Source organism: Actinomadura livida, assembly GCF_014648675.1.
GTDB classification, from domain to species: Bacteria; Actinomycetota; Actinomycetes; order Streptosporangiales; family Streptosporangiaceae; genus Spirillospora; species Spirillospora livida.
The window spans coordinates 443,547-496,859 of sequence record NZ_BMRO01000004.1 but is presented as its reverse complement, the minus strand read 5'-3'; the positions used below and the strand labels follow the sequence as shown (position 1 = coordinate 496,859).

57 protein-coding genes and 2 tRNA genes are annotated in these 53,313 nt (G+C 69.3%); 10 read left to right on the top strand and 49 right to left on the bottom strand.

Going from position 1 to position 53,313, the window contains the following annotated elements; genetic code table 11:
* Positions 1 to 137: 137 nt before the first annotated feature.
* Both IEZ03_RS12060 and IEZ03_RS12055 read right to left on the bottom strand, forming a co-directional pair.
* Entirely contained in the window at positions 138 to 1,523 is a 1,386-nt protein-coding gene (locus tag IEZ03_RS12060; RefSeq protein WP_184888223.1) for an FAD-binding oxidoreductase, read from the bottom strand.
* Positions 1,524 to 1,677: 154 nt separating this feature from the next.
* A complete protein-coding gene (locus tag IEZ03_RS12055; protein WP_184888225.1) occupies positions 1,678 to 3,270 on the bottom strand; it encodes a GMC family oxidoreductase in 1,593 nt (530 codons plus the stop codon).
* Positions 3,271 to 3,341: 71 nt separating this feature from the next.
* Here IEZ03_RS12055 and IEZ03_RS12050 point away from each other — a divergent pair, with 71 nt between their 5' ends.
* Together IEZ03_RS12050 and IEZ03_RS12045 are read left to right on the top strand one after the other, a co-directional pair.
* Entirely contained in the window at positions 3,342 to 3,968 is a 627-nt protein-coding gene (locus IEZ03_RS12050; RefSeq protein ID WP_184888227.1) for a cob(I)yrinic acid a,c-diamide adenosyltransferase, read from the top strand.
* A gap of 131 nt (positions 3,969 to 4,099) precedes the next feature.
* Entirely contained in the window at positions 4,100 to 5,044 is a 945-nt protein-coding gene (locus IEZ03_RS12045; RefSeq protein ID WP_184888229.1) for a DUF4097 family beta strand repeat-containing protein, read from the top strand.
* Here the strand turns inward: IEZ03_RS12045 and IEZ03_RS12040 are convergent.
* The 14 genes from IEZ03_RS12040 to IEZ03_RS11975 all read right to left on the bottom strand — a co-directional run bounded on the left by IEZ03_RS12040 (position 5,029) and on the right by IEZ03_RS11975 (position 17,912).
* Positions 5,029 to 6,564, bottom strand: a complete 1,536-nt coding sequence (locus tag IEZ03_RS12040; RefSeq protein ID WP_184888231.1) for a M28 family peptidase — start codon at positions 6,562 to 6,564, stop codon at positions 5,029 to 5,031. The two genes, IEZ03_RS12045 and IEZ03_RS12040, sit on opposite strands and share 16 nt — an antisense overlap.
* A gap of 180 nt (positions 6,565 to 6,744) precedes the next feature.
* Positions 6,745 to 7,218 (bottom strand): DUF2550 domain-containing protein, encoded by a 474-nt coding sequence (locus tag IEZ03_RS12035; protein WP_184888233.1) that lies wholly within the window; start codon positions 7,216 to 7,218, stop codon positions 6,745 to 6,747.
* 37 nt (positions 7,219 to 7,255) lie between these two features.
* A complete protein-coding gene (locus IEZ03_RS12030; RefSeq protein ID WP_132046048.1) occupies positions 7,256 to 7,642 on the bottom strand; it encodes a F0F1 ATP synthase subunit epsilon in 387 nt (128 codons plus the stop codon).
* Between the two features lie 81 nt (positions 7,643 to 7,723).
* On the bottom strand, positions 7,724 to 9,154 hold the full coding sequence (gene atpD, locus IEZ03_RS12025) for a F0F1 ATP synthase subunit beta (RefSeq protein WP_184888235.1): 1,431 nt from the start codon (positions 9,152 to 9,154) through the stop codon (positions 7,724 to 7,726).
* A 2-nt stretch (positions 9,155 to 9,156) separates the two neighbouring features.
* The gene (locus IEZ03_RS12020) at positions 9,157 to 10,053 is read right to left on the bottom strand and encodes a F0F1 ATP synthase subunit gamma (protein WP_184888237.1); all 897 of its coding nucleotides are present in this window, start codon (positions 10,051 to 10,053) and stop codon (positions 9,157 to 9,159) included.
* A gap of 6 nt (positions 10,054 to 10,059) precedes the next feature.
* Entirely contained in the window at positions 10,060 to 11,694 is a 1,635-nt protein-coding gene (gene atpA, locus IEZ03_RS12015; protein ID WP_184888238.1) for a F0F1 ATP synthase subunit alpha, read from the bottom strand.
* Between the two features lie 122 nt (positions 11,695 to 11,816).
* Positions 11,817 to 12,686, bottom strand: a complete 870-nt coding sequence (locus IEZ03_RS12010) for a F0F1 ATP synthase subunit delta (protein ID WP_184888240.1) — start codon at positions 12,684 to 12,686, stop codon at positions 11,817 to 11,819.
* On the bottom strand, positions 12,683 to 13,240 hold the full coding sequence (locus IEZ03_RS12005) for a F0F1 ATP synthase subunit B (protein WP_131954123.1): 558 nt from the start codon (positions 13,238 to 13,240) through the stop codon (positions 12,683 to 12,685). The genes IEZ03_RS12010 and IEZ03_RS12005 overlap by 4 nt, the downstream gene beginning before the upstream one ends.
* A gap of 32 nt (positions 13,241 to 13,272) precedes the next feature.
* Complete coding sequence (atpE, locus tag IEZ03_RS12000) at positions 13,273 to 13,503, bottom strand: ATP synthase F0 subunit C (RefSeq protein WP_131878293.1); 231 nt, start codon at positions 13,501 to 13,503, stop codon at positions 13,273 to 13,275.
* A gap of 107 nt (positions 13,504 to 13,610) precedes the next feature.
* Positions 13,611 to 14,408, bottom strand: coding sequence for a F0F1 ATP synthase subunit A (atpB, locus tag IEZ03_RS11995; RefSeq protein ID WP_132046053.1), 798 nt, complete (start codon positions 14,406 to 14,408; stop codon positions 13,611 to 13,613).
* Between the two features lie 61 nt (positions 14,409 to 14,469).
* Positions 14,470 to 14,694, bottom strand: coding sequence for a hypothetical protein (locus tag IEZ03_RS11990; RefSeq protein WP_184888242.1), 225 nt, complete (start codon positions 14,692 to 14,694; stop codon positions 14,470 to 14,472).
* Between the two features lie 84 nt (positions 14,695 to 14,778).
* Positions 14,779 to 15,195 (bottom strand): Cg1360 family ATP-synthase-associated protein, encoded by a 417-nt coding sequence (locus IEZ03_RS11985; RefSeq protein WP_132046055.1) that lies wholly within the window; start codon positions 15,193 to 15,195, stop codon positions 14,779 to 14,781.
* Positions 15,196 to 15,449: 254 nt separating this feature from the next.
* Entirely contained in the window at positions 15,450 to 16,604 is a 1,155-nt protein-coding gene (locus IEZ03_RS11980; protein ID WP_184888244.1) for an MraY family glycosyltransferase, read from the bottom strand.
* Between the two features lie 180 nt (positions 16,605 to 16,784).
* Positions 16,785 to 17,912 carry a DUF2207 domain-containing protein gene (locus IEZ03_RS11975; protein WP_184888246.1) on the bottom strand — a complete coding sequence of 376 codons (1,128 nt, stop codon included), beginning with the start codon at positions 17,910 to 17,912 and terminating at the stop codon, positions 16,785 to 16,787.
* 354 nt (positions 17,913 to 18,266) lie between these two features.
* Between IEZ03_RS11975 and IEZ03_RS11970 the strand changes: the two genes are divergently transcribed.
* Entirely contained in the window at positions 18,267 to 18,692 is a 426-nt protein-coding gene (locus IEZ03_RS11970; protein WP_229808229.1) for a hypothetical protein, read from the top strand.
* An 86-nt stretch (positions 18,693 to 18,778) separates the two neighbouring features.
* Here IEZ03_RS11970 and IEZ03_RS11965 read toward each other — a convergent pair whose 3' ends face one another.
* The 13 genes from IEZ03_RS11965 to IEZ03_RS11905 all read right to left on the bottom strand — a co-directional run bounded on the left by IEZ03_RS11965 (position 18,779) and on the right by IEZ03_RS11905 (position 33,084).
* Complete coding sequence (locus IEZ03_RS11965) at positions 18,779 to 19,723, bottom strand: L-threonylcarbamoyladenylate synthase (protein ID WP_229808228.1); 945 nt, start codon at positions 19,721 to 19,723, stop codon at positions 18,779 to 18,781.
* A 58-nt stretch (positions 19,724 to 19,781) separates the two neighbouring features.
* A complete protein-coding gene (prmC, locus tag IEZ03_RS11960) occupies positions 19,782 to 20,642 on the bottom strand; it encodes a peptide chain release factor N(5)-glutamine methyltransferase (protein ID WP_184888251.1) in 861 nt (286 codons plus the stop codon).
* A gap of 10 nt (positions 20,643 to 20,652) precedes the next feature.
* Positions 20,653 to 21,717, bottom strand: a complete 1,065-nt coding sequence (gene prfA / locus IEZ03_RS11955) for a peptide chain release factor 1 (protein ID WP_184888253.1) — start codon at positions 21,715 to 21,717, stop codon at positions 20,653 to 20,655.
* A 121-nt stretch (positions 21,718 to 21,838) separates the two neighbouring features.
* Positions 21,839 to 22,054, bottom strand: a complete 216-nt coding sequence (gene rpmE / locus IEZ03_RS11950) for a 50S ribosomal protein L31 (protein ID WP_132046062.1) — start codon at positions 22,052 to 22,054, stop codon at positions 21,839 to 21,841.
* A 257-nt stretch (positions 22,055 to 22,311) separates the two neighbouring features.
* Positions 22,312 to 22,965: a response regulator transcription factor gene (locus tag IEZ03_RS11945; RefSeq protein ID WP_184888255.1), complete on the bottom strand. Its 654-nt coding sequence runs from the start codon at positions 22,963 to 22,965 to the stop codon at positions 22,312 to 22,314.
* Positions 22,966 to 23,036: 71 nt separating this feature from the next.
* On the bottom strand, positions 23,037 to 24,434 hold the full coding sequence (locus tag IEZ03_RS11940; RefSeq protein WP_229808227.1) for a sensor histidine kinase: 1,398 nt from the start codon (positions 24,432 to 24,434) through the stop codon (positions 23,037 to 23,039).
* 183 nt (positions 24,435 to 24,617) lie between these two features.
* Positions 24,618 to 26,765 (bottom strand): transcription termination factor Rho, encoded by a 2,148-nt coding sequence (gene rho, locus IEZ03_RS11935; RefSeq protein ID WP_184888257.1) that lies wholly within the window; start codon positions 26,763 to 26,765, stop codon positions 24,618 to 24,620.
* Between the two features lie 454 nt (positions 26,766 to 27,219).
* Entirely contained in the window at positions 27,220 to 28,140 is a 921-nt protein-coding gene (gene thrB / locus IEZ03_RS11930) for a homoserine kinase (protein WP_373293584.1), read from the bottom strand.
* A 22-nt stretch (positions 28,141 to 28,162) separates the two neighbouring features.
* The gene (thrC, locus tag IEZ03_RS11925; RefSeq protein WP_184888261.1) at positions 28,163 to 29,230 is read right to left on the bottom strand and encodes a threonine synthase; all 1,068 of its coding nucleotides are present in this window, start codon (positions 29,228 to 29,230) and stop codon (positions 28,163 to 28,165) included.
* A 70-nt stretch (positions 29,231 to 29,300) separates the two neighbouring features.
* Positions 29,301 to 30,605, bottom strand: coding sequence for a homoserine dehydrogenase (locus IEZ03_RS11920; RefSeq protein WP_184888263.1), 1,305 nt, complete (start codon positions 30,603 to 30,605; stop codon positions 29,301 to 29,303).
* Positions 30,602 to 31,993 (bottom strand): diaminopimelate decarboxylase, encoded by a 1,392-nt coding sequence (lysA, locus tag IEZ03_RS11915; RefSeq protein ID WP_184888265.1) that lies wholly within the window; start codon positions 31,991 to 31,993, stop codon positions 30,602 to 30,604. The genes IEZ03_RS11920 and lysA overlap by 4 nt, the downstream gene beginning before the upstream one ends.
* A complete protein-coding gene (locus IEZ03_RS11910) occupies positions 31,990 to 32,679 on the bottom strand; it encodes a DALR anticodon-binding domain-containing protein (protein ID WP_184888267.1) in 690 nt (229 codons plus the stop codon). Before IEZ03_RS11910 ends, lysA begins: the two co-directional genes overlap by 4 nt.
* 21 nt (positions 32,680 to 32,700) lie before the next feature.
* On the bottom strand, positions 32,701 to 33,084 hold the full coding sequence (locus IEZ03_RS11905; protein WP_229808225.1) for a response regulator transcription factor: 384 nt from the start codon (positions 33,082 to 33,084) through the stop codon (positions 32,701 to 32,703).
* Positions 33,085 to 33,191: 107 nt separating this feature from the next.
* Here IEZ03_RS11905 and IEZ03_RS11900 point away from each other — a divergent pair.
* Positions 33,192 to 33,263, top strand: a tRNA-Arg gene (locus IEZ03_RS11900).
* A 194-nt stretch (positions 33,264 to 33,457) separates the two neighbouring features.
* Here IEZ03_RS11900 and IEZ03_RS11895 read toward each other — a convergent pair.
* The 16 genes from IEZ03_RS11895 to IEZ03_RS11820 form a co-directional block, all read right to left on the bottom strand.
* On the bottom strand, positions 33,458 to 33,595 hold the full coding sequence (locus IEZ03_RS11895) for a hypothetical protein (protein WP_184888269.1): 138 nt from the start codon (positions 33,593 to 33,595) through the stop codon (positions 33,458 to 33,460).
* Between the two features lie 261 nt (positions 33,596 to 33,856).
* Positions 33,857 to 35,290, bottom strand: a complete 1,434-nt coding sequence (locus tag IEZ03_RS11890; protein ID WP_229808224.1) for a tyrosine-type recombinase/integrase — start codon at positions 35,288 to 35,290, stop codon at positions 33,857 to 33,859.
* The gene (locus IEZ03_RS11885; protein WP_184888271.1) at positions 35,287 to 35,475 is read right to left on the bottom strand and encodes a helix-turn-helix transcriptional regulator; all 189 of its coding nucleotides are present in this window, start codon (positions 35,473 to 35,475) and stop codon (positions 35,287 to 35,289) included. The genes IEZ03_RS11890 and IEZ03_RS11885 overlap by 4 nt, the downstream gene beginning before the upstream one ends.
* A 176-nt stretch (positions 35,476 to 35,651) precedes the next feature.
* Entirely contained in the window at positions 35,652 to 36,902 is a 1,251-nt protein-coding gene (locus IEZ03_RS11880) for a DUF3631 domain-containing protein (protein ID WP_184888273.1), read from the bottom strand.
* On the bottom strand, positions 36,899 to 37,843 hold the full coding sequence (locus IEZ03_RS11875; RefSeq protein WP_184888275.1) for a bifunctional DNA primase/polymerase: 945 nt from the start codon (positions 37,841 to 37,843) through the stop codon (positions 36,899 to 36,901). The genes IEZ03_RS11880 and IEZ03_RS11875 overlap by 4 nt, the downstream gene beginning before the upstream one ends.
* On the bottom strand, positions 37,840 to 38,643 hold the full coding sequence (locus IEZ03_RS11870; protein ID WP_184888277.1) for a deazapurine DNA modification protein DpdA family protein: 804 nt from the start codon (positions 38,641 to 38,643) through the stop codon (positions 37,840 to 37,842). The genes IEZ03_RS11875 and IEZ03_RS11870 overlap by 4 nt, the downstream gene beginning before the upstream one ends.
* Positions 38,640 to 39,038 (bottom strand): RRQRL motif-containing zinc-binding protein, encoded by a 399-nt coding sequence (locus IEZ03_RS11865; RefSeq protein ID WP_184888280.1) that lies wholly within the window; start codon positions 39,036 to 39,038, stop codon positions 38,640 to 38,642. The genes IEZ03_RS11870 and IEZ03_RS11865 overlap by 4 nt, the downstream gene beginning before the upstream one ends.
* Entirely contained in the window at positions 39,035 to 39,274 is a 240-nt protein-coding gene (locus tag IEZ03_RS11860) for a hypothetical protein (RefSeq protein ID WP_184888282.1), read from the bottom strand. Before IEZ03_RS11860 ends, IEZ03_RS11865 begins: the two co-directional genes overlap by 4 nt.
* Positions 39,275 to 39,371: 97 nt before the next feature.
* A complete protein-coding gene (gene ssb, locus IEZ03_RS11855) occupies positions 39,372 to 39,881 on the bottom strand; it encodes a single-stranded DNA-binding protein (RefSeq protein ID WP_184888284.1) in 510 nt (169 codons plus the stop codon).
* 18 nt (positions 39,882 to 39,899) lie between these two features.
* Positions 39,900 to 40,178: a hypothetical protein gene (locus IEZ03_RS11850; protein ID WP_184888286.1), complete on the bottom strand. Its 279-nt coding sequence runs from the start codon at positions 40,176 to 40,178 to the stop codon at positions 39,900 to 39,902.
* A 126-nt stretch (positions 40,179 to 40,304) separates the two neighbouring features.
* Positions 40,305 to 42,467, bottom strand: coding sequence for a P-loop NTPase family protein (locus tag IEZ03_RS11845; RefSeq protein WP_184888287.1), 2,163 nt, complete (start codon positions 42,465 to 42,467; stop codon positions 40,305 to 40,307).
* The gene (locus IEZ03_RS11840; RefSeq protein ID WP_184888289.1) at positions 42,464 to 43,633 is read right to left on the bottom strand and encodes a DUF2637 domain-containing protein; all 1,170 of its coding nucleotides are present in this window, start codon (positions 43,631 to 43,633) and stop codon (positions 42,464 to 42,466) included. Before IEZ03_RS11840 ends, IEZ03_RS11845 begins: the two co-directional genes overlap by 4 nt.
* A complete protein-coding gene (locus IEZ03_RS11835; RefSeq protein ID WP_184891032.1) occupies positions 43,630 to 43,881 on the bottom strand; it encodes a hypothetical protein in 252 nt (83 codons plus the stop codon). Before IEZ03_RS11835 ends, IEZ03_RS11840 begins: the two co-directional genes overlap by 4 nt.
* A gap of 70 nt (positions 43,882 to 43,951) precedes the next feature.
* Entirely contained in the window at positions 43,952 to 44,983 is a 1,032-nt protein-coding gene (locus tag IEZ03_RS11830; protein WP_184888291.1) for an NUDIX hydrolase, read from the bottom strand.
* Positions 44,983 to 45,297 (bottom strand): WhiB family transcriptional regulator, encoded by a 315-nt coding sequence (locus IEZ03_RS11825; RefSeq protein WP_184888293.1) that lies wholly within the window; start codon positions 45,295 to 45,297, stop codon positions 44,983 to 44,985. Before IEZ03_RS11825 ends, IEZ03_RS11830 begins: the two co-directional genes overlap by 1 nt.
* A 44-nt stretch (positions 45,298 to 45,341) precedes the next feature.
* A complete protein-coding gene (locus tag IEZ03_RS11820; protein WP_184888295.1) occupies positions 45,342 to 45,491 on the bottom strand; it encodes a hypothetical protein in 150 nt (49 codons plus the stop codon).
* Positions 45,492 to 45,645: 154 nt separating this feature from the next.
* Here IEZ03_RS11820 and IEZ03_RS11815 point away from each other — a divergent pair, with 154 nt between their 5' ends.
* From IEZ03_RS11815 to IEZ03_RS38825, 3 genes are all read left to right on the top strand, one after another.
* A complete protein-coding gene (locus IEZ03_RS11815; protein WP_184888298.1) occupies positions 45,646 to 45,990 on the top strand; it encodes a helix-turn-helix domain-containing protein in 345 nt (114 codons plus the stop codon).
* Between the two features lie 420 nt (positions 45,991 to 46,410).
* Positions 46,411 to 47,424: a hypothetical protein gene (locus IEZ03_RS11810; protein WP_184888300.1), complete on the top strand. Its 1,014-nt coding sequence runs from the start codon at positions 46,411 to 46,413 to the stop codon at positions 47,422 to 47,424.
* A 17-nt stretch (positions 47,425 to 47,441) separates the two neighbouring features.
* Positions 47,442 to 48,068: a 2'-5' RNA ligase family protein gene (locus IEZ03_RS38825; RefSeq protein ID WP_184888302.1), complete on the top strand. Its 627-nt coding sequence runs from the start codon at positions 47,442 to 47,444 to the stop codon at positions 48,066 to 48,068.
* An 8-nt stretch (positions 48,069 to 48,076) separates the two neighbouring features.
* Here IEZ03_RS38825 and IEZ03_RS11800 read toward each other — a convergent pair whose 3' ends face one another.
* Together IEZ03_RS11800 and IEZ03_RS11795 are read right to left on the bottom strand one after the other, a co-directional pair.
* The gene (locus tag IEZ03_RS11800) at positions 48,077 to 48,526 is read right to left on the bottom strand and encodes a hypothetical protein (protein WP_184888304.1); all 450 of its coding nucleotides are present in this window, start codon (positions 48,524 to 48,526) and stop codon (positions 48,077 to 48,079) included.
* Complete coding sequence (locus IEZ03_RS11795; RefSeq protein WP_184888306.1) at positions 48,523 to 49,170, bottom strand: hypothetical protein; 648 nt, start codon at positions 49,168 to 49,170, stop codon at positions 48,523 to 48,525. Before IEZ03_RS11795 ends, IEZ03_RS11800 begins: the two co-directional genes overlap by 4 nt.
* A gap of 185 nt (positions 49,171 to 49,355) precedes the next feature.
* Here IEZ03_RS11795 and IEZ03_RS11790 point away from each other — a divergent pair.
* A tRNA-Arg gene (locus IEZ03_RS11790) sits at positions 49,356 to 49,427 on the top strand.
* Between the two features lie 264 nt (positions 49,428 to 49,691).
* On the opposite strand, the gene IEZ03_RS11785 is transcribed toward IEZ03_RS11790, so the two are convergent.
* The gene (locus IEZ03_RS11785) at positions 49,692 to 49,961 is read right to left on the bottom strand and encodes a hypothetical protein (RefSeq protein WP_184888308.1); all 270 of its coding nucleotides are present in this window, start codon (positions 49,959 to 49,961) and stop codon (positions 49,692 to 49,694) included.
* A 369-nt stretch (positions 49,962 to 50,330) separates the two neighbouring features.
* Here IEZ03_RS11785 and IEZ03_RS11780 point away from each other — a divergent pair, with 369 nt between their 5' ends.
* Together IEZ03_RS11780 and IEZ03_RS37780 are read left to right on the top strand one after the other, a co-directional pair.
* Positions 50,331 to 51,719: a pentapeptide repeat-containing protein gene (locus IEZ03_RS11780; protein ID WP_184888310.1), complete on the top strand. Its 1,389-nt coding sequence runs from the start codon at positions 50,331 to 50,333 to the stop codon at positions 51,717 to 51,719.
* Between the two features lie 492 nt (positions 51,720 to 52,211).
* Entirely contained in the window at positions 52,212 to 52,619 is a 408-nt protein-coding gene (locus IEZ03_RS37780; RefSeq protein WP_221480879.1) for a DUF4111 domain-containing protein, read from the top strand.
* Here IEZ03_RS37780 and IEZ03_RS11770 read toward each other — a convergent pair.
* On the bottom strand, positions 52,596 to 53,309 hold the full coding sequence (locus tag IEZ03_RS11770) for a TetR/AcrR family transcriptional regulator (RefSeq protein ID WP_229808223.1): 714 nt from the start codon (positions 53,307 to 53,309) through the stop codon (positions 52,596 to 52,598). The two genes, IEZ03_RS37780 and IEZ03_RS11770, sit on opposite strands and share 24 nt — an antisense overlap.
* Between the last annotated feature and the right edge of the window lie 4 nt (positions 53,310 to 53,313).

The following is a 53,313-nucleotide window of genomic DNA, read 5'->3' as shown; positions in this document are numbered from 1 at the left end:
CCCCCCCCCCCCCCCCCCCCCCCCCCCCGCCTGTACGCACGCCGCGCCCCCGTCCGGAAGGACGGGGGCGCTCCTCTTTTCGGCGCAGGCCGCCCTCCTTCCGGCGCGGGTGAGCGTCAGACGTGTGCGGGCGGGCGTCAGACGTGCGCGGCCGGACGAATGTTCTGGTTGGCCTGGAAGAAGTTACCGGGGTCGTACTCGGCCTTGATCCGCGCGAGTTCGTCGTAGTGGTCCCCGTACGTGGCCCGGACCCGGTCCTCCCTCTCGTCCGCGCCGATGAAGTTCACGTAGGAGCCCCCCATCGAGTGCGGGTGCAGCGTCTCCCAGTAGTCCACGCACCACTGCCGGATGAGCGCGGCGTTCGCGGGATCGGGGTCGATGCCGACGTAGACGGCCGACCATAGAGCGTCCCGGTAGCTCCAGGCGGTGTCGTCGGCGCCCATCCGGTGGACCGCGCCGTCGATCGGGTAGAGGTGCATGGTGGACAGCGGGGTCGGCAGCTCCGAACCGTGCTTGAGGTGCAGGTCGATGGCGTCGTCGCCGATGCGGTCGAAGAAGTCGCCTCGCCAGTACCACTGCAGGCCGGGCGGGAGGAGCTCGTCGAACATGCTCTGGAGCATGGGGTACGGCATAGGCGCGGTGAACTGGAACGCGGGACGCCCGGCGTCGTTCACCGACGCGATGGCGTCCTCCAGTCCGTTCGGGTCGCCCGTGTAGCACCACACGACGGCGCACATCTTCTTGCCGTGAAGCTCCTCGGGGAACGGCGGCCCGGGCGGGACGGTGAGGACGGCGAAGAAGCCGCTCAGGTCCTCGGGCGCCTGAGGCAGGAACTCCCGGTACCACCTCAAAACCTCGGGCACCGCGTCGATAGGCCATGCGGTGATGCCCACCCCGACCGTGTCCACCGGGTGGAGCCGGTAGGTGAACGAGGTGACGACGCCGAAGTTCCCGCCTCCGCCGCGCAGCGCCCAGAACAGATCGGGGTCGCGCGTCTCGGACGCGGTGACCAGCGAACCGTCCGCCAGAACGACGTCGGCGGCGATCAGGTTGTCCACCGTGAGGCCGTACTTGCGGGTGAGGTGGCCGTGGCCGCCGCCGAGCGTGAGCCCGCCGACCCCGGTGGTCGAGTTGATCCCGGTGGGCGTGGCCAGCCCGAAGCCGTGGGTGGCGTGGTCCAGGTCGCCCAGCAGGCTGCCTCCGCCGACCTCGGCCGTGCGCGCCTCCGGGTCGACCCGCACCCACCGCATGGGCGACAGGTCGATGGTCACGCCGCCCTCCACCAGGCAGAGGCCGGCGCCGCTGTGCCCGCCGCCCCGGACGGCCGGTTCGGCGCCGATGTCGCGGATCATGCCGATGGCCTCCGCCACGTCCGCGGCGTCGGCGCACCGGACGATGGCGGCGGGACAGGTGCCGATCATCGCGTTGTAGATCGCGCGGGCCCGTTCGTAGTCCGAGTCCTGCGGTCCGAGGACCGGGCCGCGCAGCGTCGTCCGCATGGATTCCAGAACCGTGGCCTCCATCTGGGCCTCCCCCGCCGGGCCGCGGCACACCCCTGCCTCGCGCGCCCGTGCTGTCTTCGGTCCCGCCGGGTCCCTCCCGGCGCGGTCACCACCAGCATCACCGCACGACAATCCCGACAAAACCAGACAAAAGGAAAATACGGCGGAGGGACGCCTAGCGCGAGGCGTTGGCAGGCTTGAGCGGCGTACGGCCGCGGATCAGGTCGGCGGCGCGCTCGGCGATCGCGATCGTCGGCGCGTTGGTGTTGCCGCGCGGGACGGCCGGCATCACCGACGCGTCCACCACCCGCAGGCCGTCGACGCCGCGGACGCGCAGCTCGGGGTCGCAGACGGAGTCGCCGCCGCCCATCGCGCAGGTGCCGACGGGGTGGAACAGGGTCGCGACCTGGCGGCGCACGTAGTCCCGGACGGCCTCGTCCGACTCGACCTGCTCGCCGGGCGCCCACTCGCCCCCGACCAGGGCCGCCAGCGGCCCGGACGCCGCGATCTCCCGCGCCTGGCGGACCCCGGCGACCAGGACGTCCAGGTCGGCCTTGTCCGCGAGGTAGGCGGGGTCGATCAGGGGCTTGGCGTAGGGGCTGGCGGAGCGGAGGGTGAGCGAGCCGCGGCTGGCGACGGAGACCGCGGTGACCATGACCGACAGCAGCCGTTCGGCGACCTCCACGAGCCCCTGCTCGACGAACGGCGTGGGCAGGACGTGGTACTGCAGGTCGGGGGCGGGCAGCCCCTCGACCGTCCGGACGAACCCGCCCGCCTCGGCGACGTTGGACGCGTAGGGTCCCCGCCCGAGCGCCTGGTAAAGGGCCAGGGAGCGCGCGTTCGCCAGCTCCCACAGGCTCTTGGTGCGGGGCGTGGCGAACATGACGTTCACGAACGGGTGGTCCTGGAGCCGCTGCCCGACCGGGGAGTCGACCAGGACGTCGATGCCCACCGAGCGCAGGTGGTCGGCGGGCCCGACGCCGGAGAGCATGAGCAGCTGCGGGCTGTTCACCGCGCCGCCGGACACGATGACCTCCGCCCCGGCGCGGGCCAGCATGGTCTCGCCGCGCGCCTCGTAGCGGACGCCGGTGGCGCGGCCGTCCTCGATCACCACGCGGGTCGCGAGCGCGTCGGTGACGACGGTGAGGTTCGGGCGGTGCTCGATCGGGTGCAGGTACCCGGCGGCGGTGGACCAGCGGCGGCCGCGCTTGTGCGTGACCTGGTAGAAGCCGACGCCGTCCTGCCGCGCGCCGTTGAAGTCGGGGTTCGCGGCCAGCCCGTACGCCTTGGCCGACTGCAACCAGGCGCGGGTCAGCGGGTGCTTGTAGCGCAGGTCCTCCACGCGCAGCGGCCCGCCGACGCCGTGGTACGGGATGTCGCCGCGCTGCTGGTCCTCGGCGCGGCGGAAGTAGGGCAGCACGTCCTCGTAGCCCCAGCCCTCGCAGCCGTGGACGTCGCGCCAGGTGTCGTAGTCGTACCGGGAGCCGCGCACGTAGATCATCGCGTTGGTGGACGAGCTGCCGCCGAGCGTGCGCCCCCGCGGCCAGTACACGCTGCGTCCGGCGGCGTTCTCCTGCGGGACGGTGGCGTAGTCCCAGTCGAACGGGCCTTTGATCATCCCCGCCACGGCCGCCGGAATGTGGATCTCGGGCGCGTCGTCGGGCGGGCCGGCCTCCAGCAGCAGGACCGCGACCGACGGATCCTCGGTCAGCCGGGCGGCGAGAACGCACCCCGCGCTGCCCGCTCCCACGATGATGTAGTCGTACACGGCGGCCTCCGGGAGTCTTTCCGAAACCCTACCGAACGTGCTTCGATGCCCTGCGGCGCTAGGGTGCGGCTATGGCGAAGAACAGGGATAACCCCGTCGTCCTGTCGCGGATCTACACCCGGACCGGGGACGACGGCACCACCGCGCTCGGCGACGCGTCCCGCACCCGGAAGACGGACCCGCGGCTGGCCGCCTACGCCGACGTCGAGGAGGCCAACGCCGCGATCGGCACCGCCATCGCGCTCGGCGACCTGCCCGAGAACGTGGTCGCGCTGCTGACCCGCGTCCAGAACGACCTGTTCGACGTGGGAGCCGACCTGTGCGCGCCGGTCGTGCCGGACCCGCAGTACCCTCCGCTGCGCGTCGAGCCCCCCTACATCGAACGCCTTGAGGCGGCCTGCGACGAGCACAACGAGACGCTCGAACCGCTCCGCAGCTTCATCCTCCCTGGCGGGTCCCCGGGCGCGGCGCTGCTGCACGTCGCGCGGACGGTCACGCGGCGCGCCGAACGCTCCGCCTGGGCGGCCGTCGAGGCGCACGGCTCCGCCGCCGACGGCGACCCGGAGGCGGCCGAGGGCGGCGTGAACCCGCTGACCGCCACCTACCTCAACCGGCTGTCCGACCTCCTGTTCATCCTCTGCCGCGTCGCCAACGCCGAGCACGGCGACGTCCTCTGGAAGCCCGGCGGAGAACGCTGACCCGGTCCGCTCCCCCGCCGGGGGGTGGGGTTAGCCCCACCGCGCGATGACCGGCTCCCCTCCTGGTGACGGCGTCCCGTGGAGAGCAGGCTGGTTCTGTACGGGCGCAAGGCGACAACGGGAGTGACCACGTGAAGACCCTGACGGCGACGGCGGTGCTGGCGGTCGCGGCGGCGGCGCTGACCGGCTGCGGCAACGTGAGCTTCGGCAGCGGCGAGGAGACCCGCTCCTACACCGCGCCCGCCGGCATCACCGCACTGAAGATCACCGGCGATGGGAGCCGGGTGCAGGTGACGGCAACCGACACCCCCACCATCAAGGTCAGCGAGCGGCTGCGCTGGTCCAACGAGAAGAACAAGCCGGTCGCCGAGCGGCTCACCGAGGACGACACGCTCACGCTGGCGGCCAAGTGCGCCAGGGCGACGGTGGGCTTCAGCCGATGCGGGGTCTCCTACCGCGTCCAGGTCCCCCGCGACGTGCCCGTGGAGATCGACAACCGGGACGGGTCGATCTCCGCGTCCGGCCTCGCCGGGGCGGTGAAGCTGCACTCCCACAACGGATCGATCGAGGTGACCGACCTGCGGGCGACCTCGGCGTCGATCAGTTCCAGGGACGGGTCGCTGCGCGTCTCCGGGCGGGCCACCACCGCCGATCTGGACAGCAGCAACGGCTCGATCGTCGCGACGGGACTCACCGCCGACCGGCTGACGGCCCGCTCGCGCGACGGCCGCATCAAGCTCAGCGGCGACGTCAAGACCGCCGACCTGGACACCGCGAACGGCTCCATCGACGTCGCGGGGCTGACCGCCGAACGCGTCACCGCCAAGACGCTCGACGGCGGGGTCCGGCTCGGGTTCGCCTCCGCTCCCACGCACGTCCGGGCCAGCAGCGCCAACGGCTCCATCCGCGTCTGGCTCCCGACAAGTGAGAGTTACGCCATCGCCACGTCCACGGACAACGGCTCCAGGACGATCGACCCGTCCGTGCACCAGGACTCGGCGTCCTCGCGCAGCGTCAAGCTGGACACCCGCGACGGCAGCATCCTCGTCAACTCGGCCGATCAGCGAAGCTGGTAGGGCCCCTGCCAGAGCGGCCGGTAGGACGGGTCCAGCGCCACCTGCACGCGCGCCCCGCCGTTGACCGCCACCGTGGTGCGCGCGAGGTGCTGGGTGACGTGCGCGATGCCGTCGACGTTCGTGTCGAGGAACCTCAGGTGCACGTTCTTCAGCCGGTCGCACGCGGAGTGGTAGCACGGGTCGTACGCCTTGCCCGCCCTGCCGCCGAACGCCTTGGCCTCCGCGGCGGTCTTCACGCCGTCCGCGCCGGTGTCCATGCCGCCGACCGGGATGCCGTGCTCGGCGAACGGGCCGTAGTCGGAGCGCCCGTTGAGGGAGCTCTCGGTCGTCGGCAGCCTGCGGCCCTTGAAGTAGTCCCGGAACATCTTCTCGATCGCGCCCGAACCGGCGGGCGCCCGCGTCCCGGCGCGGGTGGAGTGGTCGCCGTCGTACACGCCCCGGGTGCCGTTGCGCGACCCGAGCATGTCGAAGTTCAGGTTGAGGGCGATGGCGTCGCGGTCGCGGCGGTCCAGGGACTCCACGTAGTGCGTCGAGCCGCGCAGGCCCTCCTCCTCCGCGCCCCACCAGGCGAACCGCACCCGGTTGCGCAGGTCGCCCCTGCGGAGCTTCCCGATCTTCCCGGCGATCGCGAGGAGCGCGGCGGAGCCGGTGGCGTTGTCGTTGATCCCGGGGCCGTCCTTGACGCTGTCGAGGTGCGCGCCGAGCAGCACCACGTTGTCGCCACGGCCGCGCTCGGTGTCGGCGATGACGTTGGACGCCGACCGCTTCCCGTGGACGGTGTCGGTCTTCACCCGCAGCGTCAGGCCGCCCTTCCTCTTCGCGGCCTTGGCCAGTGCGGCGCCGAGCTCGTGGGTCGGGCCGACGACCGGGATCCTGGACGGCTTGCGGACCGTCCCGTTCACCGGCCCGTCCTCCCCCGGCAGGTTGTAGATCACGGCGGCGGCGGCCCCGGCGGCGCGGGCCCGGGCGGCCTTCTTCTCGAACGTGCAGGTCCCGCGCTGCATCAGGGCGATCGAGCCCTTCCTGAAGCCCCTGAAGTCGCGCCGGTCGCAGCCGCTCGTCCCGTCCTCGCCCTTCGCCGGGACGTCCACCGCGACCACGCGCGCGGTCACGTCGCCCGAGCCCGAGTAGGCGTAGGTGGCGAAGTCCTCGCCGCGCTTGTAGGACTTCTTGGACGGCTTCGTCCGGGCCAGCACCGGCCCCGACCGCTCCCGCCAGTACGGGTACCGGAACTTCTGGATCTTCGGCCGGAACCCGGCCTTCCGCAGCCGCCCGACGACGTACCGCACCGAGACGTCGTAGCCGGCGCCGCCCGCGGCGCGGTGGCCGCCGTTGTAGTCGGCGATCTCCTCGAACGCCTTCAGATGCGCCTGGACGTCCTTCAGCGTGACGAGCCGGGCCAGGGTGGGGCGGGCCGGCGCGGCGTCCGCGGGCGGCAGCACCGACGGGATCACGGCCACGGGGAGAAACGCGGCGGGCAGCGCCACGGCGGCACCGGTGAGCAGCTTCTTCTTGCGCACGTGCACTCCTGCGAACGGAGACGGAGCGGACCAGCAGCGATGATGGTCACGCGTCCCGGCCGGCTCAAGCGGCGGCGCCGCGCGCACACCGATTCCATACCGGCGCCTTACCGGCCCATGCAGGTTCTCCCGGGACCGCTCCCCCGGGCCGGTCTCCCAACGCCGAATCTCTGGGCGCGCTCAGCCGGCCTCGTCGGGAGGGTGCAGTTCCACGGGGGTACCCGGCGGGGCCGCCTCCAGCCAGGAGAGGAAACCGGTCAGGGCCGCCGCGCCCATCGCCAGCTCCACGGTCAGGTCACCGTCCCTGACCTCGATGATGCTCACGTCCGGCAGCAGCCCCTCGGCCTCCTCCGGGTCCGGGAGGCGCCGGTTGGATACGACGAGGCCCCGGCGGTGGATCACCTGCCGGGGCCTGCTGCGGAACTCGAACACGCGGTGCCAGTGCAGGGCGTCTCCCCTGTAGCGGCCGATGCCGAGGCGCCACACTCCCGGGGCTCCGCCCTCCGGGTCCAGCACCCGGAGGCTGCACTCCACGGCGCCGCCGCCCCGCGCGAACAGCCGGCGGCGCACCGCCATGGAGAAGAACAGCAGCGCCGCCACCAGGATGAGCGCGACGAGAACGCCGCCCGCATCCAGTGCCAGATGCCCGTCCAAGTCCCCCGCCGCCCGTCGGAGCCGTCGTCGTCCGGCGTTAAGCCTCGATGCCCGCCGCGCGCAGCCGCGCCCGGGCCCGCCGTTCCGTAGTCGCGTCCTCGCTCTCGGCGGCGAGCGCGTCCTCCAGCGCCTGCCGCGCGTCCTGGACGTCGACCTCGTGGCCGAGCTCCGCCTGCTCGGCCAGCACCGACACCTCGTCGGCCGCGACCGAGAAGAAGCCGCTGCCGACCATCGCGACGATCGGCTCGCCGCCGTCGGCCGGCTCGACCTTCACCACGCTGCCGTCGAGGAGGACGCCCAGCACCGGGGCGTGGCCCGGCAGGATGCCGAGCGAGCCCTCGATGGTCTGCGCGACCACCATCTTGGCCTCGCCGGACCAGATCTCGCGCTCCGGCGACACCAGCCCGACTCTCAGGTTTGCCACGTCTGTCTCCTCCGACTCACTGGAGCGGTATCGGCGGGACCGCCCCGGACGGCGCGTCCGGGGCGGTCCCGCCGGGGCGGACTACTTCTCCAGCTCCCGGGCCTTCTTCTCGACGTCCTCGATGCCGCCGCACATGAAGAACGCCTGCTCGGGCAGGTGGTCGTACTTGCCCTCGGAGAGCGCCTTGAACGAGGCGATCGTCTCGTCCTTCGGCACCGTCTCACCGGGCTGGCCGGTGAACTGCTCGGCCACGTACATCGGGTGCGACAGGAACCGCTCGATGCGCCGCGCCCGCTGGACGGTGACCTTGTCCTCCTCGGACAGCTCGTCGATACCGAGGATCGCGATGATGTCCTGCAGCTCCTTGTACTTCTGCAGGATCCGGATCACTTCCTGCGCGACCTCGTAGTGCTCGTTCCCCAGGATCTGCGGGTCCATGATCCGCGAGGTGGAGTCGAGCGGGTCGACCGCCGGGAAGATGCCCTTCTCGGAGATGCCGCGGGACAGGGTCGTGGTGGCGTCCAGGTGCGCGAACGTGGTGTGCGGCGCCGGGTCGGTGATGTCGTCGGCGGGCACGTAGATCGCCTGCATCGAGGTGATCGAGTTACCGCGCGTCGAGGTGATCCGCTCCTGCAGCACGCCCATCTCGTCGGCCAGCGTCGGCTGGTACCCCACCGCGGACGGCATGCGCCCGAGCAGCGTGGAGACCTCCGAACCGGCCTGCGTGAACCGGAAGATGTTGTCGATGAACAGCAGCACGTCCTGGTTCTGCACGTCGCGGAAGTACTCCGCCATCGTCAGCGCGGACAGCGCCACGCGCAGCCGGGTGCCCGGCGGCTCGTCCATCTGGCCGAACACCATCGCGGTGTCCTTGAGGACGTCCGCCTCGGCCATCTCCACCCAGAGGTCGTTGCCCTCGCGGGTGCGCTCGCCGACGCCGGCGAACACCGAGGTGCCGCCGAAGTTGCGGGCGACCCGGCGGATCATCTCCTGGATGAGCACCGTCTTGCCGACGCCCGCGCCGCCGAACAGGCCGATCTTGCCGCCCTTGACGTACGGGCACAGCAGGTCGATGACCTTGATGCCGGTCTCCAGCATCTCGGTCTTCGACTCCAGCTGGTCGAACGCCGGCGCCCTGCGGTGGATGCCCCAGCGCTCGTTGATCTCCAGGGACGCGGTCGGGACGTCCAGCGCGTCGCCGAGGGCGTTCCACACGTGGCCCTTGGTGATGTCGCCCACCGGCACCGAGATCGACTTCCCGGAGTCGACCACCGGCGCGCCGCGGACCAGGCCGTCCGTCGGCTGCATCGAGATGGCCCTGACCATGTTGTCGCCGAGGTGCTGGGCGACCTCGAACGTCAGGGTCTTCTCCTCGCCGCCGAGCGAGATCTCCGCGTTGAGGGCGTTGTAGATCTCCGGGATGGCGTCGGCGGGGAACTCCACGTCGACGACCGGGCCGATGACACGGGCGACGCGCCCGGTCGCGGTCGCCGTCTCTACCTGAGCAGTCATTGTCACTCCCCGCCAGACTCGGCGAGCGCGTCAGCGCCACCGACGATCTCGCTGATTTCCTGGGTGATCGCGGCCTGCCGCGCCTGGTTCATCTGGCGCGTGTAGACCCCGAGCAGTTCGTTGGCATTGTCGGTCGCCGACTTCATCGCCCGCCGGACCGCGGCCTGGAACGCCGCCGCCGACTGGAGCAGCATGTGGAAGATGCGGCTCTCGACGTAGTTCGGCAGCAGCAGGTCGAGCGCGGCCGCCGCGGACGGCTCGAACTCGTACGCCGGCGGGACCTTGGAGGACTCGGCCTCCTCGATCTCCAGCGGCATGAGCCGGGTGACCCGCACCTGCTGGGTGAGCATCGAGACGAACTCGGTGTAGACCACGTGGATCTCACCGACCCCGCCCTCGGCATCGGTCTTGAGGAAGTCCTCGGTGAGCCGGCGGCCGATCTCCTCCGCGTTGCCGAAGGTCGGACGGTCGCTGAACCCGTGCCAGGTCTCGGCGACGTCCCGGTCCCGGAACCGGTACCAGGTGATGCCCTTGTTGCCGACGACGTACGGGACCGGCTCGCGTCCCTCGTCCCGCAGCGCCTTGATCAGGGACTCGGCCTCGCGGATCACGTTGGCGTTGTAGGCGCCGCAGAACCCGCGATCGCTTGTGATGATCAGGACCGCGCTGCGGTTGTCCGCCGGCTGCTCCTGCAGCAGCGGATGGTCGATCCCGACGTGGTGGCTCACCAGCGCGGTCAGGGCCTGCGTGATCTGGTCGGCGTACGGCTTGGACGCCGTCACCGCCTGCTGGGCCTTGACGATCCGCGACGTGGCGATCATCTCCTGGGCGCGCGTGATCTTGGCGGTCGACTTGACCGACCTGATCCGCTGCCGGAGTTGGCGAAGCTGTGCGGCCATCGCCCGTCAGTCCTTCTTGACGCGGGTGATCGTCTCCTGCTCGACGTCCTCGTCCGCGATCGCCTCGACGGGCTCGTCCGCCAGGATCTCGCCCTCGCTGGTCTGGAAGCCCTTCTTGAACGCCGCGACGGCCCTCTGCAGGCTCGCGAGGCCGTCGTCGGAGAGCTTGCCGGTCTCCCGGATGGAGGTCAGCATGCCGCTCTCCTCCCGCTCCATGTAGTCGAGGAACTCGCGCTCGAAGCGGCGGATGTCGGCCACGGGGACGTCGTCCAGCGCGCCGGAGGTGCCCGCCCACACGGACACGACCTCCTGCTCGACCGGGAACGGGCTGCCCTGCGGCTGCTTCAGCAGCTCGACCAGGCGGGCGCCGCGGTCCAGCTGGGACCGTGAGGCGGCGTCCAGGTCGGACGCGAACGCCGCGAACGCCTCCAGGTCACGGAACTGCGACAGCGCGAGGCGCAGCGTGCCGGCGACGGTCTTCATCGCCTTGATCTGCGCGTCGCCGCCGACCCGGGACACCGAGATGCCGACGTTGATCGCCGGGCGGACGCCCTGGTTGAACAGGTCCGTCTCCAGGAAGCACTGCCCGTCGGTGATGGAGATGACGTTCGTCGGGATGTACGCCGACACGTCGTTGCCCTTGGTCTCGATGATCGGCAGACCCGTCATCGAACCGGCGCCCATGTCGTCGGACAGCTTCGCGCAGCGCTCCAGCAGCCGCGAGTGCAGGTAGAAGACGTCACCGGGGTACGCCTCGCGGCCCGGCGGGCGGCGCAGCAGCAGCGACACCGCGCGGTAGGCCTCGGCCTGCTTCGACAGGTCGTCGAAGACGATCAGGACGTGCTTGCCCTGGTACATCCAGTGCTGGCCGATCGCGGACCCGGTGTAGGGGGCGATGTACTTGAAGCCCGCCGGTTCGGACGCGGGGGCCGCCACGATCGTGGTGTACTCCAGCGCGCCGGCCTCCTCCAGGGAGCGGCGGACGTTGGCGATCGTGGAGCCCTTCTGCCCGATCGCGACGTAGATGCAGCGGACCTGCTTGCTCTCGTCGCCGGACTCCCAGTTCTCCTTCTGGTTGATGATGGTGTCCACGCAGACGGTCGTCTTGCCCGTCTGCCGGTCACCGATGATCAGCTGCCGCTGACCGCGGCCGATCGGCGTCATCGCGTCGATCGCCTTGATGCCCGTCTGCAGCGGCTCACTGACCGACTGCCGCTGCACGACGGTCGGGGCCTGCAGTTCGAGCGCGCGGCGCTCGGTGGTCTCGATCGGGCCCTTGCCGTCCAGCGGGTTGCCCAGCGCGTCCACGACGCGGCCGAGGAAGCCGTCGCCGACGGGGACCGAGAGGACCTCGCCGGTCCGGCGGGCCTTCTGGCCCTCCTCGATCTTGCTGAAGTCACCAAGGACAACGGCGCCGATCTCACGCACGTCCAGGTTCAGAGCCAGGCCACGGGTGCCGTCCTCGAACTCCACGAGTTCGTTCGCCATCGCGGAGGGCAGGCCCTCGATGTGGGCGATGCCGTCGCCGGAATCGACGACGGTGCCGACCTCTTCGCGCGCGGCGGCCTCGGGCTCGTACGACTGGACGAAGCGCTCCAGCGCGTTCCGGATCTCATCCGGACGGATCGTCAGCTCCGCCATGATTCCTCTCTTGCTCCCTCTTGGGTCAGATCTGGCCCGAGGGGGGACGACCCCCCACGACCCCCCGACCGACTTCGTCGGAATCGGTGCCGCCGGCCTACAGTCGGCTCTTCCCGCCGGCCTCAGCCGGCGCCGAGCCGCCGGCGGACGTCGTCCAGCCGTCCGGCGATCGTGCCGTCGATGATCTCGTCCCCGATCTCGATCGACAGGCCGCCGATCGACGCGGGGTCGATTTCGATGTTCAGGTGTACGTCGTGGCCGTAGGCGGTGGCGAGCACCGCGGCGAGCCGCGTCCGCTGCGCCTCCGACAGTTCGACCGGCGTGCGGACCAGCGCGACCAGCCGCTGCCGCCGCTGGGCGACCAGCCTGCCGTACTCGGCCAGCCCGCTCTCCAGGCTACGTCCTCGCGGACGCAGCACGAGCTCGGTGACCAGCGTCATCGTCGCCGGCGTGACCTTGCCGTCCAGCAGCGCCGTGACCAGGCCGAGCTTGCGGTCCTCCGGCAGGCCCGGCCCGGCGAGGGCGCCGCGCAGTTCCGGCTCGCGCTCGACGACGCGGGAGAACCGGAACAGCTCGTCCTCCAGGTCGTCGATCCGCCGGTCGGCCTCGGCGCGGGCGGCCTCGGCGGTGACCGCGAGGGTCTCCACCGCGTCCGACAGCTCCGACGGCTTGGACCAGCGCAGCCGGACGACGTCGGCGACCAGCCCGAGAGCGGCCGGCGACACCTTGCCCTCCAGCAGGATCCGGACGAGCTGTGCCTTGTCGGCACCGTCCCGCGCGGGGTCGGAGACCGCCCGCCGCAGGCCGTGCTCGCGGTCGATCAGGTGCAGCACCGCGAACAGGTCGCCGCCGAGCTCGGCCAGGTCCGCCGTGTCGTTCTGAGGGGACGACCCCCCAGACCCCCCGGCAACCGCGCTGGAGGAGATGACCACCTCCAGCCGCTCCTTGGCCTCGGCCAGCGACGCCCTGCTCACCGCTCCCGAAATGGTCATGATGTGATCTGCTCCTGCGTGCGAGCACGCTCCTCGAGCTCCTCGAGGAACCGGTCGACGACCCGGCTCTGCCGCGCGCTGTCCTCAAGGGACTCGCCCACGACCCGCCCGGCCAGCTCGACCGACAGGGCGCCGATCTCGGCACGCAGCGACTGCAGCGCCTGCTGCCGCTCCGCCTCGATCTGCGCCTTGGCGTTGTCGACGATGCGGCGCGCCTCGACCTGGGCCTGCTCCTTGGCCTGGGCGATGATCTGCGCGCCCTGCTCCTCGGCCTTGCGGCGCTCGTTGGACGCCTCGACCGCGGCCGCCTTCTGCTGGGCCTTGTGCTGATCGAGGACCTGCTGCGCCTCCTTCTGCGCCTGCTCGGCCCGCTCCAGCCCGCCCTCGATCGCCTGGGTCCGCTCCTCCAGCACCTTCTGCAGTCGCGGAGTCAGGATCTTGCCCAGGACGATCATCACGACGAGGAACGAGAAGACCCCGACGACGAGCTCGTACGCGTGCGGGACGAGAGGGTTGTTCTCCTCCGCCGCTAGGACGGAAGCTGCTCCGATCATGTCTGCAGCCCTTCCTCAGATGAGACCCGTGCTCAGATGCCCTGGAAGATGAACGGCGCGACCAGGCCGATCAGCGCCAGCGCCTCGGTGAGCACGAAGCCCAGCATCATGTTGGTGCGGATGACGCCGGTCAGCTCCGGCTGGCGGGCGATCGCGTTCACGCCCTGACCGAAGATGATGCCGACGCCGATGCCCGGGCCGATGGCCGCGAGACCGTATCCGATCGAGGTGACGTTACCGCTGACCTCGGCGAGGACTCCCATTGATCTTTCCTTTTCTGTCGGCCGGCGGAGACTCCGCCGGTCTGGGCTGAACGTTGTTGCTCGGACGGGGGCGCCGCGCCGGGAGGCGCCGCGGATACCCCCGGGGCTCAGTGCTCGGCTTCCAGGCCGCTCTGGATGTACATGGCGGCGAGCATCGCGAACAGGAACGCCTGCAGGAACTGGATCAGCAGCTCGAACGCGGTCATCACGATCGTGATGAGCACGCCGATGATGCCGACCCCGAACCCGGCCAAGGTGGGCTTCTCGAACAGGAACCAGAAGCCGACGAGGCTGAAGAACGCGAGGATCGTGTGGCCGGCGAACATGTTCGCGAAGAGCCGGACGGCGTGCGTGAACGGCGCCAGGATCAGCGTGGACAGGTACTCGATCGGCACCAGCAGGAAGTAGACCGGCAGCGGCAGGCCGGGCGGGATCATGTTCGTGAAGTACTTCACCGGGCCCTGGTGCTTCATGCCCAGGTAGACCTTGGTGATGTAGACGATGATCGCCAGCACGGCCGGGAACGCGATGTGCGACGCGATCGGGAACTGGATGACCGGGACGACCGCGAAGATGTTCCAGATCCAGATGAGGAAGAACAGCGACATCAGCATCGGCATCCACCGGTCGGTGTTCTTGCCGAGGAACGGGCGGGCGATCTCGTCCCGCACGAACATGTAGCCGATCTCGCCGACGTTCTGCATGCCCCGCGGCACCAGCTTCGGCTTGGCGAACGCCATCCAGAACAGGGCGCAGGTGACCAGCGCACCGAAGACGGCGAAGACGACCGGCTTGGTCAGCCACTCGGGGCCGCCGGCGAACAGGGGCGGGAAGTCGAACAGTTCCGGGCCGGGTGCCTGGAACTCTCCCCCTTCGGAGGCGGCGAGGACCGTCTGCGCGTTCACGCGGCGTTCCCTTCATCAATGTGGTGATGTCTCACGGGCGCTTCCTCGGCGGCGGGGCCGCTCAGGAGGTGTGGCGACCCAACTGCAGGTAGATCAGGTAGGTGGCGAGCCCGACGCCGATGACCACGCCGATCGGGATCAGCCAGGACTGGCCCGTCCAGCCGGCCAGCAGCCACCCGAGACCGCCCCAGATGATCATCCCGGAGAGGAGGTAGCTGGGCACGGACCAGGCGACGTCGGCGAATTCCCGCTGGCCGTCCTCCGGCCGACGCTTCTGCTCGCTCATCGCGCTCCGGACGATAGCAGGCCACCCATGCGGTGGTCATATTGGAGTAGCCCGTTGGGAACGTCACCTTCCGCGACGCCTCCATCACGGACTCCGGTCCAGCGCGTTCTCGGTGTCGTCAATGTAGGGCCTCTGCTTCAGGGCGACTCGGAACTCGGCGGCGATCCAGAGCAGCGCGAGGCCGATGACCGTCCAGCCGAAGACCTTGGTGTTCCAGATCGTGACGCCGTCCATGGCCGTGACCAGCACCATCACCGCGAGGATCTTCACCAGGTAGCTCGCGAGGGCGGCCAGCATCATCGTCTGGGCGGAGATCTTGCCCGCCCAGGAGACCACCACCGCGCTGATGGAGAAGAAGGCGATCACCACGACGGCGGCCAGCGCGGCCGCGAGGGCGCCCTTGGCGCCGGCGGCCAGCAGGGCGATCAGGACGGCACCCACCCCGACGACCGCGGTCGGGATCGCGGCGCCGCGGAGCATCCGGGCGTCGTTGGATTGCATGAGGGCTCCGGCTGGTCACGTTCAGTGGTCGTTTTGCTGTTCGTGAAAGGTATCACAAGCGTCCGGATTGTCCACAATTACCCTGAAGGTAATGCGGTTTCCGGTGGTCGGCGGTTCCTGAAGTCCGCGGCGCGGTGCCCGGTTCAGGTGCGCCGCGCGCACTCCACGTGGCCGCCCACGACCCCCGGCCAGAATCCGTCCCGCTGCGGCCGCGCACAGTCTATCCGCAGATCAGAGCCATTGTCGGCCGGTCGTCAGACGGGGAGTCGCGGCCGTTCGGCGGCGTGGTCGCCGGGGGCGACGGGGCCGTGCCGGCGCAGCCGGCGCGGCTTGTAGAGCATGAGCATGATGCCGGCGACCGCGACCAGCAGCGTGATGCCGAGGGTGATCCACGCGGCGTCGAACAGCGCGAGCCCCACCAGCCCGGACGCCAGCAGCCCCACCCAGAAGTACATGATCAGCACGGCGCGGCGGGTGGAGTGGCCGAGTTCGAGCAGCCGGTGGTGCAGGTGCTGCTTGTCCGGGGAGAACGGCGACCGGCCCTGGTTCGTGCGCCGCCACACGGCGAGCAGCATGTCGATGAACGGGACCGCGGCCACGGCCGGGATCAGCAGCACGGGGACGAAGAACGGGAACAGCCCGTTGGCGAGGATCGCCGGGTCGAACTGCCCGGTCAGCATGATCGTGGACGCGCTGAGCAGCAGGCCGATCAGCATCGAGCCGGTGTCGCCCATGAAGATCCGGGCGGGGCTGAAGTTGTGCGGCAGGAAGCCCGCGCACATCCCGAACAGGACCGCCGCGATGAGGGTCGCGCCGGTCAGCGTGGTCATCCCGTTCGCCTTCGACAGCAGGTAGGCGTAGGAGAACAGCGCCAGCGCCGCGATCCCGACGACGCCCGCGGCCAGCCCGTCCAGCCCGTCGATGAAGTTGACCGCGTTGATCGTGGCGACGACGACGAGGACGGTCAGCGGCACCCCGTAGGCGGGCGGCAGCGACAGCGACTCGCCGGTGGGCAGCGGGATCACGTAGATCTGGATCCCCTGCATGATGAAGATCCCGGCGGCGGCGACCTGCCCGGCGAACTTGGTGAGCGCGTCCACCTCCCAGCGGTCGTCCGCGATGCCGATCAGCACGATCAGCCCGCCGGACAGCAGCAGCGCCTTGCCGACGCTGATGTCCCCGTCCCCGAGGACCTTGCGCATCTCGGGGAGCCCGGTCGCCACCACCAGCGCGGCGACCATCCCGCCGAACATGGCGAGGCCGCCCAGCCGGGGCGTCGGGATGACGTGGACGTCGCGGTCGCGGGGCACGGCCTGCGCGCCGAACCAGATGGCGAACCTGCGCACCAGCGGCGTCAGCAGGTAGGCGACCAGCGCGGCGACGAGGATGCTGAGCAGGTATTCCCGCACTCCCCTGCGCCTCCTTCGCCCAGCATCGCCGGTGGTTGACTGCCCCGTGGGCGCCGTCCCGCACATCGCGGGCCCGCGCACCGCGCGGCGCCGTCACCCTGATGAGACGGCCCGCGAGGGCGATCTGTTCACGCACGTGATCGGACAACTGTAATCCTCCCGCGCGCCGCCCGCGCCGGGTTACGGGGTCCGGAGCCGGTGGACGCAGACCACCCCGGCGCCGACGACCATCAGGGCGAGCCCGGCGAGGCTGCGGTCGCCGAGCGAGAACGCCCAGAACCCGTGCGCCGCGACCTCGCCGCCCGCGTCGGCGACGACCAGCAGGGCGCCCGCCGCGGCCAGCACCGGCCCGGCCGGGCGGCGCGGCGCCGGGCGGCGGCGCAGCAGCGGCACCATCCCGAGCGACAGCGCGAGCAGCGCGGTCCCGGGCCAGTCGCCGGCCCAGCGCGGCGGGACGTGCCGCGGCGGCGGGACGGCGATCGCGCGCTTGGGCAGCTTCACCCGGATCTTCATGCCCTCCCGCGGGGCGAGGGCGCGCTGGATGAAGTCCACGGCGTAGGGGCCGTCGCGGTCGCGCAGGCACCGGGTCGTCGCGCCGGGCGCCCCGGCGCGGCAGGTCGCGTGCCGCAGCGGGACGGGCGCCTCCACCCGGACGGCCGCGTTCCTGATCGGGACGTTCCAGCTCGTGCCGATCGCGTCCCAGACCAGCTCGTCGTGCCCGGCGCGCGGGGTGAAGACCCGCGCCACGTCGTACTCGATCACGTACGCCTGCCGGCCGCGGACCTCGTGCTGCCGGGCGCCGACGCTGATCTGCACGTCGTTCAGGAGCCGCGTCGTCCGCACCCGGGAGGGGGCGCCGGTCGAGGAGCCGGCCCGGACGGCGCGCACCTCGTACAGCCGGTCGCCGCGGCGGAACGGCACCTGCCGGACGATGCCGTGCCGCCCGGACTCGTCGAAGTCGTAGGTGATCGTCTCCCGGACGCGCAGCACCCCGTCGGTGCCGATGGCGAGGACGACGTCGTAGGTGGCGATGCTCTCCGCGATGTCCCCGGCGGCGGTCTCCGGGGGCGGGACGGTTCCGGAGACGGCGGGCGCGGGACGTGCCGTCCCCCAAGTCGCACCGCGTTCGCCGGTCTCGCCGGTCCCGTCGTCCCCGGTCGGGCGGTCCTCGTCGGTGTGCGCCGCGCCGGCCGTCTCACCGCCGTGAACCTGGGCGGCGGCTTCTGCGGGCAGCATGAGGCCGAGGGTCAGCAGCAGCGCGCCCGCTGCGATCGCAGGCCCCCGGACACGGCCACGCACGTCAGGCATAGTTTCACCGCTGCCGTCGCTGTGTCGGCGTAACGACGGCGTTACTCACGCCAGGCTACGTGCCCCTCCCCATGGGGACAGCCGCTGTGACCTTTGTCATGAAGACGCGCCCCTGCGGGCATTCCGGCGAGCGGTTTCCGGCCCGTCCCGCCGTGCCGCAAAGGGCCTGCGGGACGGGCCGGACGCCTCGCGCGGACGCTTCCCGGACCATTGGACGCCACCGGAGCGGCATTGGTTCGCCCCGCCGCCATTTTCGACCTGCCCTGGTCGGGGCCTAAAAAACCCGTAAAGATGATCAAGATCTTGGTGCTAGGTTATCCGCCGATAACCCCCGGAGTCCTAGATGGAGGACCTATGCGGCGATTCGCTGCGATTGCCCTGAGCGCCGGAACCCTGATGGCCGGAATGACCGCCGTGGCCGCGCCCGCCGAGGCGGCGACGAAGTGGGCGCCCTACAACAGCTACGGGAACCTCAGCGCCTGGGGCACCTACACCCGGAGCGGCGGCACGACCTACGTGAAGGGCTACCTGCGGGACAGTGCGAAGAACGGCTGGACCGCGTGCGTGCGTTTCCTCTTCACCGAGGGCACCAAGCGCTACTGGTCGCGCCACAAGATCATCGGCGTGACGTCCAACGGCACGCAGTACAACTTCGACGGCAAGGCGACCGTCAGCATCGCCGCGAAGTCGAGCTACAGCAGCCACCTGTGGGTGCAGGAGTGCGGCCGTAACAAGAAGACCGGCAAGTACTACTACGGCAAGGGCAAGAAGCTCTTCTGAGCCGCTTTCCGCCGCCGATGAAGAAGGTCCCGCCCGGCCCGGCGGGGCCTTCCGCTTCTCTCAGGCCGGTTCTCCCAGGCCGCTTCTCAGGCGTTCTTCGGCTGCGATTCGCCGTCCTTGGTGAGCGAGGGGCCCGCCGGGGCGGCGGAGTCCTCGGGCAGCGGGTCCGGCGCGTCCCCGGCCGCGCGCGGAGCGGGCTCGGATTGCGGGTCCGGCACATCCCCAGCGGTGCCCGGAGCGGGCTCAGGCTGCGCGTCCGGCGTTTCGGTCGTCTCGCCCTCGCTCAGGGAAGGCTTGCGCAGTTCGACCCGGGAAGCGGCCTCTGGCGCCTCGGCGGACTCGTTCTCGGCGTCCAGCCCGTCCTGCCCGTCGCCGTCCGGTTCGTCCTCCTCGATCAGCAGGACGCCGACGACCGTGCGGATCTTGTACTCGGGGATGGCGCCCGCCCGCAGCAGCCGCGGGATCGACCCGGTCAGGTCCACGATCGTCGAGGGGTCGCCGGGTCCCGACTCACCGGCGTCCAGGTACACCGAGACCGCGTCGCCGAGCATCTTCTCGGCGTCTACGGCGTTACGCGCCGCGGCCTGCCCGCTGAGGTTCGCGCTGCTGACGGCCAGCGGACCGGTCTCCTTCAGCAGCTCCACCGCCAGCTCGTGCATCGGCATCCGCACCGCGACGGTCCCCTTGGTCTCGCCGAGGTCCCACATGAGGTTCGGGTTGGCGCGGCACACCAGCGTCAGGGCGCCCGGCCAGAACTCGTCGATGAGGTCCTGCCCGTAGGTGCCGAGGTCGTCCACGAGCGCCGTCGCGGCCCGCACCGACCCCACCAGAACCGGCGGGGGCATCTCCCGCCCGCGCCCCTTGGCGTCCAGCAGCGCCGTCACCGCCGGCGGGGTGAAGGCGTCGGCGGCGACGCCGTACACCGTGTCGGTCGGCAGGACGATCAGCTCACCGCGCCGCACCGCCGAGACGGCCTCGGCGATTCCGCGGGTGCGCTCCATCGGGTCGGAGCAGTCATATCGTCGGCTCACGGTCGCCGTCTTCCCATCTGCGCAGCGCTCTCGGGTATGGCACGCCAAGGATAACGGGCTACTCGGCCGCCAGCCGCGCGGTGACGAAGCGGTCCCGGTTGGTCAGGTCGCGGCGGTTGCGGACGTCCCGCCACCCCCGCTCCTCCGCGAACACCCAGTAGACGTCGTTGCCCTGCAGGTCACTGTGCTCGACCGCCGCGTAGCCGCCGGGCCGCAGCAGCCGGCGCGCGGTGTCCTCGACCACGCGGATCGCGTCCAGCCCGTCGTCCCCGCCGCCCCACAGCGCGTCCGCGGGATCGTGGTCGCGGACGTCGCGCGGCACGTACTCCCACTCGCTCATCGGGATGTACGGGGGGTTGCTGACCACGAGGTCGACGGTGCCGTCCAGCTCCTTCAGCGCGGTGGCGAAGTCGCCGAGGTGCAGCCGGACGCGCCCCCGCTCGTCCAGCTCCTCGACGTTCCGGGTGGCGTGCACGAACGCGGTCGGGTCCTTCTCCACCGCGTGGACGCGGGAGCGCGGCGCCTCCAGCGCGATCGACAGCGCGATCGCCGCCGACCCGGTGCCGAGGTCGACGACGAGCGGGTCGCGGACGTCCATGTCGCGCAGCGTCTCCAGCGCCCAGCCGACCATCACCTCGGTCTCCGGGCGCGGGACGAACACGCCGGGCCCGACCTTCAGCTCCAGGTAGCGGAAGTACGCGCGGCCGGTGATGTGCTGCAGCGGCTCCCCCGCCTCGCGCCGCGCGACGAATTCCCAGAACCGGGCGTCGAACGCGCTGTCGGGGACGCCGTGCAGCTCGGTCCGCCGCACCCCGTGCACCGCCGCCGCGAGCTCCTCCGCGTCGGCGCGGGGCGAGGCCGCCCCGGCGTCGGCCAGCCGCGCGGTGGCCCTGGCGATCTCGTCGAGCAAGAGGTTCATGATTCTGGGCTTAAGACTTCTGGGCTTCGGAAAGGCGGCGTTCCATGTCGGCGTCGACGAGCGCCTGGGTGACGTTGTGGAGGTCGCCGTCCAGCACCTGGTCGAGGTTGTAGGCCTTGTAGCCGACCCGGTGGTCGGAGATCCGGTTCTCCGGGTAGTTGTAGGTGCGCACCCGCTCGGAGCGGTCCACCGTGCGGACCTGGCTCTTGCGCTCGGCCGCCGCGGCCGCGTCGGCCTCCTCCTGCGCCATCGCCAGCAGCCGCGACCGCAGGATGCGCAGCGCCTGCTCCTTGTTCTGGAGCTGGCTCTTCTCGTTCTGGCACGAGACGACGACGCCGGTCGGCGTGTGCGTGATGCGGACCGCCGAGTCGGTGGTGTTGACGCTCTGCCCGCCGGGGCCGGACGAGCGGTACACGTCGATGCGGAGGTCGTTGGGGTCGATCTGGACGTCGACGTCCTCGGCCTCGGGCGTGACGAGCACGCCGACCGCGCTGGTGTGGATGCGTCCCTGCGACTCGGTGGCGGGGACGCGCTGCACCCGGTGGACGCCGCCCTCGTACTTGAGGCGCGTCCAGACGCCCTCGTCCTGGGAGCCCTTGGACTTCACCGCGACGGTGACGCCCTTGTAGCCGCCGAGGTCCGACAGGTGGGAGTCGAGGATCTCGGTCTTCCAGCCGACGCGTTCGGCGTACCGCAGGTACATCCGCAGGAGGTCCGCGGCGAACAGCGCGGACTCCTCGCCGCCCTCGCCCGCCTTCACCTCCAGGATGACGTCCTTGCCGTCGTTCGGGTCGCGCGGCACCAGCAGCCGGCGCAGCCGCTCCTCCAGCTCCTCGCGCCGTTTCTCCAGCTCACCGGCCTCCGCGGCGAACGCCGCGTCCTCCCCGGCGAGCTCGCGGGCGGTGGCGAGGTCGTCCTCCGTCGAGGTCAGCTCCCGGTGCGTCTCGACGATCGGGCGCAGCTCCGCGTAGCGCTTGCCCAGCTTGCGCGCCAGGCTCTGGTCGGCATGGACGGACGGGTCCGCGAGCCGTTCCTCGATGCTCGCGTATTCGCTGATCAGATCGTCGAGATTCACGCTGTGTCCTGGCCCGTCCCGGCCCCGGCGGCCACCGGCCTCCGGGAGCCGACTCCGAACGGCCCGGGGACCCTCGCGAGGTCTCCCCGGGCCGTCCCTGGTCGCTGTGTGCGGCGCTCGGCTACTTGCCGGCCTTCTTCTTGTAGCGCTGCTCGAAGCGCGCGACCCGGCCGCCGGTGTCGAGGATCTTCTGCTTGCCCGTGTAGAACGGGTGGCAGTTCGAGCACACGTCCGCGTGGATCACGCCGTTCTCGGCGGTGCTGCGGGTCTCGAAGGTGTTGCCGCACGTACACGTCACGGTCGTGACGACGTAGTTCGGGTGGATGTCAGGCCTCATGGCTCTCCTCGCTTCTGGCGGTCGCCGGGCGTCCCGCGGGTCACATGGCCGTTCGCACCCGACAGGGCCATGGGTGATACAGGAGACGTGAACCGGTACCGCAGCGGTTGCGAACCGTGCTCATCCCGATCGGGGCCCGCGGTGCCGGTCCGCCGGCGCCCCGGATGAGAACGACTCGCTCCAAGTGTGCCAGATACCTGAACGTGGCGAGGTCATCGGGCATTCCCGATCCCGGCCCCCGGCTCGCCCGCGGGCGGTCAGCCGCCGTCGCGGCCCAGGTAGGCCAGCACGGCCATGACGCGGCGGTGCCCGCCCTGCGCGAGCTGGAGGTCCAGTTTCATGAAGATGTTGGAGATGTGCTTCTCCACCGCGCCCTCGGTGACGACGAGGTCCGCGGCGATGGCGCCGTTCGAGCGCCCCTGCGCCATCAGCGCGAGGACCTCCCGCTCGCGCGGCGTCAGCGCGTCCAGCGGGTCGCCGGTGCGGCGGCGGCCCAGCAGCTGGCCGATCACCTCCGGGTCGATGACCGTCCCGCCGGCGGCGATGCGGCGGACCGCGTCGATGAACTCGGCGACGTCCGCGACCCGCTCCTTCAGCAGGTAGCCGACGCCCTCGGCGCCGCCGCCGATCAGGTCGGTCGCGTACCGCTCCTCCACGTACTGCGACAGCACGAGGATCGGGGTGCCGGGCAGGCGCTCCCGGACGGCGATCGCCGCGCGCAGCCCCTCGTCGGTGAACGACGGCGGCATCCGCACGTCGACGATGGCGAGGTCGGGACGGTGCTCCTCGACGATCCCGAGCAGGCCCGGGCCGTCGCCGACCGCCGCGACCGTCTCGATCCCCGCGTCGGCGAGCAGCCGGACGAGCCCTTCCCGCAACAGCACCGAGTCCTCGGCGATCACTACCCGCATCAGTCCATTATCGGGGCGGACGCGACCGGGCCGGGCCGTCTCGGACGACCCGGCCCACGGCCCCGCACCGCCTACCAGGTGCAAGGGAGGTCGGCGCGGATGATCGTGGGGCCGCCGGGCGGGCTGTCCACGAGGAGCATCCCGTCGATGGTGGCCGCGCGGTCCGCCAGGCCCGCCAGGCCGCCCTCCGGCCGCGCGACCGCGCCGCCGACGCCGTTGTCGGTCACCTCGACCACCACCCACCGGTCCTCGCGCGCCACCCGGACGGTTGCACGGGTCGCGCGGGCGTACTTGGCGATGTTCGCCAGCGACTCGGCCACGATGAAGTACGCGATGCTCTCCACCGCCGCCGGCGGGCGCTCCGGCAGGTCGACCTCGACCTCCACGGGCACCGGCGCGCGGCCCGCCAGCCCCGACAGCGCCGGGTCCAGGCCGCGGTCGGTGAGGATCGCCGGGTAGATGCCGCGGGCCAGGTCGCGCAGCTCCGCGATGGCCTCCTTCGTGCCCGAGTGGGCCTGCTCGATCAGCGCCCGCGCGCCCTCGGGGTCGTCGTCCAGCTTGGCGCGGGCCCGCCCGATGTCCATCGCCACCGACAGCAGCCGCTGCTGCGCGCCGTCGTGCAGGTCCCGCTCGATGCGGCGGCGCTCGAACTCGGCCGCGTCCACCCCGCGGGCGCGGCTGGCCCGCAGGTGCTCGGTCCGCCGGCGCAGTTCCAGGTTCTCGGTCTGGGCGAGGCTCGGGCCCAGCATCAGCCGCGCCCACGCGGAGTGGCCGATCGCCATCACCCGCGTCACGTACATCGCCAGCACGAGGCACAGCACGCCGACCGCCGTCAGCGGCAGCGCCGCCACCGGGTTCCCGGCCCAGTACGAGACGAACCCGAGGCCCACCTCGGCGCCGCCGTCCACCGCCACGATGACCGGCATGGCCAGCAGCATCCCCGTCGCGGACCAGACCGCCACCGACACGACGAACTCCAGCAGCGTGACGGGGAACAGCAGCGCGAGGTAGAGCAGGTCCTTCCAGGTGGCGGGATCGGACGCCATCGCCTTCAGCTTGGTGAGCGGGTTGCGTCCCGGCGGCAGCCGCCGGTACGGGCTCGGGACGCGCACGCCGAACGCGGCCCGGACGAACTGGCGCTCCAGTACCGCGGCGCACCGCCACGCGACCATCATGAGCGCCAGCATCGGCAGGCCCACCCAGATGATCAGCAGCCCGAGCGACAGCGCGAGCCCGACGGTCAGCCCGATGAAGCAGCCGAGCCCGAAGGCCAGGCTGACGCCGAGGTAGATCGCCGACCGCCAGGTCAGCGACGACTTCGCCATGGCGACCGGGGTCCACGGACTGTTCGCGACGGTCGCCGCCGTCTCACCGCCGACCTGCATCACCGCGGCCCATCGCGCCGCCGCCCAGCGCGCCGCGGCGCCGGTCGCGTTCCCCTCACCGGGGGGCCTGCTCAGCTCGCCCACGTCGTCCCTCCGTGCCCGTTCCAACCTATGGTCCAAGCCTGCCGACCGGCGGCCCGGGCGACCATGACGTGCGCCTGCCATTCGGGGGTGGGGCTAACCCGAAGGTCCGGGGAGCGGGACGCCTCCGGGCGGGGGCGCGGACGCCCCCGCCCGGGTCCGGGCGGGGGCGTTCGCGGTGCTCGGTCAGCGGTCGTCGGAGACCGTGGTCTTCTGGACCTGGAGCAGGAACTCGGCGTTGGACTTGGTCTCCTTCATCTTCTCGATGAGGAGTTCCAGCGCCTGCTGCGTGTCGAGCGCGTGCAGCACGCGGCGGAGCTGCCAGACGACCCGCAGTTCCTCGGGGGCCATGAGGATCTCCTCCTTGCGGGTGCTGGACGCGTCCACGTCCACCGCCGGGAAGATCCGCTTGTCGGCCAGGGACCGGTTGAGCTTCAGCTCCATGTTGCCGGTGCCCTTGAACTCCTCGAAGATGACCTCGTCCATCCGGGACCCGGTCTCCACCAGCGCCGTCGCGAGAATGGTCAGCGAGCCGCCGTTCTCGATGTTGCGCGCGGCGCCGAAGAACCGCTTGGGCGGGTACAGGGCCGTCGAGTCGACACCGCCGGACAGGATGCGGCCGGACGCGGGCGCCGCCAGGTTGTAGGCCCGGCCCAGGCGGGTGATCGAGTCGAGCAGCACGACGACGTCGTGGCCCAGCTCGACGAGCCGCTTGGCGCGCTCGATCGCCAGCTCGGCGACCGTGGTGTGGTCCTCGGCGGGACGGTCGAAGGTCGAGTGGATGACCTCGCCCTTCACCGTCCGCTGCATGTCGGTGACCTCTTCCGGACGCTCGTCCACCAGGACGACCATCAGGTGGCACTCCGGGTTGTTCTTGGTGATCGCGTTCGCGATCGCCTGGAGCACCATCGTCTTGCCGGCCTTGGGCGGCGACACGATGAGGCCGCGCTGGCCCTTGCCGATCGGCGACACCAGGTCGATGATCCGCGTGGTGAGGATGCCCGGGTCGGTCTCCAGCCGCAGGCGCTCCTGCGGGTACAGCGGGGTCAGCTTGCTGAAGTCGACACGGGCCTTGGCCTGCTCGGGCTCCATCCCGTTGACCGTGTCGAGCCGCACGAGCGCGTTGAACTTCTCGCGCCGCTCGCCCTCGCGGGGCTGGCGCACCGCGCCGGTGACGACGTCGCCCTTGCGCAGCCCGTTCTTGCGGACCTGCGCCAATGAGACGTACACGTCGTTCGGGCCCGCCAGGTAGCCGGTCGTGCGGACGAACGCGTAGTTGTCGAGGATGTCGAGGATGCCCGCGACCGGGATCAGGACGTCGTCCTCGGTGATCACCGGCTCCTCGTAGCGCTCGCGGCCGCGGCCGCGGTTGCGCTCCCGGAACCGGCGGCCGCGCCGGCCCCGGCCGCTGCCGTCGTCATCGTCGTGCTGGCCGTGCTGGCCGCCCTGGCCGCCGCCGCCCTGGTTCTGGCCCCGCTGCCGGCCGCCACCGCCGCCGCCCTGGTCGCCGCGGTCGCCGCGGTCGCCGCGGTCGCCGCGGTCGCCGCGGTCGCCGCGGTCGCCGCGCTCGCCGCGCTCCCGGCCGCCGCGCTGGCGCTGGCGCCCGCCGCCCTCGCGGCCCTCGCGCCCGTCCCGGCCGTCGCGCCCGCCCTGGGACTCGCCGTCGTCGGAGTTCTGCTCGCGGCCCTGGTCGCGGTCGCGGCCCTGCCGCTCGCCGCGCTCGCCGCGCCCCTCGGAGCCCCCGCGGTCCTGCCTGTCGCCCCGCTGCCGGCCGTTCTGCCGGTCGGAGCGGTCCTGCCGCCCGTCGGTCTTCTCGGCCGTCTTGGCGGCCTGCCGGCCGGACTGGTCGTCCGCCGGGGCCTGCTCGTCGCGGCCGGTCTGCTGCTCGGCGGCCTGCCGGTCAGCGGCCGGCTGCTCGCCGCCCTTGCCGGACTGCTCGCCCGCCGGCTCGGCCTCGCCGATGGCGACCTGCTCGTCGGACGTCTCGCTCTTGGCCGCGGCGGTGCGGGTGCGGCGGGGACGCTCGGTCTTCGTCCCGGCGGCTCCGGCCTCGGCTCCGGCCACGGCAGCGGCTCCCTGCTCGCCCCCGGCCGAGCCCTGCCCCTGGCCGCCCTGCTTCTCCTGGATGGCGGCGATGAGCTGGCTCTTGCGCATCCCGGTCACACCGGTGATGCCGAGGCTGGACGCGAGCGCCTTGAGCTCGGGGAGCACCATCGCCGACAGGCCGGTGCCCGACCGGCGGCGCCGGGGGGTGGCGGGCTCCGCGCCGGCCGGTGCGGCGTCGGCGGGTCCCGTGCTCGATGCGTCCGTAAGGAGTTCGCTGGATTCGCTCACTAAGGGTCCTTCCCAGGGAGCGGGCGTTGGCCGGTGCCCGGCCAGTCGACCCGGTAATGCGGTCCGGCGGGGGCGCCGGAACGGGCTCCGCTGATCACGGTGGGGCCGGGATCTGCGTGTTCTGGGCACAGCCAGATGGTGGACGGGACGGTTCGCTCGTGCGTGTTCCCGGTACCGCCACGTCCGAAGTTTCGCTGGGATGCCGGACAACGGATTGTCACGGTGTCGGGAAGCCTGGTACGCGGGACCGACACGGCCGAAGGGCCGATCCGGCGACGCGCGGCTGACGAGCACGCTGCCCCGAACGGGGCATCTGGTGCGGCATTCAGCCTAACATCACCAGGCCGCACTGCTATTCCCCAGAGGTCGATGTGTTCGCATTTTACCTAGCGGGCTCAGGCCGGGACCTGCACCGGCCGGACGCCGCGACGGCCCCCGCCCCCGGGCGCCGCGGTCAGGGCCGGGACTCCGCTCGTCCGGTCATGACGCGTGCGCCGCGGGTCGCGACGTCCAATGGGTGCTTGAGCCACCCATTACCCACTCCGGAAGCCATCGAATCAACTTGTGAGGCGGTTGTGAAGGCCAGGACAGTGGGTCCCGCCCCGGAAATCACCGCCGGGACGCCCGCGGCGCGCAGCGTCCTGACCAGTGCGGCGGACGCCGGCATGGCGGGAGCGCGGTAGTCCTGGTGCAGCCGGTCGTCCGTCGCGTCCAGCAGGATCTCCCGGTCCAGGCCGCCGGTGAGCGCCGCGATGAGGAGGGCGGCGCGTCCGGCGTTGGCCGCGGCGTCCTCGTGCGGGACGGTCTCCGGCAGCAGCCCGCGGGCCCGCTCGGTCGCCAGCCGCTGCTCCGGGACGAACGCCACGACCTGCGTGACCTGCGACTCCAGCCGGACGAGCCGCGGGCCGCCCGGTGCCGTCCAGGCGACGGTCAGCCCGCCGGCGAGGCACGGCGCCACGTTGTCGGGATGCCCCTCGATCTCGGTCGCGAGGCGGAGCGCGGCATCGTCGTCGAACAGCTTCCCGCCGGGGTGCAGCGCGCGGGCCGCGACGATCGCGGCGATGGTCGCCGCGGAGGACGAGCCGAGGCCGCGGCTGTGCGGGATCCGGTTGCGGCAGCGCAGCCGCAGCCCGGGCGGCCGGCCGAGTCCGGATCCGGCCAGCTCGTCCAGCAGCCCGAAGGTGCGGTGCATGACCTCGACGATGAGGTGCCGCTCGCCCCGGCCGGCGACCTCGGCGCCCTCGCCGTCCACCTCGATGGACAGGCCCCCGCCGGTCACCTCCACCTCGACGTCGTCGTACAGGGACAGCGCGAGACCGAGCGAGTCGAACCCCGGGCCCAGGTTGGCGCTGGTCGCCGGTGCCCGCACGAGCACCGGTCCTCCGGTCCAGCCCACGTCAGGTGAGACCGAGCTCGGACGCGGCGGAATGCGCGTCGACCTTGATGACGGTCGGCGCGGGGGCACCGGAGATCGCCCAGTCGGGGTCCTTGAGCCCGTTGCCCGTGACCGTGCAGACGACCTTGGACCCGGGCTTGACGACTCCCTGCTCGCTCGCCTGCAGCAGGCCCGCGACGCTCGCCGCCGAGGCGGGCTCCACGAAGACGCCCTCCTCGCGGGCGAGCAGCCGGTAGGCGGCCAGGATCTGCCGGTCGGTGACCGAGTCGATCGCGCCACCGGACTCGTCCCGCGCGGCGATGGCGAGGTCCCACGAGGCGGGGTTGCCGATCCTGATCGCGGTGGCGATGGTCTGCGGCTTCGCGACGGGCTCGCCCTTCACGAACGGCGCGGCCCCGCTCGCCTGGAAGCCGAGCATGCGCGGCGTCCGCGACGCCGTCTCGTCCTCGGCGTACTCCTTGTAGCCCATCCAGTACGCGGAGATGTTGCCGGCGTTGCCGACGGGCAGGCAGTGCACGTCGGGCGCGTCGCCGAGCGCGTCCACGATCTCGAACGCCGCCGTCTTCTGGCCGAGCAGCCGGAACCTGTTGACCGAGTTGACGAGGGCCACCGGGTAGTCGACCGCCAGCTTCTGCGCCAGCTCGAGGCAGTCGTCGAAGTTGCCGTCCACCTGGAGCAGCCGCGCCCCGTGCACCAGCGCCTGGGCCAGCTTGCCCATCGCGATCTTGCCGTTGGGGACGAGGACCGCGCAGGTCATCCCGGCGCGCACCGCGTACGCCGCGGCGGACGCCGAGGTGTTCCCGGTGGACGCGCAGATCACCGCCTTCGCGCCGTCCTCGGCGGCCTTGCTGATCGCCATCGTCATGCCGCGGTCCTTGAACGACCCGGTCGGGTTGGCGCCTTCGACCTTGAGGTGCACCTCGCAGCCGGTCAGCTGGGACAGCCGTACCGCCGGCACGAGCGGCGTGCCGCCCTCCAGCAGCGTGACGACCGGCGTCGCCTCCGTCACCGGAAGCCGGTCGCGGTACTCCTCGATCAGGCCACGCCACGCGCGGGCGTTCGCGTTCAAGTCGGTCTCCTCGATGACCTGCGATGTTGTCCGAATTCTATCGGTCGTGGCCGAATCGTGTTCCGGACACTCACTCTTCGCCTTCGACACGCATGACGCTGGCCACCTCACGGACGATGTCCAGCCCGCGCAGGCCCTCCACCGTCGCCGACAGGGCCGCGTCAGGCGCCCTGTGGGTCACCACTACGAGCTGTGCCTCTTCGCCCAGCCCGACCTGCCGGACGGCCTGGATCGACACCCCGTGCCTGGCGAACTCCTCGGCGACCGTGGCGAGAACACCGGCCTCGTCGGTCACGTCCAGCTGGATGTAGTAGCGCGTGACCGTCTCGCCCATCGGCAGGACGGGGAGCTTGGCGTAGGTGACCTCGACGGGTCCGGGCGTACCGCCGGCCACGTTGCGCGCCACCGCCACCAGGTCGCCGAGGATCGCCGACGCCGTCGGGGCACCGCCGGCGCCCGCGCCGTAGAACATCAGCGAACCGGCCGACTCGGCCTCGACGAACACCGCGTTGTACGCCTCGCGGACGCTCGCCAGCGGATGGGACCGCGGGATCATCGCCGGATAGACGCGAACGGACACGCCGCGGCCGTTCCGGCCGTCCTCCGAAGGGACGCGCTCGCAGATCGCCAGCAGCTTGACGACGCAGTCCATGCCCTTGGCGCCCGCCACGTCCGCGGCGCTCACCTCGGTGATCCCCTCGCGGTGGACGTCCGCGGCCGTCACCGGCGTGTGGAACGCGAGCTGCGCCAGGATCGCGGCCTTGGCCGCGGCGTCGAAACCCTCGACGTCGGCCGTGGGATCGGCCTCCGCGTAACCCAGCGACTGCGCCTCTTCCAGCGCGTCGTTGAATCCCGCGCCGTAGGTGTCCATCTGGTCGAGGACGTAGTTCGTGGTGCCGTTCACGATGCCCAGCACCCGGTGCACGTGGTCGCCGACGAGGGACTCCCGCAGCGGCCGGAGCAGCGGGATCGCCCCCGCCACGGACGCCTCGTAGTACAGGTCGGCGCCGTACTCCCGCGCCGCCGCGAACAGCGTCGCCCCGTCCTCGGCCAGCAGCGCCTTGTTCGCCGTGATGACCGACTTGCCGGACTTCATCGCCTCCAGCATCAGCGTCCGGGCCGGTTCGATGCCGCCGATCACCTCGACGACGATGTCGACGTCGTCCCTGGTCACGAGCGCGTGCGCGTCCGTCGTCAGGAGCTCGGGGTCGACGCCCTCGCGGGGGCGGTCGGGCCGCCGCACCGCGATCCCCGCGACCTCCAGCGGAGCCCCGATCCGCGCGGCGAGGTCCTCCGCCTGCTCGCGCAGCAGCCGGACGACTTCGGTACCGACCACGCCGCATCCGAGGAGCGCCACGCGCAGTCCGGGTTTCACGCTTCGACCTCCGCATCGAGCCGCAGCAGGTCCTCGGCGCTCTCCCGGCGGATGATCACGCGCGACCTGCCGTCCCGCACCGCCACCACGGCCGGCTTCGGGACGAAGTTGTAGTTACTGGCCATCGACCGACAGTACGCACCGGTCGCGGCGACCGCCACCAGGTCCCCGGCCGCAAGATCTTCGGGAAACCACACGTCGCGCACAACGATGTCGCCGCTTTCGCAGTGCTTGCCGACAAGCCTACTGAGCATGGGCGATGCCTCGGACGACCGGCTCGCCAGCGCCGCGGTGTACTCGGCGCCGTACAGGGCGGTGCGCAGGTTGTCGCTCATGCCGCCGTCCACCGACACGTAGGTGCGGAGGCCCTCGACGTCCTTGACGGTCCCGACCTCGTAGACCGTGACGCCGCCCGGCCCCACGATCGCGCGGCCGGGCTCGACCGTCAGCCGCGGCATCGTCAGCTCGTACGCCCGGCACTCGCGCGCCACGATCTCCCGCAGCCCGTCCGCGATGGCCTTCGGGTCGTGCGGCTCCTCCCCCGGCACGTAGGCGATCCCGTACCCGCCCCCCAGGTCCAGCTCCGGCAGCTCGATCCCGTGCTCGTCCCGGATCGCGACCAGCAGCTCCGCCAGCCTGTGCGCCGCCACCTCGAACCCGTCCACCTCGAAGATCTGCGACCCGATGTGGCTGTGCAGCCCCACCAGCTCGAGCTGCTTCAGGTCCAGCACCCGCCGCACCGCCTCAAGGGCGGCCCCGGAACTCCTGGAGAACCCGAACTTCTGGTCGTCGTGAGCGGTCGCGATGAACTCATGGGTGTGAGCCTCCACCCCCGTGGTGACGCGCACCATCACCTTGGGCCGGACACCCATCTCATGGGCGAGATACCCCACCCGGGCGATCTCTTCGTAGGAATCGAGCACGATCCGCCCGACCCCGACCTCCAGCGCCTTCGCGATCTCCGCCGACGACTTGTTGCTCCCATGCAAAGTGATGCGCTCCGTGGGGAAACCCGCGGCCAGAGCAACGGCCAGCTCGCCCCCACTGCACACGTCCAGGCCGAGCCCCTCCTCGTTCAGCCACTTCGCAAGGGCCGTACAGAGAAACGCCTTGCCCGCGTAGTGCACGCTCCCGTCATGGAACGCCGCCGCGTACTCCCTGGCCCGGCTCCGCACGTCCTCCTCGTCATAGACGTACAGAGGCGTCCCGTACTCCCGCGCCAGATCCCGGACGTCGACCCCGCCAACGGTGAGGACGCCCTCCTCCCGCTTGGCGCTCCGCGGCCACACCGTGGGCTCCAGCGCATTCAGATCGTCCGCCGGCCCCACCGGGTGGTCCTCCGGCAATACGTCGGCGTGCAGGGGGCCAGCTGGATGTACTCGACTCATATCCGCTCTCTAGGGGTCTCACCGATCACGTTCAGCCCGTTGCCGAGGACGACCTGCACGGCCTCCGCCAAACCCACCCGCCCGGCATGCACCGTCCCAGGCTCCTCATCACCCTTGGGAACCGCAGGACAGCGCTCGTGCACGTCGTGGTACGCCCCGGCCACTCTCTCCAAACAAAACATCAGCGGCCGAGCATCCCGTTCCCGCTCCGCCTGTTTCGCGCGCGCCTGCACGTCCCCCAGCGCCCCGACGAGAGCAAGCTCCTCAGCCGCAACGTCCTGAAGCTCCCCTGCCCCGATCCCAAGCTCCCTGGCCCAGCGCCCCACCCAGCAGGCCCGCGCATAGGCGTACCGCACAGAAAACCCCGGATTCTCAAACGTCCGTGGCCACTCACTCCACCCACCCGGAGGCACGCTGACAACCCCGGGGTCCCGCACCACGGCCTCGACGACACGTCCCACCGGAACCACAACGCGAACGAACCCACTCCCGGTGACGACACCCCCGACCCGCCGCGCGATGACTCCCGGCTCCACCCCGAGCCTCAGCGCCACAGGACTCTCATAAACCCCAGGCCCCCGGCTGAAAACAGTCACACCCACCGGCACGGGAACATCGATCTCACCGTCCGCCACAGCGTCGCACACGGCCCGCACAAGGGCACCGCCAACGTCGCCTGGAGTCACCCTGGTGAGACTATCTGACCACTATCTGGACACCGCCGCGAGTTTCCGCACCGTCTGGATCAGCTGATTCGGGTCGAACGGCTTGGTCACGTAGGCGTCCACCCCGATCTCGTTCCCCCGCCGCACATCATGCTCCTGCGCCCGAGCCGTGATCATCACGACCCGGATGTGCGCCGTCCCGGGCTCCTCCCGCAGCCTGATGGCGGTGACCCACCCGTCCAGCCGCGGCATCATCACGTCCAGCGTGATCACGTCCGGCCGGACCTCCGCCACCTTCTCCAGGCAGTCCTGGCCGTCCACCGCGGTCGCCACCTCGAACCCCTCCAACTGCAGGTTCACGGCGATGAGCTGGCGGATCACCTCGTCGTCGTCAACGACCAGAACGCGTCCCAGTGGCTCGGTCACGGCCTCGAAGTTAGCCCACACGCACGACGAACGCACGACGAACGCCCACGCGCGCGTCACCCCGCCAACCCTGGTAACCTTCTACCGCGCCGCCCAAGGGGCGCAGGGCCCCCTTAGCTCAGGGGATAGAGCAACGGCCTCCGGAGCCGTGTGCGCAGGTTCGAATCCTGCAGGGGGCACCTTCCACGGACCAGCGCAATCAAGCCGCTGACCAGCACAGACACCAAAGAACCGGACGGACCACAGTCCAACTGAGTCCCACCCGATCCCACTGTCTAGCACCACTCACGAGAGACCCACGAGAGACCCTCTCGCCGGCCACACAGAGCTGCAACCGAGAGCCCGGGGGTACGCCAGGCTCTCGGCTCGCTAGCTACTTCTTCTTGGGCTTCGACGGCTTCTCCACGACCGTGGTCTTGGGGTGCCGGGCCGCCGTCGCCTTGGTCACGTACTTACCAGTGATCGCGCTCCGAGCCTTTCCGGAGCCCGACGGCTTACTTCCCTTCGCCATGTGCCTGCTCACCTCCTGCCTGAGCTGGGCACCTGACCGAATGTCGAGGGGGCGCGCACCCGCTTGTCCCTCGTCATATAGAGTCTGAGCTCCGCCAAGAGATAGACCCCAGTCAGGTACCGACCCCAGCGTTGGTGCCCAGGCTGGGGTTTTTCAGCTCTAGGCAACCGTAACAGGAGTCACTGACATTTCTCCCGCAACACGCCACATGTTGTGGGAGAACCTCCCCAGATATCTAGATGTTGGGCTTGACGCCAGATCTCACTCGTCTTCGTCGTCCTCCTCTAGGGCCCTCTCGATACGCCGGTTGATGCTGTCGTCCTGACCGTCCAGGCAACCGGCGTAACGCTTGAGTAGCACCTCTACCGAGTTGCCCGCGCGCTTAGCCACGTCCGCCGGCGAGATCCCCGCGTTCAGCCACGTGCTCAGGGCCGCGTGTCGCAAGTCGTACGGGCGACCGGCGAGCGGCGATACGACCTGAGCGGGCGTGAACGCGAGCTGGCGGGCTTCCTCCCACGCTCGCGAGTAGGTAGAGGCACCCAGAATGCCACCACGCTCGTTGCGGAACAGGCGCCCGTCCTCAGCTGTGCCGAACTCCTTGATGTGCGCCTGGAGGATGACCACGAGAGACGGCGGTATCGGCACGATGCGGGCCGCTTCGGCGGAACGCTGCTTGAGTCCTCTCCGCTCGTGGCGCTCCCCGTGGTCTGTCCACCTTTTCGAGGTGACGGGGAGCGTCTGAACGAGCGTCAGACGGCCCCAACCATCGTCCGGCAGGAAACAGTCGCTTGCCCTCAGCGCGATGCACTCGGCCGGTCGTAGGCCGGCGTAGTAGAGCGTCGCGAAGAAGGCGACCAATCGTCGTCCTCTCCCTCGTCCCCATGAACCGACGTAGGAAAGCGCGGTGAGAAGGTCTCGGGCTTGAGCATGCGTGATGACGACACGAGGGTCTACCTCGCCCTGGCGTGCCTCATGCGTCCGTCCCACGGCCTTGAGCGGGTTGTCCGAGAGTTCCCCTAGCTCCATGGCGTAGACCACGGCGGTATTGAGCCCGCGCCGGCGGCGGCTGTAGGTGTCCGTCGCAACGCGCTTGCCCGTGAGCGTGACCGTGAGCCGCTTCTCTACGCGCCGGATCACTTGAGGCTCTGCGAGCGCCTTGAGTAGCAGGGAACGCTCTTGCAGCCACCGCAAGCCCGCGGCGAATTCGTCCGGCGCGTCGGTGCCCTCGTTGGCGGGCGTAACGGCCCAGAGGAATGCTCTCCGCAACTCCTGTAGAGACGGCCGGTCGCTACCGTCCTCCACCATGGCGAGCGTCGCCGTTGCAAGGCTGTCGGTGATGGAGTCGCGCGTCTTGGCCGCGGCGCCGTCCCACCGGACACCGACGTACGCCTTGCAGAACTCGAACCACGTGCGCGCCGTCGCGACCTTGAGCATGGACATCGGCAGGCCGGTTGCGACGTCGAATTCCTCGCCCCTCGTCATGGCCTGGATGAGGTCGGAACGGAACCCGTCGGCGAGTGCGAACGTGGCAAACGTGACGGTGCATACGTCGCCGGCGACGACCCACCGAACCATGTGAGGGCGCGTCTTGCTCTTGGCCTTGCCGATTTTCCACGGTCGCCGTACGTCGCGCGTGCGTCCCTTGCTTCCCGGAATTCTGCGTCGTCCAGGACGCGGTTCCTCGTCCTTGCTCACGCAGCCTCCTCAAGCGCAGAGAGCCAACGCTCAAGGACGGACCGGCGTATCCGAACGTCCCCGTTCGGGTATTTGATACTGCGGGGCGCCTTGCCGAGCTGGCGCCAGCGGTAGAACGTCGCGCGCGGGACGCCGAGTTCGGCAATCACCTCGGAGATCGTGAGCAATTCGTCTTTGCGTGCCACGGTTGACTACTCCTCCTTGAGTGAGTTTCCAAGCCCGATGGATTGCTTGGCGGCTGTGCACCGGGCCAGACAGAGCGCTGTAGGTGGTCGTCCTCCCTTCGGCTAGAAGTGCGGAACCTCCGGAACCTGCGGAACCTTCGCAGGTCAAGGCGGGTATATCGGGTTCCGGGTGAGGGTCAGGGTTCCGGAACCTTCGGAACCGGCGGCGGGCGCTCGGTTCCGGAGGTTCCGGAACCGCTCCGCTCGCCAGAACCGGGATCGAGGGTCGTGAGCTGGGTGGGTTCCGGAGGTTCCGTAGGTTCCGGTCCCTCAGCCGAGGTGGCTGGGAGGTAGCGCGCCCATGCGTCTGCGAGGTGATCGGCGCGGTACCCCATGAGGGACCTACCTTCGATTTTCACTTTCACCGGCGCCACGTCGTATTGCGAGAGCAACCGGGAAAGTCCGCGGCTGTCGAGTGGGACGCCTTTAAGTTCAGCCCATGGGGCATCTTCGATGCCGTGGAGCCGGTCAAGGATGGTTTCGGTGAACAGAGCGCGGGCGCCGTCGAATATCCGATGAAGGTCCATCAGGAGGCGAATCCCGAGACTTACACCGCGCTCGGCACCCTGCTTGACGAGATAGACGCATGCATCGCGCGCGCGGTCGGGCCACTCTCCCCCGGCAGCGTCGGCAATGGCCAGGAGAGGTTCCCAGACGTCCGCCGGACGGTCGGTGATTCCGGGCGGCATCTCGGGCCAAGCGTCGCCGAGTCGCTCGGCCTGAGTCGTGACCCAATCGGCGAGCATGGCGCGGACTTTCCAGCCCTCCGGTTCGTGGATGCGAGCGCGGTACGGCTCTATTCGTTCGTGAGGGGCGCGGCGACGCATGCGAACGATGACGGACCGGGTAAGGATCGTGTCCGGCAGGTTGCCCAGTCCGGCGAGCGCGACGGCTGCGTACGCGGGAAATTCCTGAACGCCTTGGTTGGTGCCCTCTCCCACGCAGCGATAGGCGACGCCGGCGCGTCGGTGGCCCGCGTTCAGCAATCCCCGTAGATCCTCGTTGTCCTTGGCCTTGGGGCCGAACACGGTGTCGATTTCGTCAAAGAGAACCGTAGGCCGGCGCTCGCGGTTACCCACCGACCGGTAGAGCGCCGGGGCGCTCGCGTTCACCGCGTGCATCGGGAACGGAACCAGCAGGGTAAGGATTTCGAGCGCTCGCGTCTTGCCCGATCCGGGTTCGGGTGACAGGAACGCCATGCGTGGCGTGGAGTCGAATGCGTCGATCACGTGGGCGTGCGCGGCCCACAGCGCCATAGCGTCGTATGCCGCTTGGCTGGGCAGCACGCAGAACCGGGTGATGAAATCGCGAGCCGCATTCAGCGCGGCCACGCCTTCCCCGCCGGCCGCCTGGCGCTCGCCGCGGTCGCTGTGGGTCGCGTCCGTCATGCTGCGCCCCTCCTGGTGATGTCGCGCGGGTTTCGCTTGCCCGCTTCGATTGCGCACCGAATCGTGGCGCGCGCTTCATTGGGACGGACGTCCTCACGAGACGGGCCGAAGTGGACGCTCGCAGCGTCGTACAGAACGCCTGTCGCGATGTCTTCCGGCAGGACGCCGGCGGCGATGATCCGGCCGAGGTTGTACGCGGCTTTGTTCAACGCCCGATTACGTCCACCGTGCTCGGCACTCGCCACCCGATCCGCTTCCGCCTTGAGTGCCGCTTGTGCGTAGGCGTCAAGGTCACCGACTCCTGCGGAGTCGCGGTAGGCACTCAAGGCGGGAGTGGGGGCGGGAGCGGGCTTGAGTAGTCCGGTGAGCCACTCGGGTAGCGGCATCGGGGCGACGCTGTTAACGACCTCGTACGATCCGGCACCGTCCGAGAGATCGACGTAGCTACCGGGGCCGACGACGAATCCGCCGTGCGCGCGGGTATCGATCTTCCATCCCAGAGCGCGCGGCGATTTGCTCGCCGTGTTGGTCAGGCGAACATCGGACGGCGCTTCGAAGTACAGATGCCACCCACCCCGCCGAGTCCGGACGGTGAACGTCTCGAACGGGAACGGTTGGCCGTGCCGCTCGCACAGCAGGGCGAACGCGTCCGCTCCCTCGTTGACGCCGGGCGCATCCCACTCGGCCGGCGGGCGCTCACCGGGCTTGGGCATGTCGAGGTCGATCACCACGAGACCGGACGGGCCACACGCAATCCCGACGTTGTACCGGGCACGTGACCAGCACTCGCGGATACGCGCCGGGTCGGTGGTGGCGTTGGCCTCCCAGTCAGTGAACCCAGCCAGCGGCGGCTTGTCCCCCGGCGTGAGCGGGAACACGTGCCATCCGCGCGCCGCGCACGCGAGCGCGAACCAGCCGGGATGTGTGTCGAGAGCGGTCATGGTGCGCTCCCCTCGTGTGCCTGCAGGGCGAGCAGGTCAGTTTGATGACCGCGGGCAGCCATGCCGGCGAGCAACCGACCGCGCCACCTCGTGGCGTACGGCAGACAGTTCACACAGTTCTTGTGTCCGGCACAGTCCGGCAGGGGCGGCAGGTGGCGCGCGTTGTAGCTCCATGCCATGGAGTCAGCGGACGCGAGCTGGTGGCCGTAGCGCTGCAATCCGCCGGTCTTGACCCCGAATCCATGCAACCGCAAGCCACGTCCGGCGAGCGTGGCGACAATGTGCCCGATCTCCCCGGTTGACTGTCGCCGGCAAACCGAGCCGAGACCCACTCGCGGCAACGCAGCCAGATCGACACCAGCGGACGCGTAGAGGTCTATGCACCGTAGGTAGTCGGACAGGGTCCAGCCCTGCAGGACCGGCAACCACGGGAGCGCCGGCGCGAGCGTGCGCAGTTCCAGGTAGTTGACGACCGTGCGTTCTTGATGTTCGCGGACGCTCAGGCCGGTCCGCTCGATCATGAACGGCTCACACATCCAGTCCTGTTGAGACATGAAGTCCGGCGCGCCGAGGTGCTCGGCGTAGCGGGTCGCCGCTCTGGCGTACTGGCCGGGGCTCGTAAGCCATCGGCCGTTTAGCGAGAGTTCTGTGAATCCGCCAGAGTCGAGAGCCCACCGGCACGTGGCCGGCCGCAATCGTGCCTTGCGCGTGAGCTGGCGATGCGAGACGAACAGCGGGAACTCGGCATTCCACAGCCAGTGTGGTTGATGCGCTCCGAGGTAGAACAGCGGCGCGGTCATGCGGCGGACGCCTCCCAGTCTGTGAGGCAGTCCAGGCATGCGCCGTGGCGGCGAGGCAGGACGTAACCGGCGTCCGTCTGGCAGCGTGGGCAGGTTCGGCGTGCGGCCATGGCCTTGCTGAGCGCGGCCACCTGGCCGGGAGTTGGGGTGCGCTTCGGCAGGGCAAGGCGCGTGTCGTAGAGGTAGGCGACGCGGACGCCACCGGGAGCGCTGTAGCGGCGGGAGCGCCACATCACCTGCCCCTGGACGGACTGTCCACCGGGGCGCAAGCCCATGGCGGTCAACTGCCGGCGGGTCGCGAGGTGCGGGGGCGCCATGCGCCACGGCCAGGTGGGAATGCCGTGCCGCTCGCCGGTCGGGTCCATGAACGCGTCGGCGCGCATGACGGCGCTCATGCGGCCACGTCCCCACCGGTGACGAGGCGGTCAGCCGTGATGGCGACCTCGTGGCACGTCTTGTGGACGGGGCGGCCGGCGTCGTCGGTGAAGTGCGCCGGGTTGTGGCAGTAGTGGCACGGGCGGGGGCGAGTCGAGACGGGGCGGTCGCGCCAGTTGAGCACGATGCGTCCGTCAACGAGCCGGTACCGCTCGCCGAGGTAGGTCAAGGTCTGGGGCAAGGGTCGGGACGTCATGGTCTCTCCTTGAGGTAGTGACGGGCCGGCGGGGGCGGTTCCTGGCGGATTGCTGGCGGCTGTGCGCCAGGAACCGCCCCATGGGGCCGAGTAGGGGCTAGAACGGCGGGTCGTCCGAGAACCCGCTGGCGTTGCCCGCGGGGGTGTTCGCCGAGTTGCTTCCGGCGGTGGCCCACGGGTCGTCCTTGGCCGGCGAGGGGGAGCCGAACGAGGTGCCCTCGTGGGGGCGCTCGCGGGTCGTCTTGACGACCTTGGCCGTAGCGCGTCGCAGGGACGGGCCGATGTCGTCCACCGTCAGTTCAACGACGGTGCGCTTGGTGGTCGGGTCACCGGGCGTTGCCTCGTACGTGCGGGGGCGGAGTCGACCGGTGGCGACCACGGCCGAGCCGCGGTTGAGGGACTCGGCGATGTTCTGGCCGAGGTCGCGCCAGGCCGAGCAGCGAACGAACCACGTGTCTCCGTCCTTCCACTCGCCGGTGGCGGTGTCGCGGTATCGCGGAGTGCTGGCGATGGTGAACGACGCGACTGGCAGGCCGGACGTGGTGAACCTCAGTTCCGGGTCGTGGGTCAGGTTCCCCGTGATGGTGATGGTGGGCTCGTTGGCCATGACGGTGGGTCCTTCCTGTCAGTGACGGGTTCCGCGGTCGCGGGTGTTGCCGAGGTAGGTGAGGATGCGGCGGCCGGTGCGGAGTTGGGCGCCCCTGCCCTTGCAGCGGTGGCAGTAGCGCCAGGCGCGGCCGGACGGGGAGCGGAACCGGCCGGCGCCGTCGCAGCGGGAGCACGGGCGGAACGGCCAGATGAAGCACGACACGAGGTAGACGGCGGTGGCGATGAACGCGAGGACGATGAGGATCGGGGCCGAGGTGTCGGTAGCCGTAGCGGTAGCGGCGTGGAGGGTCTCCATGGGTCTCCCAGAGCGGTTTTCGGGCCGGTTCGGGGGCGTGGGCTACCTGCTACCTGGGCTTATTTGCGCAGGTAGATCAGGTAGCGGGGGTGGGTAGCGCGGTCGCTACCGGTGGCGGGTCGTCCGCTACCGGGCGAGGCTCTCGGCGCGGCGCTCGATGGCCTTGTCGATGGCGGCGAGCTTGGCGCCCTTGAGGACTTGTCCGTCTCGCTTGCCGTTGACGCTCGGGACGTCGAACGCGCGGACTTGAGCCGAGATCGCGTCGGCGGTCAGGTCGCCGTAGCTGTCAGGCAGCCGCTCGGCGAGACGGGTCGCCAGGTGCTGCCAGCTCACCCACTTCTCGCCGGGCTCGACTGCGGAGCGGACGTCGGCGAGCACGTCACGGACCTGCCGGGCGATGTCCTCGCCGGCGGCCATGCCGGACAGGGTTCCGGCGCGGTCGCGGAACGCGCGGGCCGCGGTCAGGATCTTCTCGGCGTCCTCAGCGTCGGCGAGGTAGGTGCGGGTCGTGGGCGTTGCGTCGCTGGCGCCACGCAGGATGCCCACGCCCTTGTAGTCGGGCAGCAGGGTCGAGGAGTCGAAGCCCTCCGAGTAGGCGCCCGATCCCAGAACCAGGTCAGAAACCTGCCATGACCCGGTGCGGAGGCTGAATCGGATCTGGTGATTGTCGCGGAACGCGTTGAACTGCTGGGCAACCTGCCCGGTGCCGATGCCGGACGGCTTCTGAGTGGCGCCGAGCACGATGACGCCGGCGGCCGGGGCGACCTTGACCAGGAAGACCAGCAGCGCGGCAATCTCCTTGTTGGCGTCCGGGTCCGGGGTGTCGAAGTACTCCTGAAACTCATCGATCACTACGAGACGGACGGGCATGCGGTACGCCGGGTCACGGGCGATGTCGCGCGTGAGCTTGCCCTCTGGGCAGACGTCGGCGGGCAGCTCAGAGAGCCGCTGATACCGGTCCTGAACATCGGTCTTGATGTCGCGCAGAGCGTTGATGAACAGCTCTACCGGGTCGCCGTCGCGCCCCATGGCCAGGCCGAACGCGCACCGGTCGGCAACGAGCTTGAACTTGCGCCAGTCCGGCGACCCCTTGCCGTCGAAGACGCTCAGGCGCACGTAGGGGTCAAGCGCGGCGTACAGGGCGAGCGCGCGGGCCGAGAACGTCTTGCCCTGGCGCGGCTGTGCGCCCACCAGGATGGAGTTCCACATCATGTCCACGGTCACCGGGCGTCCGCGCTCATCGACGCCGAACGGGGACGGTTCCCATATGTCGGTGGGCTGCAGCTTGAGCAGCGGCGTCCGGCCGGCGGGAACGGCGAGCGGGTCACGGTCTGCCACCCACAGCACGTGACGCCGGTGGGACGTCGGGTCGCGCGTGATGAACACCTGCGACAGCGACACGTCCAGGCCGGACGCAATGGCGGGCTTGGCCTTGATGGCGTCGTCCAGGCCCTTGCCGTAGGGCAGATCGACCGTGACTCGGCTGCCCTCCCCGTCGCGGGACATGCTTGAGCCGAACTCGATTTGCTGACCGGGCTTGGCCGGGTCGCCGAGCTTTGTGGCGTAGTAGGCGCGAAGCACGATGTCCGCGTTCAACTTGCGGAACCGGGGCGCCACCACGGCGGCGCTCACGATGCGCTTGTCAGCGGGACGGCCGAACCTCGCCAGCAGCGGGACGACGATTCCTGCGGTCAGCGCTTGGGTCCACAGCGGCGCACTGACCAGCATCGTTGCGCCCATGGCGACGCCGAGCGCCTCACCGGCGACCACGATGCCGCGCCACGTGCGCGTGGCCTTGGCCTCACGGTGCAGCTTGAGCCACAGATCAGCGTCGCCGGCCGCCGCGGCGTTGTTGCGCAGGGAGAACTGTTCGGTGACCCACCACCAACGCAGTTGCCGCCCCACGAGCCGGAACGCGCCAGCCGCGCCGTAGACGGTGGCCAGTCCGGCGTAGGCGGGGACGCGAACCAGGTGGAACGCGGCGACGTGCGCCCACCGGTTCACCGTCTGGCGGACGGCGGCCTTGATGCTCACCCAGCTCTGCAGCGTGGCGGGGATGACCGGACGCTGCGCGGCGTCCCTCTCGGGGACGTCCACCGGCGCCGGCACCGTGCTCGCCACCTCGGCGGCCGGCGTCTCGTCCAGCTCGATCTCATAGGAGGTGTCCGCCGGGGCGGCCGGTCGCGCGTCGGTCTGGACGTCCTCCGGGCCGCCGGCCGAGGTCGGATCGGTGGGGCGTCCGGGGAAGTCGATGACCTCACCCATGGGCTTGTTCAGGTTCGCACTCATCGCGCATCGCTCCCCTCAGCAGCGGCGGAGACCGCGGCGTCCGTGTCGGTGGCGTTGACGGGGGTCGGGTCGGTGGGCGCTTCGGACTTGAGCCGGTCCAGCAGTGCGCCCACGCGCTCACTGCTGACCTTCTGGCCGGTCTTGCGGATCTCGGCGGCAAGCGAGTCGCGCTTGAGCGGCACGTCGCGCGTCTCAAGGTCGGCAGCGATCCGCCAACCGAGCGGCATGAGGTCGTCCACGTCCGGGACGGTCCGCTTCGGCGTCCGCTTGCCCGTCCGCGCGCCGGTCCGGGACCGTCCGCCGGACTTGGTGCCGGACCGTCCGCGCGTCGTCCGGCCATCGGTCCGCCGGACGGTCTTCTCTGCCGGGGCGGACGGGTCCGGCTCTGTCGGTGCGGACGGTCCGGCGTTCAGCGCGGGACGGTCCGCGATCGTCAGACTCGGCGCGTCCGCATTCGGCGCGGTCGGAGCGGGGGCGAGTTCGCCGAGCCGGTACAGCGCGCGGACTTTCCGGGGCGCCTTCCACCGCCATGCCACCGCGCCGTAGGTGTCCTGTAGGTCGGTCCGAACCAGCAGCCGGGACCGCTCGCGGTTCAGCGCGTCCGGGTACGAACGGATCTCCCACAGCACCATGCGGCGCCACAGCGCTCCCGTCCGGACGGGAGCGAGGAACCATCGGGACGCGCGGATCCCGTCCATGCGGGTACCCGCTTCGATGCCGGCGCGGACTCGCACGACATGGGCGCCAATCTCCACAGCGGCGACCCACAGGCACGGGAGCACAGCGTGGGCGACCTTCCCGAACGCTGTGCTCTCACCGGCCACGTTCAGGTAGACCGTCGCGCCGGTCAACGTCCAGGGGATGAGCCGTAGCCACCGAACGCGCATGTCCAGGCGGCCGAGCACGATGTCGAGCGCGGCGAAGATGGCAATGCCGAGGTCGATGCCGAGCGGGACCGTCCAGGCGAACGAGCCGAACGAGGGGCGCGCGGCGTCGGCCACGGCAGCGAAGCTGTTGACGAATCCGAGCAAGCCGAGAACGGCCACCATCGCGGCCACCACGGCAACCGCGGTGAACTCGTTACTGGTGAGCTTTCGGGCCTGCCGCGCGTCGCTGTGGCCCGTGTCGACCACGTCCGGGCCGAGGTTCGGAGTGGGCGCGTTCATGCGGCAGCCCTCCCGGTGATCGCGGTGGCGTTCGTGTTGGGGGCGTGAAACTCGTTGTCCAGGTCAGCCGCCATGACGGACTTGCCGCACGGCTCGCAGCGGTACTGCACCGGGCCACCGTCCAGGACGGTGCGGCAGGTCGGGCAGAGCTTGACCGGGCGGACTCGTGGAGCGGGCCGCCGGGCCAATGGCGTCACGGACGCGGCGGGCGCCGGCGTTCCCGTGACGGTGATGAGCTGGTGCTTCATGATGGTGGTACCTCTCCTTGAGGTAGCGCCCTCCGGTGGATTGCTTGGCGGCTGTGCACCGGGGGGCGTGCTACGTCTTGCGGTCGGATTCCGGCGCCGGGTCGGGCACCTGAGCGGACGGGGGCGATTCGGCAGCGTCCAGGCGCGCGGCGCGCGACCGGGCGAGCAGCTCGTCAATCCGTTTGATGGCCGCGTCCTCGTCACGCCGAGACTCGGTGACCAGCGCGGAACGGGCGTCGTGCAGAGCACGCAACGCGGCATCGATCGCGGTTACGGTCTCGCCGGCGTACGCGGTGTACGGCTTGTCACCGGTCCCGTTGCTGCCCTCGTGCCAGTGGCCGAGTGCGTGACTGGCCAGGGCTACCTGCAGCCGAGCGCGCTCGATCGCGACACGCGAACCGAGGTCCGTCGGCCCGACCTCCCGATCCCGTAGGTTCTGCTTGAGCATCTCGACGTGAGCAGGGAAGACCTGACCGTCATGGGTCTCGGCGAGGTAGGTGACGAGCGTCCGGTAGGTGTCGGCGCGGACCCAAGCCGCTTGCCGAGCATCGTCGTCGCCTACTACCGCGGGGAACTGATCACGGTCGATGGTGCCGAGGTCCACCGCGCTCAGTACGGTGACCATCCATGCCTCATCGCTCGCCCGAGGATCAGGAACGTAGCGCGGCGCCGTTGTCCGCCACGACGCTCCCGTGACGGTCAGACCGGTCTCTTCCGCCAGCTCACGCGCTGCAGCCCGGAGGGGAGTTTCGCCAGGGTCGACGTGGCCACCGGGCAGCGCCCAGCCGTGACCGTCCGTACGTTCGACCATGACGATCCAGCGGCGGCCGGTGCGGTCTGAAGCCGACACCAGTGCATCGGCGGCCAACGCCTCACCCCAGTGCCCCAACTCGTTGCGGCCATAGCGGACCGAGGTCGTCTCGCAGGGGTTGACCGGGCGACCGTCGATCACCTGGAACGGGATGGCGGCGCGGCCTTGGCGCGTCGTCCAGTCGATGCGGGTCGGGTCGGTCTCGGGGTCGGCCCAACCGTCACGAACACCGATGCTCAGCACGTCGGGATGGGTGTAGGTCCGGGCCGTCGTCGAGTCGGGACCGAACATCAGGCCACCGCCCGTCCGCCGAGCGGCGAACCGTCCGACATGGTGTGCAGGGACGTCCGCTCCGTCGGCGTTGTGGCGGCCCACACGCCGGTCTTGGGCGCGGTGCACGCCGTGTAGGTCTGGCACTCGTCCAGTACCGGGCAGGACGCGCACACCTCCTTGGCAACCGTCTCGCGGGCGTCCCGTTCGGCGGGCAACTCGATGGTGTCCGCCGGCCCCTCGTGCAGGTCCGGGTCAAACAAGCACTCGGCGCCCGACAGGCACTCATCAATCAGGTCGGCGAGCGGCATGCGCCGGCGGTCGTGGTCTCTCATGTGGAACCTCCGATTGGTGGACGTGACGGGACGGTGGACGGGCATCACGTGCCCAGTGCGCTGGAGAAACGGTCGATCGCGTCGAAGATCGCGTTGACGAGACCGGCAGCCTTCTCCGGGTTCTTCACGGCGAAGACCAGGAGGACAAACCCCGCGATGGTGGGGCCGAGCGACTTCTTGCCCTGAGGGAACATCTGCTCTCCTTGCTTCGTAAGCGCTACTATGAGCGCTCAAATTAGCGCTGTCAATAGCGCGTCTGGCCGAGGTACGGTCTAACTGCTGTCTCACCGCTGTTCTGAACGGTTACGGAGTGGCGGGCGTAGTGGTTCGTGCTGGTCAGGAGGGTTTGTGAGCAACTGGGAAGCGGTCGCAAAGGTCGTCAACGACCGGATGCAGGACCGTGGGATCACTCAACGAGAGCTCGCAGAGGTGTCCGGGGTCTCTCCCGCCACGCTGCGCCAGATCCAGCAGGGCGTACCTCGGCAGCGCTCCCGGGCGACGCTCGCAGCGATCTCCCGCGCTCTAGGCTTCCCGGAGGATCACCTACGACAGATCTCATTGCGCGGGCGGGCCACGCCAGACCGTCCGGACGTCGACAGGCCGGCGCTTGACGATCTACGCGAGGAGTTGGCCAACCTGCGTCAAAGAGTCGAGCACATCGAATCCCGCCTACCTGAGGCAGCATCCGAATGACGCTCCCACGCTGGGAACCGTCCAGGCCGGCCGAGTGCTTCATGTTCACCTCCTCAGAGCCGCTTTCCTCGCTACGACCCATTGAAGAGGCAGGACGCCCCTTGTCACCATGAACTGCCGGTGCACTGCCAGTGCACCGGCGATGCACTACATTTGCACGCCACCTACGGAGCATCGAAAGTGGACGTAGTCGAGAACTGGACGGGGAGCCACGCGAGCGCCCTTCAACGGGCGACGCGAACCACCAACGAAGGGTTCGCCGGCCGCCTAGGCGTGTCCGTTCGGACGGTGGCCAAGTGGAACGCGAACCCTGGCATGCCGGTGTCAGTGGAATTGTAACAGGTACTCGACACGTTCCTAAACAAAGCGCCCGAGGATGCCAAAGCCCGCTTCTTTCTAATCGTTGGCCGACCAGGAGACGTGAGCCAGCGCTCTGACTCGCAGTTGGTGACGGTGACGAGTGACCTTTCATCGCTGACGGCATGGGTAGCTGAGAGCAATACGACTAGGGACGCCATAGACCAGATAGCAAGGGGAACCGAGTCTCTCGCGAAAGCCCACAGAAATACACCGGCAAAGAAGCTCTTGCCGGAGGTAATGCGGCTACAGCGCCAGACACAATCGATCCTGCAAAGCGGAAAACAGCGACTGAGCGAAACGCGGGACCTCTACAAATTGCACTCTGACCTACTTGCCCACACATGCATGCTGCTAGGCGACCTAAAACAAGACCAAATAGCCGAACAACACGGTTACGCAGCCACCCTCATGGCCAACGAAGCTGAGGCGACCGGCGCAATCGCATGGGGCGCCAGAGCAAAAACGGCACGTTGGCAAGACAAGTATGTGGAATCAGCCGATCTAGCCAGGCAAGGCTACGACCGTAGCCCTCAAGAGCCAATACGGGTTCAACTAGCTTGGTACGAAGCAAATGCGGCAGCCCTGCTTGGCGACCATAACCGCGCCAACGAAGCGGCGCAGCGGGCACATGAAGCGGCGGAATTCTGCCTAGACACATCCTCAGGGTTGTCTGTCTGGTCCTTTCCAACCGAACGACAAGCACTCTTCGCGCTCTCAGTAGCGACCATAACCGGCGACGCGGACGGAGCCCTACGAGCTGCAGCAATGGCGGACGCAGGTTGGGAATCAGGAGACCCGCAGCTGCCAGCTACGTGGGCACAGATTCGGGTAGGCGCCGGCATCGCGCACCTTATGAAGGGATCACTAGAGGCAGCAATCGGTGAAGTTACGCCGATGCTTGACCTTGACCCACAGTTCCGCTTGTCAACCGTGACCCGCTACCTAGAAAAGCTCTACCGCCGGCTAGGGCATCAACGCTTCCAAGGTAGTCCCGCGGCAGCCCAACTGCGCGAGGATATCCAAGCGTTCAACTCAGAAGCCCTCAAGGGCTATGACGACTCGGAGGCACAGTGAGCCCACTACCTACCCAGATGCGGGACCGTTGGAAGAACCGGGCCGACACTCCCCCCGGCAAGGGAACCGTCTACTGGCACATACTCATGGGCGGCTACCCTGAAGTGCGCACGCTCGCTCAACACGCACAAAACCAGCTGGCAGAGTTTACCGGCCTTCACATGACCCCACTCGAATGGCTACACATCTCAACTCTAGTAGCTGGCAGCACGGACGACATCGCGCCTAACCAAATGCAAGACATGCTAATTTCGGCTTCCCGTTCCCTTACTGATGTGCCACCAATTGGCGTCACATTGGGCCCAGTTCTATACCATCCTGAAGCCATCATGCTGGGAGTGGAACCATCCGACGCACTGGATCCCGCACTAGAAGCAGCACGGTACGCCACGAAGGGGGTCATTGGCCGTGAAGGTAACACAACGAGCGGCCCAGGCACCTGGGTGCCACATATGACACTCTGTTACAGCACGGCTCAACAATCAGCTTCCTCCCTAATCAATGCCCTCGGACACGAACTCCCGATTTGTGAAATCACCGTCACCAAACTGACCCTCGTTGTCCAGTGGGGGCCTGAACGCAAGTGGAATTGGCAACCGATCGGAACTGCATCACTTGCCGGCACTACGGGGGTGGCCTCTTGACCCCCCACTTAGACAGGTGGGTTGGTCGCAGAAGCGAGAGCCTCACTTTGATTCCGCGCCATGTATCGCGCATTGTCTGAGGTGTGGCGCCTAAGAACGAAAAGTGTAGCCAGCGCTAGCACACTCGGTCCACTCAACATTGCGGCCAGCCAAGGATTTCCTTTAATTCCCACTATGACGGCACTAACCAGCATGCCGACAACTACTAGAAAACCCGCCACCAAGCCGAGAACGTAAAGCACGAATGCGCGTTTGGCCTGCTTTTCAAGCACCTCAATGCGCAGATTTTCATTACGCTCCATCGCTTCGATACGAAGTTTATTCAGCTCGTGTTCACGCACAAGTTGGGGCTCCAGCGCCGCCAGCGCACTCTGGAGGTGCTCCGACGGTAGCTTTGCCCACTCCATGGCTATGGCTAGAGCATTAAGCGACCGCTCATCCTGAATTTCATTGGTCATCGCTGTGACCCACCGTCATCAACAAGTTCGGGCCGGACGTCCGGAAGAAGACCATCCGGAGGCGGCCCCAGTGAGAGGAAGAGATTTTCCAAGCCACGATTTAGAGAGTCGGCTGCATCAATCGATCTCTCGTCATCGCCAACCTTCAAGAGATCAATAGTTGACACAGGCGTCGCCGTAGGCTCATTGACGCCGTAGCCGTAAATGTCGCGATATTCTGCAATCCACATTTCAAACACTTCGCGAAGAGCCTCAAGTTCGCGCGCGCGCGTTTCTTGGCTTTTTTCGTGACTCAACTGTGCGAGGTGTTCTACAGCCCTTTTAAATACCCTATCGAAGATATCTTCGCGCCAAGGCATTTCGGATGGTGGAATAAGGAGCCTGAAGTCTCCTTTGCCATCTCCCTTTGATAGCCCTTCAAAAGCCAAGCCCAACTGAATGACCGCAGGATTTTGTGAATCCTCCGCCAGGGAGCGGGTCATTTCATCGGCCGTTTCTCTTACGCGAAGGGATACCGGATACCTCCTGACCGCACCAGGATGACCTCTCCTTGAGGAAAGGACTACCCTGACCCAGTACCCCGCTGCGGGTACTAGCACAGCAAACACGGAAACCGCTACCGCAATGCTCTGGATCGAACTCATGAGCCTCCATCCCTTCGATCGGGACCAGTGCTCCTACGCGCTCATTGTGCCCGAAGCGCCTCACCTGGTGGGCGGCTTGCCCGGATGTGGACGCTCGCCACTCCTCAGGACGGGCGGGCGCGTGCGAGAGATGCGCGTGAGAAGTTGACCAGAGTGGCTAGGTTCAACCCCGTCTTGCCTGGTCAGCTCCCCTGACGAGATTTTCACCGCTACGGCCTCCGGAGCCGTGTGCGCAGGTTCGAATCCTGCAGGGGGCACCTCAGATGATCTCGGAAAACCCCGGTTGACCAGGCGCTTCGCCAGGCACCGGGGTTTGTTGCGTATGCAGCCATGTGCCACCGAAGGCTGCCAATAGGCACGGTCTCCGGGCGGCGGTGCTTCGGCCGCTTCGGTGCCCTACGTCTGGCCGCCGGAGGGTGTGGCGGGGGCGCCGGTCTCCGGGCGGTCGCGCCGGGCCGCGCACCGCGACGCCGCCAGCCCGTCCGTTGGGTGCCGGCGGGCGCCGGGGGCGCGGCGCCGTTCTAGGACGGAACCAGGCCCATTGCGAAAGCGAACCCCTGGACGAACTCTCGCTCCGAGGGATCCGACTCAGCGGCCGCCAAAGCCGACAGTTCATCGAGCAGCCTGCGCTTGTCCGCGTCCGACAATTGGTTCAGCAGGTATGCCGCGTACTCCATCTGCTTCAGCGCCGTATCGTCATCGAGCACCGAGTCATCGCACGCCTCGAAGAACCACGTGTAGGCGACCACGACTTTGAGGAGTTGAGCCACCAGCCCGGGAGATTCGGTCATCGCCGCATCCTCCTCCAGCCCTAGGACGTCACTGGGCTTGCTCGGAATGGGGCGGGGCTCCCCAAAGCCAGGATGGCGGCGGCCGGAAGCCGTCCGCCGCCAGGTACAGGTCTCGATGGGGCGGAGGATGGAAAGTTGGGGCCACACCACGCGAGAACGGGCCGGAGCCGCGCTGTCTACACGCGTGCGAGGAGATGCCGACTCGGCTCGTAGTTGATCTTCCAGTCGGCGCAGGACCCCAGCACCCCGTCGGCAACGCACCGGATCCCTACACTGACCCAGCGGACCGAGTCGTCAGGGCGAAAACGGATGGGCCGCTTTTGGTCGGACGGCCGGTCGGCGCCTTGCAGGCTCCCTAGCATCGGGTCTGTGGGCCGAGATAAGACGCCGGAGTACCGGCCGGTGAAAGACGCGCACAAGACGCTTGGGCTTTGGTCGATCCGCCGGGCGTTGACGTTCGCCTTCACCGCGGCTGTGGTGTTGCTGGTCGCTGCGTGGTTCTTGCTGTCATTGCTCCTTGGGTCGCCGCCGCACGCCGAGCCGAAGCCGCTGGAGACGAAAGACCTCCTAGAGCTACTCAAACTCGTCTTCGCTCTGGTCGCCGGTGTCGGTGCCCTGGTCGCCCTGGTCACCGCCTACCGCCGTCAGCGGGTCGACGAGGCCGCCGGGGAACGCGCCGAACGTGTCCAAGCCCACGTCGAGTACGGCCAGGGAGTCGAACTGCTGGGCCATGACAAGGCCGCCGTCCGGCTTGGCGGGTTGTACTCGCTTGAGCGCTTGGCGCAAGACCATCCCTACTACCGGCAGACGGTTATCGATGTCGTTTGCTCATACCTGCGGATGCCCTTTCGGGCTACGCCGGCCGAACACGACGACCAATCCGAGCAAGCTGAGCAGTTCGACGACCGCACCGCTCAAGAGCCCGAACTACAGGTCCGTCTCACTGCGCAGCGGCTCCTCAAACGCCATCTGACCGTCACGGAGCCGGGCAATGAGCCATCCACCTTCTGGGATGGCATCGATATCGACCTCACCGGTGCCCATCTGATCCACCTCGACTTCACTGACTGCCGCCCAGCAAGCGCCACATTCACCAACGCTCATTTCAGTGGGGAAGCCAAGTTTCGCGGTGCGCGATTCATCGGGCAGGTCCGGTTCGACGGGGCGCAGTTCGGCGGGGACGCTCGGTTCGGCGAGGCGCAGTTCGGGGGAAGCGCCCGGTTCGAGGGAGCGCAGTTCAGGCGGGAGGCGCGGTTCGCGAAGGCGCAGTTCGCCGGGCCTGCCGGTTTCGAGGGGGCGCAGTTCGGCGGGGACGCGCGCTTCGGTGAGGCGCAGTTCGGCGAATACGTCGGGTTCGAGGGAGCGCAGTTCAGCGGAAACGCCTCGTTCAGTGAGGCTCAGTTCGGCGTGTACGCAGTGTTCGAGGGAACACAGTTCGGCGGGGAAGCCCGGTTCGGCAAGGCGCATTTCCGCGGAAGCGCGCGGTTCGAGGGAACTCGCTTCAGCGGGGACACTCGGTTCGAGGGAGCTCAGTTCGGCGAATATGCCGTATTTGATGGGACCCAGTTCGGCGGTCACGCCGTGTTCAATGGGGTGAAGTTCGGCGGGGACGCCCGGTTCGGCGGGGCGCACTTCGAGCACGACCCCGACTTCGATGGCGCTATGGCGAGCTATCCGATCGAAAACCATGTATGGCCGAGCCCCTGGCGTGCGCAGAGAGACACGGCTGACGGGGCACAACTCACTCGGGAGAACTGACAGCAACCAGCCAGCGACCGGTCTGGTCTTGCATAGTCCATGCCGTGCCAGCGGGATCGCTTCTCCGTATGGCGTACGGGGCGCTACACGAAAGGTTTGTTGGATGGGGACGCTTCGGCGCGATGAAGAGTTGACTCGTGAGGTCGTGCAGATTGTGCGGGGTGTCGTTGGATCTTGTGTCGTGGGGTGTTATCGGCATGGGTCGGCTGTGCTTGGTGGGTTGCGGGTTCATAGCGACATCGATTTGTTGGTTGTGGTTAGTCGGCGGCTTACTGGAGGGGAGCGTCGGGCCCTATTGGGGAGGTTGTTGGCGGTTTCTGGTGGTCCCTTGGGGGGTGGGTCGGGGCGGCCGGTTGAACTTAGCGTTGTGGTGCAGTCGGCCGTTCGGCCTTGGCGGTATCCGGCGGAGTGTGAGTTTCAGTATGGGAGTGGCTTCGGGCGGAGTATGAGGGTGGGCTGGTGCCGGGGGCGGAGTCGTGTCCTGATCTCGCGGTGTTGATCACGATGGTTTTGATGGGTGGTTCTTCGGTGTTCGGGCCGGCGGCGGGCGAGGTTCTGGAGCCTGTGCCGCGTGAGGATCTTCGGGCTGCGTTGCTCGACGGGGTGCCGGGGCTGCTGGGGGAGGTTGAGACGGATACGCGGAATGTCTTGCTGACCTTTGCCCGGATTTGGAGCACGCTGGTCACTGGCCGGATCTGGTCCAAGGACGAGGCCGCATCGTGGGCGCTTGCTCGGCTTCCCGTAGAGCACCGGGCTGTGTTGGTCCGTGCCCGGTCGATTTACCTGGGACTGGAGGACGAGCGCTGGGACGACCTTCAGGACGCCGTGTGGGAGCACGTTGGTTACGTCCGTCGGCAGATTCAGGCGGTTAGCGGGTCAGGTGTTGGCTATTCGGGTTAGCCATTCGGTTAGGAGGGTTTGTTCGGCGGGGGTCAGGGTGGTGAGTCTGGGGGTTGCGGCGCGTAGGGCTATGGCCAGGTGGGTGGGGTCGGCGGGGGTGGTCGGGCCGGTGTCGGTCGTTACTGCTGTGATGGCGGCTTCTCGGGCGAGGGTGGAGAGGGCCGGGTCGCGCTGGTCCTCGGGGAGTGAGATGAGGGTGAAGGTCGTGCCGCGGCCGGCGGAGTGGACGAGGAGGGCGGCGCGTTCCTCGCTTACGCGGAGGCGGCCGGTTTCGGCGATGCGCCGGATGCTGTGGGCCAGGATGGCCGAGGCGCGGCGGGCGGCGGGGGTTTCCACGCCGGGGCGGGCGTCGCCGTAGATCAGGGAGTACAGGGACGGGTTGCCCACTCCGAACTCGACGTGCAGGTCCCAGCCGCGGCGCAGGTCGTCGACCGGGTCGTCCGTTTCGCCGAGGGACGTCTTCGACGCCAGGTAGGACTCGAAGCCGTGGTCGGCGACGGCGTCCAGCAGGCCCTGCTTGTCGCCGAAGATCCGGTAGATGGCCGGTGACTGGACACCGGACTCCGCGCAGATCGCGCGGGTGGACAGTGCCTCGCGGCCGCCCTCGGTGAGCAGCCCGTAGGCCGCCTTGATGATGCGCTCTCGCGTCGCGTCCCGCTTCATGGCCTCCGCCTCTGCTGATGCTGCCAACGAT

What these genes read in the sequence shown, in the direction of transcription:
- IEZ03_RS11840 (WP_184888289.1), bottom strand. Translation starts at nt 43,633, where the DNA reads ATGAACGCGCCCACTCCGAACCTCGGCCCGGACGTGGTCGACACGGGC.
- prmC (WP_184888251.1), bottom strand. Translation starts at nt 20,642, where the DNA reads ATGAACCTCTTGCTCGACGAGATCGCCAGGGCCACCGCGCGGCTGGCC.
- IEZ03_RS11895 (WP_184888269.1), bottom strand. Translation starts at nt 33,595, where the DNA reads ATGGCGAAGGGAAGTAAGCCGTCGGGCTCCGGAAAGGCTCGGAGCGCG.
- IEZ03_RS11945 (WP_184888255.1), bottom strand. Translation starts at nt 22,965, where the DNA reads ATGCGGGTAGTGATCGCCGAGGACTCGGTGCTGTTGCGGGAAGGGCTC.
- IEZ03_RS12010 (WP_184888240.1), bottom strand. Translation starts at nt 12,686, where the DNA reads ATGACCATTTCGGGAGCGGTGAGCAGGGCGTCGCTGGCCGAGGCCAAG.
- IEZ03_RS11990 (WP_184888242.1), bottom strand. Translation starts at nt 14,694, where the DNA reads ATGAGCGAGCAGAAGCGTCGGCCGGAGGACGGCCAGCGGGAATTCGCC.
- IEZ03_RS11825 (WP_184888293.1), bottom strand. Translation starts at nt 45,297, where the DNA reads ATGAGAGACCACGACCGCCGGCGCATGCCGCTCGCCGACCTGATTGAT.
- IEZ03_RS11830 (WP_184888291.1), bottom strand. Translation starts at nt 44,983, where the DNA reads ATGTTCGGTCCCGACTCGACGACGGCCCGGACCTACACCCATCCCGAC.
- IEZ03_RS11845 (WP_184888287.1), bottom strand. Translation starts at nt 42,467, where the DNA reads ATGAGTGCGAACCTGAACAAGCCCATGGGTGAGGTCATCGACTTCCCC.
- IEZ03_RS11785 (WP_184888308.1), bottom strand. Translation starts at nt 49,961, where the DNA reads ATGACCGAATCTCCCGGGCTGGTGGCTCAACTCCTCAAAGTCGTGGTC.
- atpD (WP_184888235.1), bottom strand. Translation starts at nt 9,154, where the DNA reads ATGACTGCTCAGGTAGAGACGGCGACCGCGACCGGGCGCGTCGCCCGT.
- IEZ03_RS12020 (WP_184888237.1), bottom strand. Translation starts at nt 10,053, where the DNA reads ATGGCCGCACAGCTTCGCCAACTCCGGCAGCGGATCAGGTCGGTCAAG.
- rpmE (WP_132046062.1), bottom strand. Translation starts at nt 22,054, where the DNA reads ATGAGGCCTGACATCCACCCGAACTACGTCGTCACGACCGTGACGTGT.
- IEZ03_RS11865 (WP_184888280.1), bottom strand. Translation starts at nt 39,038, where the DNA reads ATGAGCGCCGTCATGCGCGCCGACGCGTTCATGGACCCGACCGGCGAG.
- IEZ03_RS11985 (WP_132046055.1), bottom strand. Translation starts at nt 15,195, where the DNA reads ATGCAATCCAACGACGCCCGGATGCTCCGCGGCGCCGCGATCCCGACC.
- IEZ03_RS12050 (WP_184888227.1), top strand. Translation starts at nt 3,342, where the DNA reads ATGGCGAAGAACAGGGATAACCCCGTCGTCCTGTCGCGGATCTACACC.
- lysA (WP_184888265.1), bottom strand. Translation starts at nt 31,993, where the DNA reads ATGAGTCGAGTACATCCAGCTGGCCCCCTGCACGCCGACGTATTGCCG.
- IEZ03_RS11880 (WP_184888273.1), bottom strand. Translation starts at nt 36,902, where the DNA reads ATGACGGACGCGACCCACAGCGACCGCGGCGAGCGCCAGGCGGCCGGC.
- ssb (WP_184888284.1), bottom strand. Translation starts at nt 39,881, where the DNA reads ATGGCCAACGAGCCCACCATCACCATCACGGGGAACCTGACCCACGAC.
- IEZ03_RS11875 (WP_184888275.1), bottom strand. Translation starts at nt 37,843, where the DNA reads ATGACCGCTCTCGACACACATCCCGGCTGGTTCGCGCTCGCGTGCGCG.
- IEZ03_RS12005 (WP_131954123.1), bottom strand. Translation starts at nt 13,240, where the DNA reads ATGATCGGAGCAGCTTCCGTCCTAGCGGCGGAGGAGAACAACCCTCTC.
- IEZ03_RS12060 (WP_184888223.1), bottom strand. Translation starts at nt 1,523, where the DNA reads ATGGAGGCCACGGTTCTGGAATCCATGCGGACGACGCTGCGCGGCCCG.
- IEZ03_RS11860 (WP_184888282.1), bottom strand. Translation starts at nt 39,274, where the DNA reads ATGACGTCCCGACCCTTGCCCCAGACCTTGACCTACCTCGGCGAGCGG.
- IEZ03_RS11820 (WP_184888295.1), bottom strand. Translation starts at nt 45,491, where the DNA reads ATGTTCCCTCAGGGCAAGAAGTCGCTCGGCCCCACCATCGCGGGGTTT.
- IEZ03_RS11795 (WP_184888306.1), bottom strand. Translation starts at nt 49,170, where the DNA reads ATGAGTTCGATCCAGAGCATTGCGGTAGCGGTTTCCGTGTTTGCTGTG.
- IEZ03_RS38825 (WP_184888302.1), top strand. Translation starts at nt 47,442, where the DNA reads ATGCGGGACCGTTGGAAGAACCGGGCCGACACTCCCCCCGGCAAGGGA.
- atpA (WP_184888238.1), bottom strand. Translation starts at nt 11,694, where the DNA reads ATGGCGGAGCTGACGATCCGTCCGGATGAGATCCGGAACGCGCTGGAG.
- atpE (WP_131878293.1), bottom strand. Translation starts at nt 13,503, where the DNA reads ATGGGAGTCCTCGCCGAGGTCAGCGGTAACGTCACCTCGATCGGATAC.
- IEZ03_RS11975 (WP_184888246.1), bottom strand. Translation starts at nt 17,912, where the DNA reads ATGCCTGACGTGCGTGGCCGTGTCCGGGGGCCTGCGATCGCAGCGGGC.
- IEZ03_RS11835 (WP_184891032.1), bottom strand. Translation starts at nt 43,881, where the DNA reads ATGAAGCACCAGCTCATCACCGTCACGGGAACGCCGGCGCCCGCCGCG.
- IEZ03_RS11850 (WP_184888286.1), bottom strand. Translation starts at nt 40,178, where the DNA reads ATGGAGACCCTCCACGCCGCTACCGCTACGGCTACCGACACCTCGGCC.
- IEZ03_RS11800 (WP_184888304.1), bottom strand. Translation starts at nt 48,526, where the DNA reads ATGACCAATGAAATTCAGGATGAGCGGTCGCTTAATGCTCTAGCCATA.
- IEZ03_RS11970 (WP_229808229.1), top strand. Translation starts at nt 18,267, where the DNA reads ATGCGGCGATTCGCTGCGATTGCCCTGAGCGCCGGAACCCTGATGGCC.
- IEZ03_RS11870 (WP_184888277.1), bottom strand. Translation starts at nt 38,643, where the DNA reads ATGACCGCGCCGCTGTTCTACCTCGGAGCGCATCAACCACACTGGCTG.